This is a genomic window from Neorhizobium galegae (genome assembly GCF_017877135.1).
In the GTDB taxonomy this organism is placed as follows: Bacteria; Pseudomonadota; Alphaproteobacteria; order Rhizobiales; family Rhizobiaceae; genus Neorhizobium; species Neorhizobium galegae_A.
In genome coordinates, this window is record NZ_JAGIPH010000007.1 from 168,969 (window position 1) to 226,639 (window position 57,671).

The 57,671-nt window shown below is 62.0% G+C and carries 48 protein-coding genes (2 of these 48 cut by a window edge); 25 read left to right on the plus strand and 23 right to left on the minus strand.

Annotation, left to right across the window (positions count from 1 at the left end; genetic code table 11):
* The 5 genes from J2858_RS19395 to J2858_RS19415 form a co-directional block, all read left to right on the plus strand.
* Positions 1 to 645 carry the final stretch of an ABC transporter ATP-binding protein gene (locus J2858_RS19395; RefSeq protein ID WP_210106497.1) on the plus strand. It extends 1,140 nt beyond the left edge of the window, so the window shows 645 of its 1,785 coding nt (coding positions 1,141-1,785); the start codon falls outside the window, past its left edge; its stop codon occupies positions 643 to 645.
* Positions 623 to 1,654: a serine hydrolase domain-containing protein gene (locus tag J2858_RS19400; protein ID WP_245366726.1), complete on the plus strand. Its 1,032-nt coding sequence runs from the start codon at positions 623 to 625 to the stop codon at positions 1,652 to 1,654. Before J2858_RS19395 ends, J2858_RS19400 begins: the two co-directional genes overlap by 23 nt.
* Before the next feature lie 12 nt (positions 1,655 to 1,666).
* Entirely contained in the window at positions 1,667 to 2,782 is a 1,116-nt protein-coding gene (locus J2858_RS19405) for an anhydro-N-acetylmuramic acid kinase (RefSeq protein ID WP_210106498.1), read from the plus strand.
* 396 nt (positions 2,783 to 3,178) lie between these two features.
* A complete protein-coding gene (locus J2858_RS19410) occupies positions 3,179 to 4,951 on the plus strand; it encodes an ABC transporter ATP-binding protein (protein WP_210106499.1) in 1,773 nt (590 codons plus the stop codon).
* A gap of 205 nt (positions 4,952 to 5,156) precedes the next feature.
* Positions 5,157 to 6,212, plus strand: coding sequence for a rhamnan synthesis F family protein (locus J2858_RS19415; RefSeq protein ID WP_210106500.1), 1,056 nt, complete (start codon positions 5,157 to 5,159; stop codon positions 6,210 to 6,212).
* A gap of 179 nt (positions 6,213 to 6,391) precedes the next feature.
* Here J2858_RS19415 and J2858_RS19420 read toward each other — a convergent pair whose 3' ends face one another.
* Genes J2858_RS19420 through J2858_RS19430 form a run of 3 tightly spaced genes read right to left on the minus strand, consistent with a single transcriptional unit; the run spans position 6,392 to position 8,811 of the window.
* On the minus strand, positions 6,392 to 6,772 hold the full coding sequence (locus J2858_RS19420; protein WP_210106501.1) for an acyltransferase family protein: 381 nt from the start codon (positions 6,770 to 6,772) through the stop codon (positions 6,392 to 6,394).
* 48 nt (positions 6,773 to 6,820) lie between these two features.
* A complete protein-coding gene (locus J2858_RS19425) occupies positions 6,821 to 7,756 on the minus strand; it encodes a glycosyltransferase (RefSeq protein WP_210106502.1) in 936 nt (311 codons plus the stop codon).
* 11 nt (positions 7,757 to 7,767) lie between these two features.
* The gene (locus J2858_RS19430) at positions 7,768 to 8,811 is read right to left on the minus strand and encodes a glycosyltransferase family 4 protein (RefSeq protein ID WP_210106503.1); all 1,044 of its coding nucleotides are present in this window, start codon (positions 8,809 to 8,811) and stop codon (positions 7,768 to 7,770) included.
* 69 nt (positions 8,812 to 8,880) lie between these two features.
* Between J2858_RS19430 and J2858_RS19435 the strand changes: the two genes are divergently transcribed.
* The 3 genes from J2858_RS19435 (at position 8,881) to J2858_RS19445 (ending at position 12,742) form a co-directional block, all read left to right on the plus strand.
* A complete protein-coding gene (locus J2858_RS19435) occupies positions 8,881 to 9,594 on the plus strand; it encodes a class I SAM-dependent methyltransferase (RefSeq protein WP_210106504.1) in 714 nt (237 codons plus the stop codon).
* Between the two features lie 432 nt (positions 9,595 to 10,026).
* Complete coding sequence (locus J2858_RS19440; RefSeq protein WP_210106505.1) at positions 10,027 to 11,796, plus strand: sensor domain-containing phosphodiesterase; 1,770 nt, start codon at positions 10,027 to 10,029, stop codon at positions 11,794 to 11,796.
* A gap of 244 nt (positions 11,797 to 12,040) precedes the next feature.
* On the plus strand, positions 12,041 to 12,742 hold the full coding sequence (locus tag J2858_RS19445; protein ID WP_210106506.1) for a pirin family protein: 702 nt from the start codon (positions 12,041 to 12,043) through the stop codon (positions 12,740 to 12,742).
* A gap of 74 nt (positions 12,743 to 12,816) precedes the next feature.
* Here J2858_RS19445 and glpD read toward each other — a convergent pair whose 3' ends face one another.
* Entirely contained in the window at positions 12,817 to 14,328 is a 1,512-nt protein-coding gene (glpD, locus tag J2858_RS19450) for a glycerol-3-phosphate dehydrogenase (RefSeq protein WP_210106507.1), read from the minus strand.
* Positions 14,329 to 14,701: 373 nt separating this feature from the next.
* On the opposite strand from glpD, the gene J2858_RS19455 reads away from it, so the two are divergent.
* Genes J2858_RS19455 through J2858_RS19465 form a run of 3 tightly spaced genes read left to right on the plus strand, consistent with a single transcriptional unit; the run spans position 14,702 to position 17,728 of the window.
* Positions 14,702 to 15,814 carry a hypothetical protein gene (locus tag J2858_RS19455; protein ID WP_210106508.1) on the plus strand — a complete coding sequence of 371 codons (1,113 nt, stop codon included), beginning with the start codon at positions 14,702 to 14,704 and terminating at the stop codon, positions 15,812 to 15,814.
* Positions 15,795 to 16,634, plus strand: coding sequence for a DUF4198 domain-containing protein (locus J2858_RS19460; RefSeq protein ID WP_210106509.1), 840 nt, complete (start codon positions 15,795 to 15,797; stop codon positions 16,632 to 16,634). Before J2858_RS19455 ends, J2858_RS19460 begins: the two co-directional genes overlap by 20 nt.
* Positions 16,631 to 17,728, plus strand: coding sequence for a HupE/UreJ family protein (locus tag J2858_RS19465; protein ID WP_210106510.1), 1,098 nt, complete (start codon positions 16,631 to 16,633; stop codon positions 17,726 to 17,728). Before J2858_RS19460 ends, J2858_RS19465 begins: the two co-directional genes overlap by 4 nt.
* A gap of 25 nt (positions 17,729 to 17,753) precedes the next feature.
* On the opposite strand, the gene J2858_RS19470 is transcribed toward J2858_RS19465, so the two are convergent.
* From J2858_RS19470 to J2858_RS19505, 8 genes are all read right to left on the minus strand, one after another.
* Complete coding sequence (locus J2858_RS19470) at positions 17,754 to 20,624, minus strand: patatin-like phospholipase family protein (RefSeq protein ID WP_210106511.1); 2,871 nt, start codon at positions 20,622 to 20,624, stop codon at positions 17,754 to 17,756.
* A 28-nt stretch (positions 20,625 to 20,652) separates the two neighbouring features.
* On the minus strand, positions 20,653 to 22,545 hold the full coding sequence (locus J2858_RS19475; RefSeq protein ID WP_245366729.1) for a GMC family oxidoreductase: 1,893 nt from the start codon (positions 22,543 to 22,545) through the stop codon (positions 20,653 to 20,655).
* 64 nt (positions 22,546 to 22,609) lie between these two features.
* The gene (locus tag J2858_RS19480) at positions 22,610 to 25,141 is read right to left on the minus strand and encodes a hypothetical protein (RefSeq protein ID WP_210106512.1); all 2,532 of its coding nucleotides are present in this window, start codon (positions 25,139 to 25,141) and stop codon (positions 22,610 to 22,612) included.
* Positions 25,142 to 25,521: 380 nt separating this feature from the next.
* Positions 25,522 to 26,811, minus strand: a complete 1,290-nt coding sequence (locus J2858_RS19485) for a Gfo/Idh/MocA family protein (RefSeq protein WP_210106513.1) — start codon at positions 26,809 to 26,811, stop codon at positions 25,522 to 25,524.
* A gap of 67 nt (positions 26,812 to 26,878) precedes the next feature.
* A complete protein-coding gene (locus tag J2858_RS19490) occupies positions 26,879 to 27,985 on the minus strand; it encodes an ABC transporter ATP-binding protein (RefSeq protein WP_210106514.1) in 1,107 nt (368 codons plus the stop codon).
* Between the two features lie 28 nt (positions 27,986 to 28,013).
* Positions 28,014 to 28,859 (minus strand): carbohydrate ABC transporter permease, encoded by an 846-nt coding sequence (locus J2858_RS19495; protein ID WP_245366807.1) that lies wholly within the window; start codon positions 28,857 to 28,859, stop codon positions 28,014 to 28,016.
* Between the two features lie 52 nt (positions 28,860 to 28,911).
* Complete coding sequence (locus J2858_RS19500) at positions 28,912 to 29,805, minus strand: carbohydrate ABC transporter permease (RefSeq protein WP_210106516.1); 894 nt, start codon at positions 29,803 to 29,805, stop codon at positions 28,912 to 28,914.
* 570 nt (positions 29,806 to 30,375) lie between these two features.
* Complete coding sequence (locus tag J2858_RS19505) at positions 30,376 to 31,110, minus strand: FadR/GntR family transcriptional regulator (RefSeq protein WP_432443378.1); 735 nt, start codon at positions 31,108 to 31,110, stop codon at positions 30,376 to 30,378.
* 279 nt (positions 31,111 to 31,389) lie between these two features.
* Here J2858_RS19505 and J2858_RS19510 point away from each other — a divergent pair, with 279 nt between their 5' ends.
* The 4 genes from J2858_RS19510 (at position 31,390) to J2858_RS19525 (ending at position 34,579) form a co-directional block, all read left to right on the plus strand.
* On the plus strand, positions 31,390 to 31,770 hold the full coding sequence (locus J2858_RS19510) for a hypothetical protein (protein ID WP_245366734.1): 381 nt from the start codon (positions 31,390 to 31,392) through the stop codon (positions 31,768 to 31,770).
* Positions 31,771 to 31,970: 200 nt separating this feature from the next.
* The gene (locus J2858_RS19515; RefSeq protein WP_210106518.1) at positions 31,971 to 33,383 is read left to right on the plus strand and encodes a PepSY-associated TM helix domain-containing protein; all 1,413 of its coding nucleotides are present in this window, start codon (positions 31,971 to 31,973) and stop codon (positions 33,381 to 33,383) included.
* 99 nt (positions 33,384 to 33,482) lie between these two features.
* Positions 33,483 to 33,989, plus strand: coding sequence for a copper chaperone PCu(A)C (locus J2858_RS19520; protein WP_210106519.1), 507 nt, complete (start codon positions 33,483 to 33,485; stop codon positions 33,987 to 33,989).
* Positions 33,986 to 34,579, plus strand: coding sequence for an SCO family protein (locus tag J2858_RS19525; protein WP_210106520.1), 594 nt, complete (start codon positions 33,986 to 33,988; stop codon positions 34,577 to 34,579). Before J2858_RS19520 ends, J2858_RS19525 begins: the two co-directional genes overlap by 4 nt.
* Positions 34,580 to 34,641: 62 nt before the next feature.
* Here J2858_RS19525 and mnhG read toward each other — a convergent pair whose 3' ends face one another.
* The 6 genes from mnhG to J2858_RS19555 are packed head-to-tail and all read right to left on the minus strand — an operon-like array spanning position 34,642 to position 40,678.
* Positions 34,642 to 35,040: a monovalent cation/H(+) antiporter subunit G gene (gene mnhG, locus J2858_RS19530; protein WP_210106521.1), complete on the minus strand. Its 399-nt coding sequence runs from the start codon at positions 35,038 to 35,040 to the stop codon at positions 34,642 to 34,644.
* Positions 35,037 to 35,318, minus strand: a complete 282-nt coding sequence (locus J2858_RS19535; RefSeq protein WP_210106522.1) for a K+/H+ antiporter subunit F — start codon at positions 35,316 to 35,318, stop codon at positions 35,037 to 35,039. The genes mnhG and J2858_RS19535 overlap by 4 nt, the downstream gene beginning before the upstream one ends.
* Complete coding sequence (locus tag J2858_RS19540) at positions 35,315 to 35,791, minus strand: Na+/H+ antiporter subunit E (protein ID WP_210106566.1); 477 nt, start codon at positions 35,789 to 35,791, stop codon at positions 35,315 to 35,317. Before J2858_RS19540 ends, J2858_RS19535 begins: the two co-directional genes overlap by 4 nt.
* Positions 35,791 to 37,422 (minus strand): monovalent cation/H+ antiporter subunit D, encoded by a 1,632-nt coding sequence (locus J2858_RS19545; RefSeq protein ID WP_210106523.1) that lies wholly within the window; start codon positions 37,420 to 37,422, stop codon positions 35,791 to 35,793. Before J2858_RS19545 ends, J2858_RS19540 begins: the two co-directional genes overlap by 1 nt.
* Positions 37,419 to 37,757, minus strand: coding sequence for a Na+/H+ antiporter subunit C (locus tag J2858_RS19550; RefSeq protein ID WP_210106524.1), 339 nt, complete (start codon positions 37,755 to 37,757; stop codon positions 37,419 to 37,421). Before J2858_RS19550 ends, J2858_RS19545 begins: the two co-directional genes overlap by 4 nt.
* Positions 37,757 to 40,678 (minus strand): monovalent cation/H+ antiporter subunit A, encoded by a 2,922-nt coding sequence (locus tag J2858_RS19555; protein ID WP_348635510.1) that lies wholly within the window; start codon positions 40,676 to 40,678, stop codon positions 37,757 to 37,759. The genes J2858_RS19550 and J2858_RS19555 overlap by 1 nt, the downstream gene beginning before the upstream one ends.
* 90 nt (positions 40,679 to 40,768) lie before the next feature.
* On the opposite strand from J2858_RS19555, the gene J2858_RS19560 reads away from it, so the two are divergent.
* Positions 40,769 to 41,065, plus strand: coding sequence for a helix-turn-helix domain-containing protein (locus J2858_RS19560; protein WP_210106525.1), 297 nt, complete (start codon positions 40,769 to 40,771; stop codon positions 41,063 to 41,065).
* A gap of 66 nt (positions 41,066 to 41,131) precedes the next feature.
* Here the strand turns inward: J2858_RS19560 and secD are convergent, their stop codons facing one another.
* Both secD and J2858_RS19570 read right to left on the minus strand, forming a co-directional pair.
* Positions 41,132 to 43,639: a protein translocase subunit SecD gene (gene secD / locus J2858_RS19565; protein ID WP_210106526.1), complete on the minus strand. Its 2,508-nt coding sequence runs from the start codon at positions 43,637 to 43,639 to the stop codon at positions 41,132 to 41,134.
* A 102-nt stretch (positions 43,640 to 43,741) separates the two neighbouring features.
* Positions 43,742 to 44,125, minus strand: coding sequence for a hypothetical protein (locus J2858_RS19570; protein ID WP_210106527.1), 384 nt, complete (start codon positions 44,123 to 44,125; stop codon positions 43,742 to 43,744).
* Positions 44,126 to 44,435: 310 nt separating this feature from the next.
* On the opposite strand from J2858_RS19570, the gene J2858_RS19575 reads away from it, so the two are divergent.
* From J2858_RS19575 to J2858_RS19595, 5 genes are all read left to right on the plus strand, one after another.
* Positions 44,436 to 45,779, plus strand: coding sequence for an extracellular solute-binding protein (locus tag J2858_RS19575; protein WP_210106528.1), 1,344 nt, complete (start codon positions 44,436 to 44,438; stop codon positions 45,777 to 45,779).
* An 86-nt stretch (positions 45,780 to 45,865) separates the two neighbouring features.
* A complete protein-coding gene (locus tag J2858_RS19580; RefSeq protein WP_210106529.1) occupies positions 45,866 to 46,756 on the plus strand; it encodes a carbohydrate ABC transporter permease in 891 nt (296 codons plus the stop codon).
* 7 nt (positions 46,757 to 46,763) lie between these two features.
* Entirely contained in the window at positions 46,764 to 47,648 is an 885-nt protein-coding gene (locus tag J2858_RS19585) for an ABC transporter permease subunit (RefSeq protein WP_210106530.1), read from the plus strand.
* Between the two features lie 39 nt (positions 47,649 to 47,687).
* Positions 47,688 to 48,830, plus strand: coding sequence for a sn-glycerol-3-phosphate ABC transporter ATP-binding protein UgpC (gene ugpC / locus J2858_RS19590; RefSeq protein ID WP_210106531.1), 1,143 nt, complete (start codon positions 47,688 to 47,690; stop codon positions 48,828 to 48,830).
* Positions 48,827 to 49,732 carry a sugar phosphate isomerase/epimerase family protein gene (locus J2858_RS19595; protein WP_210106532.1) on the plus strand — a complete coding sequence of 302 codons (906 nt, stop codon included), beginning with the start codon at positions 48,827 to 48,829 and terminating at the stop codon, positions 49,730 to 49,732. The genes ugpC and J2858_RS19595 overlap by 4 nt, the downstream gene beginning before the upstream one ends.
* An 87-nt stretch (positions 49,733 to 49,819) precedes the next feature.
* Here J2858_RS19595 and J2858_RS19600 read toward each other — a convergent pair whose 3' ends face one another.
* Complete coding sequence (locus J2858_RS19600; protein WP_432443379.1) at positions 49,820 to 50,419, minus strand: TetR/AcrR family transcriptional regulator; 600 nt, start codon at positions 50,417 to 50,419, stop codon at positions 49,820 to 49,822.
* A 209-nt stretch (positions 50,420 to 50,628) separates the two neighbouring features.
* On the opposite strand from J2858_RS19600, the gene J2858_RS19605 reads away from it, so the two are divergent.
* From J2858_RS19605 to J2858_RS19615, 3 genes are read left to right on the plus strand one after another with little or no spacing between them, the layout of a single operon-like run.
* Positions 50,629 to 51,105, plus strand: a complete 477-nt coding sequence (locus J2858_RS19605) for a (2Fe-2S)-binding protein (RefSeq protein ID WP_210106534.1) — start codon at positions 50,629 to 50,631, stop codon at positions 51,103 to 51,105.
* Complete coding sequence (locus tag J2858_RS19610; RefSeq protein ID WP_210106535.1) at positions 51,102 to 52,085, plus strand: FAD binding domain-containing protein; 984 nt, start codon at positions 51,102 to 51,104, stop codon at positions 52,083 to 52,085. Before J2858_RS19605 ends, J2858_RS19610 begins: the two co-directional genes overlap by 4 nt.
* Positions 52,082 to 54,364, plus strand: a complete 2,283-nt coding sequence (locus J2858_RS19615; protein ID WP_210106536.1) for a xanthine dehydrogenase family protein molybdopterin-binding subunit — start codon at positions 52,082 to 52,084, stop codon at positions 54,362 to 54,364. Before J2858_RS19610 ends, J2858_RS19615 begins: the two co-directional genes overlap by 4 nt.
* Positions 54,365 to 54,445: 81 nt before the next feature.
* Here J2858_RS19615 and J2858_RS19620 read toward each other — a convergent pair whose 3' ends face one another.
* Positions 54,446 to 55,636: a hypothetical protein gene (locus tag J2858_RS19620; protein ID WP_210106568.1), complete on the minus strand. Its 1,191-nt coding sequence runs from the start codon at positions 55,634 to 55,636 to the stop codon at positions 54,446 to 54,448.
* Positions 55,637 to 55,992: 356 nt separating this feature from the next.
* Between J2858_RS19620 and J2858_RS19625 the strand changes: the two genes are divergently transcribed.
* Complete coding sequence (locus J2858_RS19625) at positions 55,993 to 56,826, plus strand: undecaprenyl-diphosphate phosphatase (protein WP_210106537.1); 834 nt, start codon at positions 55,993 to 55,995, stop codon at positions 56,824 to 56,826.
* Positions 56,827 to 56,889: 63 nt separating this feature from the next.
* Here J2858_RS19625 and J2858_RS19630 read toward each other — a convergent pair whose 3' ends face one another.
* Positions 56,890 to 57,671, minus strand: partial view of an efflux RND transporter permease subunit gene (locus J2858_RS19630; protein ID WP_210106538.1) — the final stretch only. Its footprint extends 2,413 nt past the window's final position; 782 of the gene's 3,195 nt are visible here — the last part of the coding sequence; the start codon falls outside the window, past its right edge; it ends in the stop codon at positions 56,890 to 56,892.

Below are 57,671 nucleotides of genomic sequence, written 5' to 3' on the forward strand. Positions count from 1 at the left end.
CTCAACCCGCGGCTTGACGTGGAAAGCCTGCTGGCGGAGCCGGTGCTTGCCTCTGGCGAACGGGTGGATGCGGCGGTGCGCGCCCGCATGGCAGCCCTTCTCGAACGGGTCGGATTGCCTGCCAACAGCATCCGGCGCTATGCGCACGAATTTTCCGGCGGCCAGCGGCAGCGCCTGTGCATTGCCCGCGCGCTGATGGTCAATCCCGCCGTTCTGGTGCTCGACGAGGCGGTTTCGGCGCTGGATGTCTCCGTACAGGCAAAAGTGCTCGATCTCCTCATCGACCTGCAGAACGAGATGAAGCTCGCCTATCTTTTCGTGTCGCACGACATGGCGGTGGTGGAGCGCATCGCGCACCGGGTGGCCGTGCTTTACGCCGGCCGGATTGTGGAAATCGGCGCCGCTCAGGCCGTTCTGTCCTCGCCGCAGCATGCCTATACCCGCCGCCTGATCGCGGCCGTCCCCACCATGGAGCGCCGGCGCGAGATTTTTGAGCTGGACACCGCCACCATTCCGACGCTTCTTCGGCCACCGGGCTACGAGCCGCCGCAAGACCATTGGCGGGTCTGCGGTGAGGATCATCAGGTGCGAATCGAAGGCGACCCGTATAAGGACCAGAACCATGTCGCAGATGCCCGCCGGTAGGACCGAAGCGCTCGAGCAGCCGTTCGAGGCAGCGTTTGCTCTTCTCGACCAGTCGATCGGGAGCGGACGCATTCCAGGCGGCGTGCTTGGTATCCATGACCTGCAGCATGGCCGCATGACGCGTACCACAGGTCTTGCCCAGAAGGTCGGCGGCGAGCGGATCATGACCGTGGACACGTGGTTCGATCTGGCGTCCATCTCGAAAGTCGCCTTCACCGTGCCCCGCATTCTGGCCCTTGCATCTGAGGGGCGTCTCGATCTCGATGCGCCGGTCACTTCGGTTATTCCGGATTTTCGCCAATATGCGCCGGACTGCTGGGAGCGTGCCGTCACCTTTCGCCAGTGCCTCGGGCACCAGACGCCGTTTCCCGCTGTTGAGCCCATCTATACCTACGGCGACGACCCAGAGCGCCTGCGCGCCTTCGTGCTGCAGCGGGAATGGCGCAAGGGTCCACCGGTCTATTCCGACATCAACTATATCCTGCTGGGCATCGCGCTGGAGCGGATCGAGGGAAAAACCATCCGTGCCATGGAGGCCGGCCCCGGTTTTGCCTTTTCTGCCCCTCCCGAAAAGGCTGCCGCCACCGAGCATTGCATGTGGCGCGGACGGGTTCTCTGCGGCGAGGTGCATGACGAAAACTGTGCGGCCCTGCAGGGCTCCGGCCATGCCGGCCTGTTCGGGACGGTGGATGCGGTCCTGGATTTTGGCATGCGCCTTCTGGAAAAGGATGCGGCGGGCGACCCGGATGTGCGCCTCATGCGCACGCCGCTGTCGGATAAACGCACCCATGGCTGGGAACGGCCCTATGAGGGCTGGTCGGGCGGGAGCCTTTGCAATGGCTCCGTCATCGGGCATACCGGCTTTACCGGCACCGGCCTCTGGATCGATTTCGACCGCGGTCGCGCCTGGACGCTGTTGACGAACCGTGTTCATCCGAGCCGTCATGCCGACAGCGGCATTTTTGCCTTGCGCGCCGACGTGGGCGATGCAGTCAACACAGCAGTCTGAGGGAGACGAAACATGCAGCCGATCTGGGCCGTGGGCTTGATGACGGGAACCGTGCTGGACGGCAATATCGACGTCGCCCTCCTCAAGACAGACGGCGAGACGATCGAGCAATTCGGGCTCTATACGCTCGCCCCCTACGACCGTGCGGTGCGCGATCTCCTGGAGGAAACGCTGAAGGAAGCCCGCCGCTGGAATTTCGAGGGGCCGGAGCCCGAAATTTTTGCGACCGCCGAAGAGGCGCTGACCCGGGCGCAGTCGGATGCCGTGCGGGCGCTGGTGGAAGAGGCCGGCCTTTCGAGGGACGAGATCGGTGTCGTCGGTTTTCACGGCCAGACGGTTCTGCACCGGGCGCCACAGCCCGGCCGCATCGGCGCCACGCGCCAGCTGGGTGACGGCGCACTGATGGCAAGCCTGCTCGGCGTCAAGGTGGCCTATGATTTCAGAAGCGCCGACGTGGCAACCGGCGGGCAGGGCGCACCGCTTGCCGCCGTCTATCATGCCGCCCTGCTGAAGCGGGCGGGGGAGGAGGGGGAGGCCGCCATCCTCAATCTCGGCGGCGTCGCCAATATCACCTGGAGCGATGGCAAGGGCCGGCTGGTTGCCTTCGATACCGGACCGGCCAATGCGCCGATCAACGATTTCGTCAAATCCCATGGCCTCGGCGAGATGGACCGCGACGGCAAACTGGCGCGGCAGGGCCAGGTGGACGAGGCGCGCCTTCAGCGTCTCCTGGAACACCCCTATCTGCGCGCAGCCTATCCGAAATCCCTCGACCGCTTCGATTTCGGCGCGGCCATGGCCGACGGCCTCAATGCCGCGGATGGCGCAGCAACCCTCACCGCCTTTACGGCAAGCGCTGTCGGCCGGGGGCTCGATCTCTTGCCGCAGCGTCCCGCCAAAGTGTTCGTCAGCGGTGGCGGCCGGCACAATCCGGTGCTGATGGAAATGCTGGGTGCGCGCGCCCAGGTGGACGTCCTGCCGGCTGAAACACTCGGCTGGCGCGGCGATGCGGTGGAGGCAGAATGTTTCGCCTTCCTCGCCGTTCGCGTGCTGCGCGGCCTGCCGATCAGCTTCCCAAGCACGACCGGCGCACCGCACCCCATGACCGGCGGCCGGCTGGCCGGCTAACGTCAGGTTTCGCATGGGACGCGAGCGGTGATGGCGCACAGCCATTCCAGACGCTCCCCGACATGGTCATCGGCCACACTCTGGGCCGGTGGCGACGTTGCCGTCAGATCCCGTATCCCGACTTCTCACGCCCCCTGCGTGTTACAGACTACTTCACCCATGCATCCTGCATGCAACGATTAGGGGCACGACAGACTGCGCACTTTCTGCAGAAGTGGAAACAATCTTCTTCTAATGTATTGCGGGACTTGAGGACACCATCGCAAGCCTCCGTTCTAAGGATCCATTTGATCTCTTCTGTGGCATATCGCTTGCATTTGAACGCGGCGAAGTCCACTACCCCATCGAAAAGGTGTCCTGCTATCAAGCCACCCTTTGAGTTCGGGAAGACCATTGATGCTAGAAAAGTTCGTCAACAGAGCCCAGCGGAAAATATTGACGCGGCTTCTTGCGGAAAATTTTGCGAGCCAGGGCCCGTGGTACGGCATAGCGATTGTGGCAATGATCGTCGTAGCCTGCATGACCTCGGCCAGCGCCTGGGTCATGCGCGACATCGTCAATGCCTCTGTCGTCTCGAAAGACATTGACCGGGTTTTCTTCGTCTCCGGCCTTGTCGCGCTCATCTTTACCGTGAAGGGCGTTGCAACCTACATCCAGTCCATTTTTCTCAGCAAAGCCGGCAATAATATCATTGCCAGAACGCAAACGCGGCTGTTCAACCACGTTCTCAAGCAAGGCATCGATTTTTACGCGAAATACACGTCCTCGGACCTCCTGATGCGCATCACGAGCAATGCGCAGGCGGCAAGAGCGGTAATCGATCTTGTCGTGACCTCGTTTGTCCGAGACGCGCTTTCGCTGATTGGTCTCGTGGCCGTCATGGTCGTGCAGCAACCGCTACTGTCTCTCATTGCCGCTGTCATCGGGCCATGTTCGATCCTGGGTGTGCGGGTCCTCACCAAGAAGGTCCGCAAGATCATGGAGCAAGAACTGGCCTCGCTCGGCATGATCATCCAAAACGTCCAGGAGACCGCGACCGGCATAAAGGTGGTCAAATCCTTCGGCCTTGAAGCCTATATGCGCGAGCGGATGGAAAAATACGTCCGGGATGTGGAAACGCGCGCCAATAGCATTGCCAAACTGGAAGCCGCCTCAAGCCCTGTCATGGAAACCCTCTCGGGTTTTGCGATTGCAGGCGTGGTTGCGATCAGCGGCATCTGGGTGCTGCAGGAAGGAAATACGCCCGGGGAACTGATGTCCTTCATCACGGCTCTGCTGCTTGCCTACGAGCCCGCCAAACGGCTTGCGCGGATGCGCATCAGCCTGGAGTCCGGCATAATCGGGGTGCGCATGATGTATGAACTGGCTGATCACCCGATTGATCTGAAAGAACGCGATGACGCGATCGACCTGCCGCCCGGCCAGGGCGAGGTAAGGCTGCAGAAGGTCGGTTTTTCCTACAGCCCTGGATATCCGTTGTTTGATCAACTGGATCTGGCGTTTCCAGCCGGCAGGACCACGGCACTGGTCGGGGCGTCCGGCGGCGGCAAATCATCGATCATCAATCTCATCATGCGCCTCTATGATCCGGAGCAAGGTTCCGTCTCGATAGACGGGGTGGACCTCCGGCAGGTTACCTTTAGATCCTTGCGAGCACGGATGGCTTACGTAGGCCAGGATACATTCCTGTTCAGCGGAACGATCAGACATAACATCGCCCTCGGCCGCGAGGGTGCCACCGAAGACGAGATCATCGATGCAGCCAAGGCCGCCAATGCCCATGACTTCATCATGCGGCTTCCAAACGGCTATGACAGCCAGGTCGGCGAGAACGGCGGCAATCTTTCGGGCGGCCAAAAGCAACGCATTACCATCGCCCGGGCCATGTTGCGCAAGGCAGATATCCTGATCCTGGACGAAGCAACCAGTGCGCTTGACTCCGAATCCGAGGTTCTGATCCAAGAGGCCCTGTTTCGCCTGACACGCGGCAAGACGACGATCATGATCGCGCACAGGCTTTCCAGCATCGCCGTAGCAGACAACATCGTTGTGATGGATGCGGGCCGTGTTCTGGAGCAAGGAACGCCAAACGAATTGCTTTCCCACGACGGCGCATTTCGCCGCCTCTACGAATTACAGATCCTGCCGCCGGCAGAAGCGGTAGCGTAATGTCTGCCACGGCAAAAGATGCGCTAACAATACGTATCAGCGCCATGCAATTTATCTATACTGCAACTTTTTAATGCTTATAATAAACTCGACATCGTTGATGCCTTATATTATAAAATAATTCTGTATTCATAGAAATTTATCGAACTTTTTCGATATGCGCATGCCGCTTTGGAAGATTAAAAGAGAAATATATAGGATCTGGATGCAGATTAGCCAGATCCCCTGGCTACTGGGATCGCGACTGGTGAGATCCTTGTTCGACAGAGCCTCGAGCAGTTACATCAAGATCGACCAAGGCACCTGCGCGCTTTATCAGAATGTTGCAATTCTTCTCATTTACCAGCCGCAGGGCGTCCAGGCCTCCACGTTTCATACGTTGCGTCACCTGATCCGAAACGGCTTCACGCCGATCGTCGTTTCCAATACCCCGTTAAGCCGCGAGGATCACGCGGCGCTCAGACAAAACGCCTATTGCGTAATACAGCGCCCCAATTACGGGTATGATTTTGGCGGCTACAGACAGGGGGTCCTGTTCCTCGCCGAAAAGGGCATTGAACCTGAAAATCTGCTGATCCTGAACGACAGCATCTGGTTTCCTCTCTCGCAAGAGTGCCAGTTTCTGAAAGAAGTGGAAGAGCAGGATTACGACCTCTACGGCCTGGTGACGAACAACCGTGCCACCGACGAGAAACGACATCACGTTCAGTCCTATATGTTCAGTTTCAAGAAGCGATTGATCAAATCCGCCTGTTTTCATGAATTCTGGACCAATCTGTTCCTGTCGAACAACAAGCATGCGGTCATCCAGCAATGCGAGATCAAAATGACCTATCATTTCAGATCACGCGGGTTTTCGGTGGGGTCAAAATTCAGGACGGAGGACGTGTATCACGCAATGCTGCGCCTTCCGGTAGACGACATCAAGACGATCCTCCGCTATCAAAAAACCGTCGATCCTAAGCGGGCAGGGGTGATAAGCCGCTTTGAAATGTTCGAGGACTTGAATGATTTCAGGCCCTTGCTGGAGGGGCGACTGCTCGGGAAATATTTCCTGATTGCCCATCCGCTGGTTTTGATCAAGTCACTGCGGTGCCCTGTCATGAAGAAAGACAAGCAGTCTATCTATCAATTGCAGCGCAAGGCTGTTTTTGACGAAAGGCTGGATCTTGAACTGGCAGAGGTGATCCGTCACGAAATGCTGATGCGCGATCACAAAGAGGTACGTTTCCAACCGACGATATCCCATCACAGAGCATAGCCTCGCCGCTCGGGAACGAAACGGACCCGATGTCCTGCGCCCGGCGAAAGCTCCGGCGGCGCAGAAGAGAGAATTCCATAATGCGGATTATGCCTGACATCGTCCGGGCTGGGGCAGATTCCATTTTCAAATGCAGCGAGGACAGTGCTGGCCATATGCATGACCCGATTTCCCGCAGCCTAACGCGGCCCCAGCGCTGTAGCGTTTCCGTAATGGTTTTCGACAACTCTCTTTGACCAGGCCATGGTGGGCTTTTCCACCCAATGATAGATGCCTGCCGCCAGGGCAAGTGTGCCGACTGCCAGCGCCGGCAGTTCAATCCAGGCGTTGGCGTGCCCGTAGCGGGCAGTTGCGGAGATCAGTGGCTGGTGAGCGAGGTAGATGGCAAAGGAGATATTGCCCAGCCACACCATGATCGGGCGCGAGAGCAGATACGAGAGGGCGCCATTTTGCTGGCTGAAGATTGCAATTGCTACGCAGAACGCCGGTGCGAAGTAGTTGGCTCTCAACCACTCTGAGACGACAGGATACAGCGGAGCGCATAAGTGTGCTCCATCCATGCCGGTGTCATCCACACTCCCCCGACAATGGCCAGGGTCGCAAAGACCTCAAGGCCCGTCGTCGTCTGGACAGGCCGCCATTTTGCGAACCGGAGCATCACTTCGCAGGCGAAGGCGCCGAGCGCAAATTCGCCGAAGCGCGCGATCGGATTGATATATCCGAGGCCCACGGCGTTGCCGGGAATGGTTGGATCGAAGAGCCAATAGATTGCGACGACGAGATAGGCGGCAATGGCGGCATACACGGCCGCCAGTGTCGCCAGCGGCCGCAAGAAAAGACCCACGGTCAGCAGCGGGAATGCGACGTAGTAGGATAACTCCGCGCTGATCGACCAGGACGTGGCATTCCAGCCGAAAGGTTTCCGCAACCGGCTTATGGGCCACACCTTCCGAGATGGTCCAGGCATTCCAATGCCAATCCTCGTGGCCAAACGCCAGTTCCAGATCGTTGCGCCGGAACGGAAAGCGGCGATAGAGGTCCGTTCGCGCGAAGCTGAGCGCATCCCAATAGTTCATCCAGTCCAGATAGGCCTTATCGCAAAGGGGACTTTCGGAATCGACGTGCCAGAACAGGTGCCGGTCGTTGCCGAAACGCAGGAGGCAGGCAGGGTGATGCACGGCATCCGGCCGCGCCTTGGCCTGATCGTAAGCGGCAGCAAGCCAGTTTTCCGACCAGAGGTCGTCACCATCGAGCAGGGCGACAAAGTCGCCGGTCGCCATCTCGATGCCTCTGTTGCGTGCCTGCCCCGGATCTCCCTCACTGGTCGTCAGATAGTGGGCATTCCCGCCGAAAACCTCGGCAACGACTGCTCCCGTCAGACTGTCGGCACGGTCCAGCACGACAATTGTCTGACACCGAAGCCCAGCCGCTTCAGCGACCGCGATCGCCTGTTGTGCACTTTTCCCAGAAGGACCCGCCAGCAACCCCTCCTGGTGCGCAGTCATGACGACAGAGATATCAATCTGATCGGACGAGCGTTTCAAGGGCAATTCCTTTAGATGGATCCGAGTTCTTCGATATATGTTTGCATGGTGTGGCGGTTGCGAACACGTTCCTGCAGCGCTCTTGCACGCGTTACGCGTTCGCCTGGATCCGCAAGCATGGACCGGACGGCGCGCACGGCGCCCTCGACGCCATCGGTCTCCTGGAAGCTCCACCCTGTCGTTTCATCGATCAGTTCCGTCACGCCGCCAACTGCGCTCGCCGCAATCGGCATACCCAGTGCGCCGAGTTCGATCAGGATCGTCGGCAACCCATCCCATGCCGACGTGTAGAGCCAGCCGTCACAGTCGGTCAGCGGAAGCTCGTCATAGCGTGCGAAAGGCGGGTTCAAGGTCAGATTGGCGGGAAGGCTGCTCAGATCCGGCGGCGCATCAAGAACCGCCTTGCCCCAGCAGCGAAAATCGATGTCGGGCATGGCACGTGCCACGGCGATGGCGAGATCGAACCGCTTCTGCCGGTCCAGCCGTCCGCCCCAAAAGATGCAGGGACGGTGCGTGGGCGGCCTATCGACTTGCCGTTGAGCAACCGGCGTCGTCGCAACGTCAAGCTGGGTGGGCGTATAGAGCGTCTTTACCTTCGCCGTTTCGCTTGCGGGAATTGCCAGGCGGTCGATGAGGGTCCGTGCGAGGTATTTGGTGTCGATCAGGGCTGCGGTCAGACAGGGGAATATGTTGGCAAAAAACCAGACAGGATAACCGACCTCGTTCCCCTGCTCCGTTCGATCGGCGCAGAAGTAGTAAGCATAAAGCCGAAACTGGATCGACAGGCGTTTTCCGTAGCTGGCGAAGGTTTCGAACGCACGGCGGCTGTTGACGTTGAAAATTCGCGGTGCGCCGATCTCGCACAGGATAACGTAGAGCGCCCGCCGCGGGTTTGCGACGGCACCAAGCGTCTCTGAAATATCAACGGTCGCGATCGTGTCGGGATACCAATGGGGTCTGTCCCAATGGGCGTCATCGGTCCGCAGAATGAGAACACGCTCCTGCCTCGCAAGAGCCTTTGAAAGGACAGCGGCCACGAGGTCTGCGCCGCCCATCCGGCCTGCCGGCATCAGCACGACCGAATCGTAAGGGCCGGGCGGGATCGCGTCGGTGGCACGCCGGGCATGACGCCTCCATCCCTGTTGCATCTATTCCCGCATGCAAAAGCTGGCAATCCCTGGGCGGTGGACTGGCCCTATCTGCGCAAGGAAGTGCCGCATATATGGCGTTCGGATGCGCGGCACACGGGCTATGTCACAGGCAACGCGTCAGTCGAAGAGGCGGCATGCCTCTATTCATTCGCCTGCCAATTCTCGGGCAGACGGGGACTTGAGATCGGCACGCACTATGGATGGACAGCCGCGCATTTGCTGGCGGCCGGGCTACGCCTTGATTGCATAGACCCGGCCATAGAAGATCCACAACGGCGACAGGACATTATCGAGGTTCTCGACAAGGTTCCAGGCTCCGTCGGGTACCGGCTCTGGGATGGCTTCTCGCCGCAATGCGTCGACGCCGTTCGCGCAGGTGCGCCCGAGCCGTGGTCATTTGTCTTCATCGACGGAAATCACGACGGCGATGCACCGCGCGAGGATGCGCGCGCTGTACTGCCGCATCTTGCACCAGATGCGATGGTCGTGTTCCATGATCTGATTTCACCGCATGTCGAGGCAGGTCTTGCGGTCTTTCGGGACGCCGGATTTGACACATGCCTCATCAATACGATGCAGGTGCTCGGCGTGGCCTGGCGCGGCAAGGTTGATCCGCCGGTTCACATCCAGGATCAAAACGTCCCGAACTTGTTCCTATCGCATCTCGACAAATACCGGCGCGGCTAAGCCTGTCGAGGATAAAGTGCAAGAACATCGGCAGACACTGGCCCGGTGCATCGTTCAAGGGTCAGACAGTTGCCGCCATTTCGCGATCCTCAAGATGATCCCTGGAAAAACGTAACCCGTCGTGCGGGTAACAGTTTTGATACTTGTGCTCGGGGTGGAAAGTGGATACCAGCCATTAAGCATGTCGACATACACATAAGCTAATTTAGCCAAAACCTGTTGGTCTTTGGGAAATACGGCTCATAGTCAGGAATGGCAGCTATGGATATAGCGCATGGCATGATGCCTTGCCGAGCAGATGCGCGAATTCAGTCGTCCTTGCAGGCGTCCTGAACGTGCGAGCGGCTTGCCTGATTTCATTGAACACCACCACTCTGCGCCGCATGCACCCGCATTGCACGGGCCTTCAAGTGCAAGGATTAAGAGCCGAAGATGAATGCCTCCGACGAACTGGCGCGGCTGAATAGCCTTCGCAACCTGCGGCTTCTTGATACCCTGCCCAGCGAAAGTTTTGACCGCATCACGCGGCTTGTCGCCTCCTATTTCAACCTGCCCATCGCCGCCGTCTCCTTGACCGACGTCGACCGCCAGTGGTTCAAGTCGAAAGTTGGGGTGGAGCATGACCGCATTCCGCGCCACAAGGCGCCGTGTGCGGAAGTGGCCGAAACCGGCCGCATGCTGGTGATCCGCGATTTTCACGCGGACAACTATTACGCCGACAGCACCCTCGGCAATGCCGGCATCCGCTTCTACGCAGGCGCGCCGCTCCTGACGCCGGATGGCTATGGGCTGGGCGCGCTCTGTGTGCTGGGCGCCGAGCCGCGCAATATCACCGATGACGAAATGGCCACATTGACGGATCTGGCCGCCATGGTGATGGACCAGATCGAACTGCAGCATGCAGTGGGTCGCATAGAACCCTCGAGCGGCCTGCCGAACCGGTTCCAGTTGCTGAACGACCTCTCCGACCTTGCCCAGCGCAGGCCCGGTGGGCAGCACATCATCAGCCTGCTCGATCTTGCCCAGACGGCGCAGTTCGACAGCCTGTCGCGCGTCATGGGTCCGTCCTATCTCGACAGCCTGATCCGCAGTGTCGCGCGCATCCTGAACACCCATGTCGGCCAGGACTCGACGCCCTATCACGTCGGCCCCACGCAATTTGCGTTTTTTGCACCAGCCGCCACCGACGCCGATCTCTATTCGCAGACCTTGCTGGATATCCTGACGGAAATCGAGCGACAGAGCGATTTCCACATGACGATGACCCCTTCGATCGGCGTCATGACGTTTGATCCGACTGAGATGCAGCCCGAGGACGTGTTGCGGTCGCTGCAGAGCGCCGTGCAGGATGCGCGCGACAGCGATACCGGGATCGGCTGGTTTTCCTCCGCCACCGATATGCGCCACCGCCGCAATTTCCGTCTCCTCCAGGATTTTCCCGTGGCACTCGAAACCGAGGACGAGCTTTTCCTCGTCTTCCAGCCGCGGATGGATCTCGACAGCGGCAGCGTCGAGATTGCCGAAGCGCTGCTGCGCTGGAACCATCCGGTTCTGGGCCCGATCTCCCCGGCGGAATTCATCCCCATCGTCGAGGCTTCCACCTTCGCCCGTGGGCTGAGTGCCTGGGTGATCGATCAGTCCTTGCGCCAGCTTGCCGAATGGAAGGCCCAGGGGCTCGATTTCAAGCTTTCCATCAACCTGTCGGCACTCAATCTGGAAGAACCGGATTTCTTCGAGCGGATGATGGACAAGCTTAAGGACTATGCCGTCGATCCCGCCTGCATCGAGCTGGAACTCACGGAAACAGCCATGATGAAGGAGACCGATCGCGCGCTCGACCTTCTGCAGAGACTGACGGACACGGGCATCCGGCTTGCGATCGATGATTTCGGCACGGGCTATTCAAGCCTTGCCTATATGCAGAAATTGCCGGCCACGATCGTCAAGATCGACCGCTCCTTCATTACCGACATGGCGAAGGGCCATCGCGAACGGGTTCTGGTGCGCTCGATGATCAACCTGTCGCACAGCCTCGGCTACCGGGTGGTGGCGGAAGGCGTTGAATCGGCAGAGGCCTCCGATCTGCTGCAAACGATGGGCTGCGACGAGATCCAGGGCTTCTGGCTGTCGCGCCCGATGCGCGCCGACGCCCTCAAGGACTGGCTGGCGGACCACACTTCCCGTGCGTCCGGCCTCGCCTGACATCTGAGGCCGGGTCAGGCTGCATGGGCCGACCGCCCAAGACAGGCCCCATAGTTGTCGCTTTCGAAACAATCTATTGAGAATTATTGCTCTTCCGAAACGCCGCGCCCTGCCCCATCTTGAGGTCACGGCGCCAGACACGGCGCGTGACTGCCAGGAAAGAACGGCGCAAGCACGGTGATCCTGGAACAGTCCCTATAGTAGCAAATGCTTGGCGTTTCGCGCGAGCAGACGGAGGCTGGCAATGACCCTCATCCACGAAAGCATGAATCGCGGCCATACCGATACCGGCTGGCTGAACAGCTATCACACCTTCTCCTTCGGTGGCTTTCAGGACCCGACCCGCATGGGATACGGCGCTCTGCGGGTCATCAACGAGGACTGGATTGCACCCGGTTCCGGCTTTTCCGAGCACGGCCATGCGGACATGGACATCCTGACGCTGGTTTTGTCCGGAAAGCTCAAGCACAAGGACACGCTGGGCAATCTCGTCACCATTGCGCCTGGAGAAGCACAGCTGATGTATGCCGGAAGCGGTGTGCGCCATTCGGAGATGAATGCCTCCGGCCGGGATTCGGCGCATTTCCTGCAGATCTGGCTCATTCCCAACCTGTTGGGTGGCACGCCGCTCTACCAGCAGGCCGCCCTTCCCGCCGAGCGGGGGGACGGCGGCTGGTCGCTTCTGGCAAGCGGCAGGGCCGGTGACGCGCCGCTGACGCTTCAGTCCGACACGCAGCTCTTCATCGCCAATGCCCGTGATGGCGACCGCACGCCGCTTCCGACGACCGCAGGGCGGCTTGCCTTCCTGCACATCATCGAAGGCGTGGCGATGCTGGAGGGGGAAAGGCTCGCCTCGGGTGATGCTGTCGAGATCGGCGCCGGCCAGTTCGAAGACCTCACCTGGATCACCGACGGGCGCGCCCTGCTGTTTGACATGGCGCGCTGACACAGTGTTGAACCTGCCGCCCGGCTTGTTTTCCGGGCGACAGGTTCAACGCATTCCGATGCGGCACGATGGGCTCAGGCGGCCATCGCCGCCTGCAGATAATCCTCAAGCCCACTGACTTCGTCACGGGTGAGGAACAGACCCTGCTTGGTCCGCCGCCACAGGATATCCTCGGCCGAAACCGCCCATTCCCTATCGATCAGCCAGCGCACTTCGACCTCATAGAGCGTGCCGCCGAAATGGCGACCCAGATCTTCGGCCGTCTTCGCCGAGGACAGCAGGCTGCGGGCATCGGTTCCATAGCAGCGGATCAGCCGCTCGGCATGGCCGCGCGCGAGAAACGGCGCGTGTGACATCAGTTCGGACACCGCCTTTCCGGCACCCGTTACCGGGAAATCGCCACCCGGCAGATGGCTGCCGGCCGTCCACGGCTGGCCCTTGGCACCGATCACTTCGGCAATCTTTTCCAGTGCGTGCTCGGCAAGGCGCCGATAGGTGGTGAGCTTGCCGCCGAAGACGTTCAACAGCGGCGCACCGTCCTCTGGTGCTTCCACCTTCAAAACGTAATCGCGTGTGGCTTCCTGGGCCTTCGAGGCCCCGTCATCAAACAGCGGACGCACCGCCGAATAGCTCCAGACGATATCCGCCGGAAGGATCGGCTCCTTGAAGTAATCGCTTGCGGCATCGCAGAGGTAATGGACCTCCTCCTCGCTGATGCGCACGTCCTTCGGGTCGTCCTTGAAATCGCGGTCGGTGGTGCCGATCAGCGTGAAATCACCCTCATAAGGAATGGCGAAGATGATGCGGTTGTCCGGGTTCTGGAAGAAATAGGCGCGGTCATGGTTGAACTTCTTGCGCACGATGATGTGGCTGCCCTGAACGAGGCGCACATTATGGGCATTGTTGCGGCCCATGGCGCCAGCCAGAACCTGGTCCACCCAGGGGCCGGCGGCATTGACAACCATGCGGGCACGATGCGTTTCGGTTGATCCGTCGCGTGTCGATTTCGTCGTGATCACCCAGTGATCCGCCTCGCGCTGGGCAGACACGACCTTGGCACGGCTGAGAATGGTCGCGCCGCGGATCTGCGCATCGCGGGCATTGAGCACCACCATGCGCGCATCATCGACCCAGCCGTCGGAATATTCAAACGCCCGACGGAACTCCGGCTTCAACGATCGGCCGGCCTCGTCGCGCGCGAGATTGAGCGTCCGTGTTGCCGGCAGCAGTTTTCTGCCGCCCAGATGATCGTAGAGGAACAGACCGAGCCGCACCAGCCAGGCGGGCCGCACCCCTCCCTTCTGGATGGGCAGCACAAAGCGCAGCGGCCAGATGACATGCGGCGCCATGGCCCACAGCACTTCGCGCTCCATCAGGGCCTCGCGCACCAGGCGAAATTCGTAATGTTCGAGGTAGCGCAATCCGCCATGGATCAGTTTCGTCGCACCGGACGAGGTGCCGGAGGCAAAATCATTCATTTCTGCCAGGACCACCGAATAGCCACGGCCGGCCGCGTCACGCGCGATCCCGCAGCCGTTGATCCCGCCACCGATCACGAAAATGTCGAAGAGGGGCGCGCGCGCCATGTTTCATCTCCCTGCGTCATGCTTCAGCGCATTTTGTGAAACGAAATATAATCGATCAGAAACGAAATTCAAATGAAATTGAAACGAAGGCAGGTACCCCCTGCCCTGCCTCCGTCACCCAGGAACCTCTTCCACTCAGCCACAGCGGGAAGCGCAGACAGTAAAATCTACCTTGAAGAGCATTCACTTTGGTGCAATTCTACCAATACGGGTACACTCAATATCAGCTCTCGCGTGCGGTGTTTCTCTCAAGGGTGTGGAGGCGACAATGGGCAGGCATCTTCGGCAGATGGCGCAGCGGATGGCTGACGCTCTTTACAAGCGCAGCATGAGACCGGCAGGGAGGGGACTTCAACGACTTGCGGCAGTCCTGATGATCGCATGCCTTGGCTGGGTGGGCGTCGCGCAGGCCTCGGACCATGCCGATCCAACCAATCTGATGGGGCCGGAAAGCAATATCACCGATCTCATCTTCTTTCCCGAGAACGACCGGCTGATCCTGATCTTCAACGTGCGCCGCTCCTTGAGCACGAAGCCGCCCTATGATCTCTCACCCTATGTCTATGAGGTGAACCTCGATCTCACCACCCCGATTTCCTTCGACAATGCCGCTGATGTCGCCCGATACGGCGGCACGGTGAAGGAGCCGTCAAAGCTTCATGCCGATGCCAAGGTGCGCATCCGGCTCAATAATGACGCAGGCCTTGATCGGATCGAATACGAGGGACTGCAGAACACGGCAGATATCGTAACCAGTTTCGGCGTCCGTGACGATCCGTTCAACTTTCCCCGCTTCTACGGCGTCAACGCCATCACCATGGCATTGAGCATTCCGCGCAATGCTTTCCCGGCCGGCCAGAAGGATTTTATCCTGTGGGGCACGACGGCGAAGGACGGCCAGCAGATAGACCATGTCGGCCGCTCCATCCGCACGCAACTGCCGCGCTTTGGCTTTCTCAATACGGTTGCCGCCAATGAGCAGGTGCCGGCGCTTCTCAAGCAATCGACCCGCACGAACGACATCTACAATTTCCTCAAGGGAAATACCGAGTGGTGGTCGAGAGCGCTCGCCGAACTGATGGAGACGTCGTTTCTCCTGCGCAAGTACGACAACCAGCCCGACGTGATGATCTACAGCGACCGCTTCCCCGTCGGCTATCCGAACGGCCGGCGCATCAGCGATGACGTGGTGGCGCAGACCTGCGCTGCGGGTGATTGCCTGCTGATGGACATTTCCTTCATCGAGGGCGGCTTTCCCCGGTCCACTAAAAATGACAAGGAATTCCTGCCGCAGTTTCCCTATCTCGCCGAGCCGTGGCCGGATAAGCCACCGGCCCCGCCGCCCACCCGTTCGCTCACGCCCTATATCGTTGCAGCCGTTATCGTGCTGCTGCTGGTGTCCTGGGGTCTGGTGCAGGGACTGCGCATCCTCCTGCGCCACCTCTGGCGGGTCATCCGGAACGTCTATGCGCTGGCCACGACGTAGGACGGCAAAAGCGAGCTGGCCGCTGCGGTGGCCAGCACTCTCCCTTGCAACGATCCTCCTTCTTTCACGACCTGCCGCTGCCCATGATTTCTGGATCGAGCCCTCGAGCTTCACCCCCGGCGCCGGGGCAGCCGTGGCCCTCGATCTGAAGGTCGGCGAGGAATTCGTCGGCGATTCCGTGCCGCGCCGGGCGCAGGCGATCGATGTGTTTACCCTGCAGTCCGGAACGGACGCCCCGCGCCCGGTCTCGGGCGCCGACGGCCTGACGCCGGCAGGCATGACCGCGGTCGGGGGCGAAGGCACCGCGCTTATTGCCTATAGCGGCGAAGGCGGCACTGTGAGCCTGCCTGCCGATCGCTTCGAACGCTATCTTGAAAGCCATGGCCTGGAATGGGTGATCCGCGAGCGGGCGTTACGCCATGAAAGCCTGGAGCCGGGGCGGGAGAATTTTTATCGCCATGCAAAGGCGCTGCTCGGCGGAATGGTGGCCGATCCGATGCTCGCCAGCAAGGCCCTTGGCCAGAGGCTCGAAATCCTGGTCGATGGCGATCCGACGCAGGACGCGGCACCGATCCTCACGGGTCGGGTGCTCTGGCGCGCTGAACCTCTGGCGGGCGGGCTTTTGATTGCGCGCAGAAAGGACGATCCGCGTCACCCGCTCACGGTAAGAACCGGGAGCGACGGACGGTTTTCGCTGCAGATCCAAAACGGCGGCATCTGGCTGCTGCAGATCGTCTGGATGGAACGCGCCGGCTGGTTCGCCCATGAGGACTGGCAAAGCCATTGGTCATCCCTCACACTCCAGAGACCACAGCCATGACGACGTGCCGGGTCCGCGCGCTCATCGTACTGCTCCTCCTGCTGCTGCCTTTGCCGTTCATAGCTGTGACGACAGCCGCGGCGCATGATATCGGCGACAGCCGCGTCATCATCGCGCATGACGCCGTCTCCTGGACGGCGCTGTTCACGACCGCGCCGACAGCCCTCATCAACCGGCTGGAACTTCTGGCCGACCGACCGCCCAGCCGGGATCTCGACGAGCCGAAGGCACGTTCCCTTCTCACAGCGTTTCAAGCCGAACTGCCCGCCCATTTCCACATCGCCATCGATGGAGCGCCGGTGCCTATCACGGTCGGGATCGAGCGTCTCGAGTTCCCGACGGACGTTTTGCGGCCGGCGGTGCTTGTCCTCAAGGTGGCAGGGGCGATGCCGGAGAATGCCACGTCCATGACCTGGCAATTCGATCTGTTGAAGAGCCGCTATGCGCTGCAGCTCGCCGGCCGCAGCTACTGGCTGGAGGGCGACGAGGCAAGCCCGCCTCTGCCGTTTCACCCCGGTCCGTCAGAAACGCTGCCAAGGCTTGTCGTAGACTATCTCCAGCTTGGCTTTACCCATATCCTGCCCGGCGGGCCGGATCATGTGCTGTTCGTGACCGGGCTCGTTCTTCTATCGACGCGCCTGCGCCCCCTCATCACGCAGATCACCGCCTTCACCGTGGCCCATTGCCTGACGCTGCTGCTTGCGCTGCAAGGGGTGATTGCCCTGCCGGGTTCTGTGGTGGAGCCGCTGATTGCGCTGTCGATCAGCTATGTCGCCGCCGAGAACATTCTGGTGCGGCAGATGACGCCATGGCGGCCGCTGCTGGTCTTCGGCTTCGGGCTGATGCACGGGCTGGGTTTTGCCGGCGTGCTGACGGAGCTGGGGCTTCCGGCCAATTACCGTCTCGCCGCCGTGATCGCCTTCAATCTCGGCGTCGAGGCGGGCCAGCTAGCCGTCGTCGGCCTCCTCTTCGGCCTTGTCCTCTTCTGGTGGAAGGACAAGCCGTGGTACCGTAACCGCATCGTCCAGCCGCTCTCGGCCGCAATCGCGCTTGTCGGTTTCACCTGGACGGCAACCCGCATCCTTGGCTTCTGAAGGAGAACGCGCAAGACCAGCCCTGTCATTCGGCAGCCGCTGCCTCGCCCGCCGCCGGTCGCCACGGCACCACAGTGCCGGCGGCCGCCTGGCATTGGCGCGAAAAGGCGCTCAAAAGTGCTTCCAGGTCACTGCCCGGCACGGTCTTGGCGAGATCGCAGAGCAGTTGGTCGACAATCTCGAAGCCCAGCGAACGATAGCTTTCGAACTGCGACTCATCGAACCACTGATCCGCGGTCGGATCGTGCGGAAAGGTCTCGTCCTCGTTGGCATAGGCCCGGATACCGGCCTCTTCCGTGCCATGATAGCTCGGCTTGATATAGAGGATGTAGCCATCCTCGCCTGCCCCGTCGGCATCGGCATAATGAATGTGCCCGATGGTGCAGTAGGGCGCAGAGCTTGCCTTTTCGCCGGCGCGGATGCGCGGCCGCAACTGGTCGAGATAGGGGAAGGAAACGGACACGCCGAGGTCGATCTGGATCTTGCGCACCGCATTGCCGAGATCGGCAAAGGTGAAATCGGGATCGCAGCCGGCATCCGACAGCACGATCAACCGGCAGCGTCGGCGAACCATCTCGTAAAGGCCAAGGTTCTCGAAATGCCCACCATCGGAGAGATTGATATAGGCGCGGTCGGACGTCGTGCGCCCGAACGCTTCATCGAACCAGGGCACGATGGCCTGACGGGGACCGCTAAGCTGCCAGGTGTTTCTGCCCGGCTTGCCCGGGTTTCCGAGCCACCAGCCGAGACGGATGTTGAACAGTGCAAAGAGAAGCGTGACGGACGGGGCGGAATTATAGCCCATGTTGGGATTGGCGGCGGCGCCTGAGACGGCCATCGCCGTTCCGAGCGAAATCCCCTGCTTGCCGCCATAGCTGTTCGCCGGCCGATAGGCGCCGGCATAACGGCCGGTATGACCTGCCCAACGCGGGCACGGGTCGAGATCGGCGGCACCGGCATGGCGCGGTGTCACGACGAACGAGATTGCCTTGCGCTGCTGCCAGGCCTTGTTGCTGGTGGACACGACGTTCAGCGTGCAGTTGACCACGTGGAAGAGGCGCGAAACACCGGGCTCATTCGCCGCTTTCGCCTGCGGCCAGATTTGATGCATGGGCGGATTGTCGTCCATATCAAAGCCGGTAAACGGGTTCGGCTTGCGGGTTTTGTGAGTGGCACCGAGGTAGGCCCGAACCAGCCGGTTGCGATAGAGATCATGCAACGAAAAACGGTTGATGTTGACGCTGCGCGAGACGACAGCGGCAAGCACCCCGAGCACGGCTCCCCCCAGAAGGAGCCTCTTCAGCACTTCGACCTCTGCGACCGGCGGCTCCAGCTTGATACCGAACAGCAGCGTATCGAGTTCCGTCCCATCGGCACTGACCGTGACAGGCGCCTGGGTGGCATTGGCGAGAAGCAGATCCAGCAGCGATGCCCCCAAAAGAGCGTAGTCAAGCACGCCCGAGAGAACGATCAGCAGCAGAGCAAGAAACACCTGGCCGCCGGCGAGCTGGAGAAATTTCCTGACCCGTGCCAGCGATCCGGCCACGACCCCGCGTTCGCCGCCGCCCCCATCGCCTTCGCCGCTGCTGACAAGGGCAAAGCCTGCCGTTGCAGCAAGACCGCCACCGGTCAGCGAGCGGTAGACATAGCCCGTATCGTTCAACAAGGCGTCCATCAGGCGCGAGCCGAGCACCCCCAGCACGACTGCTGCCGTCCAGCAGACACCGGCCGCTACAAAAAGGCCGGCGGCACGCGCGAGCCATTCCCGCTGTGCATCCGACCGGGTTTCGCTACTGGTAGCGGCCACATAAATGGTCTCGGCAGTGATCTGCGCCATCAGCAGCCAGGGCGGACCGAACACGACAAGCGCCAGAAGTCTGGCCGGCGCATAGGCGATATTCACCACCAGCATCAGGCCGACGAGCACGGAGCCACTCCAGACGAGGCCCGCCACCACCCAGCGGGCAAGCCTCAGCCAGGGATCGTGCAGCGGCCCGATATGTGAACGAAAGGACAGGAGGAAGCTTGCGGCAAACATGGCCGCCCCGAAAACGAGGACAAGCGGGACTGACGGCGCCGCGGCATCCCAGCCGATGGGCAGAATGGCCCAGGTGGTCAGTAAGGCGCCACCGAATGCGGCAGCCAGCAGATCATACCTGACGAAACGAACCTGATCGCCACCGCGGCCATCGCTGCGGGAATAGTTGGTGAGCGTGTAGCGCTGACCGACCAGCAGCAGCAGCACCCCGCCACCGAACAGTGCCCATCGCGCGGCCTGTAGATCCGCCAAAGGGCCTGTTGCGCCGATCGAGGCGATGCTTACCAGCACAATTTTCAGCGCCAGAAGCGCTGTCGCCAGGGCCGAAATGACCAGAAGCCAGATCAACACAAGATTGCGCACGACGATGGAGGCGGCTGTCCAGGTGTCGACAGATGTCAGCCCCACCTGCGGCGTCAGATAATTGCTGTCGCGGCGCAGATCACGGATGGGTGCCGGCTCGACATCCGGCCTTTCCGGCCGCGCCGTCAATTGCCGCTGGACATCGACAAAGCTTTCGCGGCTGAGCCAGGCCGACAGCCAGCTGCCGATATAGCCTCCGCCCGACACGGTGGAGAGATAGCGAAACCGCCCGAGCAGGGCATCCTGCGGCTCTGCCGGTTCGTTTGCCGATCGTCGCGGATGGATGGCCAGCGCCTGGATGACGCCGAGCGCAAAGGTTGCGCTGCGGATACCGCCGCCGGAGATGCAGAGCGCCGACCGGTTCAGCCGGTTCAGCCGGCGGTTCAGCGCCACGCCGTGCACGTCATGAGGTATGACCTCGCCTTCGATCTCGAACGCCTCCTGCCGCAGCAGAGCTTCCGTGTCGGTCGGCATTCCCAGGAAGTCTTCGTCCATCACATCCCCCTTTCGGTTTTGCGATCCCTCAGGCGCGGCCGGATTGTTGCAGGATCACCTCTGCTGCCTTTTCGCCGATCATGTAGACGGCACTCACGATGAAGAAGCCGGGAATGCGGGGAAACACGCTCGCATCCACCACCCGCAGGCCGCGCACGCCATGCACGGTAAAATCGCTCGCCAGCACGCCGAACCGGTCGCGCGGGCCGATCGGGCAGGTGCAGGAGGCATGATGCCCCCAGGCATTGTCGCGCACGAACTGTGCCAGTGCCTCGTCGCTCTGCACCTGCTCCCCCGGCAGATGCTCCTTGACGATGAGGCCGAGCTTCTTCAGCGGCGCCGTCATGGTGCGCACGAACTTGATACCGGCAACGACGGAATCGAGATCGGCACCGTTCTGATCATTGCCTTCCTCGAAATAATGAAAGTCGATCTGCGGCCGGTCGCGCGGATCGCTTGAGCGCAACGTCACGGTGCCGGCGGTATTGACCGTATGCGCCTTGAGGATTGCCCAGGTGAGATAATTGAGGTGAGCGGGAAACAGCGCCGAATAGCCGGGGAAATAACCGCGAAACAGGCCAAGCAGCCCGAAGCAGAAGAGATCCGGCAGCGGTCGTTCCGGTAGTGAGCGCTTGATGACGGCAATGACGGCACCGTTCGTCGTATAGACACCGTCGCGTCGGTTTGCCCACGCCTGATACTGCGGATCGCCGGCGGCGAATTTCGCCCCCTTCAGAACCTCCCAGTCGGTATTCATCTCGTTGACGACGCCGACCTCGTAACGATCCTGCATGTTACGGCCGACACCCGGCAGGTCGACGCGCACCTTGATGCCGTGTTCTTCCAGATGAGCCTTCGGACCGATGCCCGAGAGCATCAGCAGTTGCGGCGTGTTGAAGGCCCCGCCCGACAGGATGACCTCGCGCGAGCACAGGATCTCGCGCCGCTCAGGCTCGACCACGGCTGGATTATAGGCGGCGCGGTAAAGCCGTTCGCCCTGCATCACCTCGACACCGATCGCCTGGTTGCGGGCGTCAAACAGCACGCGGGTCACCAGCGTATCGAGAAGCACCGTCAGCCGGTCGGGATAGCGCGCCTGAACCTCCAGAACGCGCTCGCGCGTACCCAGCCGCTGGTGGTTGTGGTTGGAGAGCGGCGGATAACGGATACCGGTGGCGTTCTGGCGCACAAGGCGCCAATCATTGGGATCGCCTTGGCCCTGGACAGTCCAGTCGAACCCCTCCTCCCGGTTGGGCTGGGCTTTGCCCGCCTTGACGGCGCTGTCGAGGATGGTGGTAACCAGTTCCCTGTCGCCAAGCGCCTGCAGCGGAATGGCCTTTTCGGTGCGAAGCCAGCCCTTCCAGCCGTGACGCGTCGGATTGATGCCGAGCTTTGCCAGCCAGCGATAGAGGAAGAAGCGATGGTGGCAGTTTTCCATGCGCTCGAAGATTTTGCGCATGTTCTCATGGTTCCAGCTGTCGTCGCCGGTGAGTTCGGCTATGGCGTCCCAATCGTCATTGTGCGGATAGACGAAGATCTGCGCATTGTGCGCGGTACAGCCGCCGAGCGTTCCGGCCCGCGGATAAAGCACGCCATCCTCTTCGGCGACGAATTTCGGATCGCGCTCCTGCAGCTTTCGGCTGGAATAATGCCGCACGAAGAAATCCCACCGCATGGCGGTGTTTTCGGACGCGAAGGGATGCATGACAGGGACATCATAATCATCCGGCAGGCGGTTTTCCCCCGGATAGGCCGGATCGCCGCCTTTCAGCGTCCGCGGATCGCCGCCCGCCTCGATCAGCAGAACCGTCGCGCCGGCTTCCGCAAGCCTTGCCGCCAGCGTTCCGCCGCCGGCACCGGATCCCACGACGATATATTCGAAATCCTTACCCTTATGGCTGGTGACATTTTCCATAGCCATCGACCCGTCCCCCAAATTTGCCTGGAAAAGGAAAAAGGGCGGGGCTGTGACACCCCGCCCCCGCTCAGAAGGTCTTCAGGAAGGCGATCAGCGCTTCCTTGTCGGCATCGCTCAGACCTTGCGGAGCCGGTACGCCTGCAAGGCTCGGCACCTTGTCGCTGCCGAAATAGTGGCCGCGATTGACTTCGAAGTCGGCGCATTTGCTCAGCGCCAGAAGCGGGTCCTTGAGATTTGCAAACACCTTGATCGCGTCCGCGTCGCTCGCATTGGCACCCAGTTCCTTCAAGTCCTTCTTGATCTTCAGGAGAAGCGAGACGAGCTTCACGTCCTGGTCAAGGTTCTGGATCTTGCTCGCCTGATCCAGGCGCAGTTCGAGGTTGGACAGGATATTGACCGGCGTGCCCTTCGGAACTGGTCCGATCTTGACGCCGCCATCGCCGAACAGCCATGGCAGGTAGCGCTCCAGAGGCCCGACGAGCTTGGCAAGACCTTCCGGCAGATAGCCGGCCGGCACTTCCAGGTAGGAGGTCGTATCGGTGCGGTAGATCTCGCCCACGCCCTTGGCGCCAAGGACCGGATCCTTCTTGCGCGTTTCGGGCCACAGCATCTGGCGAATGCCGGCCTCGAAGGCCTTGACGCGATACTCCACGCTCGGATTGGGACTGTCATAGCCCATGTCGTCGCCGACGCTGTTGTTGAGCAGATAGGGCGCCGTCGACCAGAGGCTCGCCAGGTTTGCCGGTCGCGAATAGCCGCGACCGCCAGCCGGCATGGCATAATCCTTCGCCTCGCCGGTGAACGGATCCTTGATCTTGATCGTGCCGACGGAGGGCAGGTCCTTGTAGGACTGGGAGGTGAAATTATCCCAGATATTGCCGCCAATGCCGTTGGTCGCCAGCGGCGAGCAGGCATTGGTTTCCAGAAGCGTCACCGGCACGCGCATTTCCGTCGACAGATAATTGCCGTCGAGGAAATCGGGGCGAAGTGCGATCTCCACCATGGCCTTCTTGTAGGCCGGCGTCTGGACATAGCCCCAGTAGGCGTTCCAGCGCTTAATATAGTCCGGCCCGACACTGTCGCGCGGATCGACGCCTGCCGGGAAGTCCGGCTGCTTGGCCGAATGGCAGGCCGCGCAGTTTTCGGCAAAGACCGTCTTGCCGCGGGTCAGCGTTGCCTCATTTGCCGTCAGGAACTGCTGGCCGGACGGGGCATCCTTCAGGTGGTGCGGCGCACCGATGGATGTGTTCAGGAAGAACTGCGCAACGAACGGCGTCTGCTCTTCGGTGGCCTGCCAGTAGACGGAATTCTTGCGACCATCCTCGATGCGGATGGGGCTTACCGATTTGCCACCGACAAGCGGATTGAAGTGCAACAGCCATTCCTCGCTGAACAGGCCGATATTGATATAGACGCGGTTGAGCGCACCGAGCACGCCGACGGAATCGGCACCGTCCTTCAGCACATGCGGCGTCCAGACGGTGTCCGGCGCCTTGTAGGTGGCAGCAAAGGCCTCATAGCCCGGGAAATCCTTGAACTGCTTGTTGTCGAGCCCGCCACCACCAAGCTTTTCCTTGCCGAGCCGAAGCCCAAGCTCCACGCGTTCCTTGGTCTGGTAGACCGCATTCATCGTGCGCGGATTGTTGATATAGTCGGTGGAGACCAGCGAGGTATCGAGCGTTCCGGGTTTTGCGGTGTGCACGAGCTGGAAGATGAAGTTCTTCTGGTTGGCATCCCAGGAGAAGATACGGTCGATCCAGAAGAACTGCGCGCCGACGACCGAGGAAAGGTTTTCCCATTTCGGATTGTTGGGATCGGCCGGCGAATTGGTGGGATCCGGGCCGACGTGGCAGAAGCCGCAGCCCATGCCGACGCGGTAAGGACGCACGAGGTCCTTGCGGTTGTAGTAGCTCGGATCCTTGTAATAGCGCTCGGCGTCCCAGTCCTTGGCGGCCTTCTCGTCAAAGGCGGGGTTGGGAAACAGCCGCAGACCGACGATGCCCGTCGGCTCGCCGTAATAGGACCCGACCGGCAGAACCTTGCCGGTCTTCGGATCTTTCGTCTTGCCGCGCCCGCCAATGGCCACGCCCTTGTATTTATCGGCATTGGCAAAGGGATCGGCGGCGCATTTGTCGTCCCGCACATCAAGCCACAGGCCGAAATGGTCGGGATCGGGCTTTGTCGGCTTGGCAAAGCAGGGTTCGTTGACGAGCCCGAGATAGCTCCAGCGGTTGTCGTGCGATGCCTTGAGGCCGGGATAGCTGGAAATCGTCTTCAGGAGGTCGAAGCTGCCGAAGGAGGAATTGGTGAGCCCGTCCCACAACCGGTCATTGCCGCCGGTCCAGACGATCCAGTTGTTGCGGCCCTTCACCTCGGCGGCAGAGAGTTTTACGCCCTTATAGCCGCCGTCCATGTCGGCGAAGAAATCCTCATCTGCCGCCGGGAAGGACTTGAGGTCCCGGCCGGCGAGCATCGCCTCGTCCTTCACCTGGCCGGGCTTCGGTCCACCGCCACCGGTCAGAAGAGATACCGCGACGGCAAGCCCTGCCACCACAACGACCACACCGGCGGTCCACCACACCCATTTGCGCTTCGCCATTTCCGCCCCCTTGAACACCTTAAAGGTGTATCGACCGCAAAAGCCCCAATAGGTAGAGTTAATGCTCGTTCAAGTGGATTGGCAATCGGTTTTTCATTTAAAGGTAGTATTTTTTGAATAACACGCGCAGAAAGAGCGCGTCTGGAAGACTGCGTGTCGCGCAGGACTGTCAAAAGCCAGTAAAAGTCAGGGGAGAAGCCGTTCTTGTCTCACGGGATCGCTTGTCGATGCCGCAGATGCCCAAGGATGACAGGCACGGAAGCGCAACCGCGAGGCGCGGTGCTTGGGTCAGAGAAGTGGCAGGACAGGCGCAAAGCGCAGCACATCCCGGCCGTGAGCCGGATGCACTGCCGGAAGAACAGGCAGCCTTGGGGCCGAGATCAGATGCGAATGTTGCGCGCCCGCAGCATCGGCTGGATATGGACGACCGAGCCGGTGTCGATCGAGGCATTGGCGGCAATGCCGGTCAGAATGGACCAGGCGCCGGCCACATGATCGGAGGCACGGCCATAGCGGTCGGGCTCCATCCCCTCCGGATTGAAGATATAGCCGAGCATGACCGGATCGGCCCCGCCATGCGACCCTTGCGCCTTCGGCACGTCGAGGAGCCTCGGCCGCTCGCCGGCAAGATGCAGTTCCGTGGTAATGGCCTCCTCATCGGCATGATCGCGCACGCCGCCAAACACGCCATGCACCTCCACATGCCGGTGGGTGATTTCGCCCTTGGTGCCCTGAAACTTGATCTCCAGACCCTCCCAGGGTGAATAGGCCGTCAGCGTGTAATTGGCGGTGACGCCCGAGGCATAGCGGATATGGGCCTGCATCGTATCCTCGATGCCGATCTCCTCATCGAACACACAAAGGTCGCGGAAATAACCGTCCTCGTGCTCGGCCTCCAGATAGAGTGCGCGCAGATTCTCGTCGGCGGCAAGATCCAGACGAACCGGACAGGCATCCGCGACCGGACAGAGGGCGCAGCGCGGTCCCCGGTCCTGCAACCCCATTTCGACGGCCGTTTCCGGCCTGTAGAAGACGCGCCGCCCCGAGGCCAGAACCTCCGTCGGCACCGTGCCCAGCCACCAGTTCAGAAGATCGAAATGGTGGGTGGATTTATGCACGAGAAGGCCGCCCGAATTTTCCTTCTGGCGATGCCAGCGGCGAAAATAATCAGCGCCATGCACGCGGTCGAGATGCCAGCGGAAATCCACGGCCGTCACCGTGCCGATGACGCCCGACGAGATCAGTTCCTTGATCTGCGTGCGGGCCGGCGAATAGCGGTAATTGAAGGTGACCTTCACCTGGCGGCCGGTGCGCGCCTGCGCATCGACGATCATCTTCAGCCGCGACAGATCAATCGTCAGCGGCTTTTCGCAGATCACGTCGCATCCGGCTTCGAAGGCGCGCACGATGTAATCGGCATGCAGGAAATCGGGCGTTGCCACGACCACGGTATCCGGCCGCTGCTCTGCGATCAGCCGGTCGAAATCGCCCGCCAGATAGGTTGCGACACCGTTGGTGCCCGGTTTCGACACGGCCTTTGCCGCTTCGCTGAGGCGATGCGGGTTGCTGTCGCAGAGCGCCACGATCTCATGCCGGTCGGCGTAATCCTCGGTTACCGCATCGCGAAACATCTGATGGCGGGAGCCACATCCAACAATTGCTATCTTCAAAACCGTCTCTACCTCGTCTCATCAGCGGTTGCGTCCGGGAGGGACGCCCGCTCTTCCTGCCGTCGGTTCAGTGCGTGCCGGACACGCCCTGCTGTGCAAAGGCTGAAGCTTGCGGCTCGACCCGCTCTCCGCTCGCATCGAAATAATGGAGGTCGGCCATGTCAAAACCAATCGGGACGGTCTGCCCGGCACGATAGGCGGCCTGGCCGCCCGCCGTTGCCAGCAGGATCTGCCCGCTCGACAGCGCAATGTGCAACAGCGTCTCGTTGCCGAGATATTCGACAAGTCGGATCACGCCCTCGCCTACCACGTCGCCGGCGCCGATGCGCAGCGACCCCGGCCGCACGCAGAGCGTCAGGGCGCTATCCGTGGTCGGCAGCTGCGGCAGTGAAAAATCGCCCAAGCCCTCGACATTTGCCGTGCGCCCGCCTGCCGTCACCTTTGCCTCCAGCTTGTTGATTTTCGGCGATCCAATGAAACCGGCGACAAAGAGGTTCTGCGGGCGCGTATAAAGCTCCTGCGGGGTGCCGACCTGCTCGATCTTGCCGGATCGCAGGACGACGATGCGGCTTGCCATGGTCATGGCTTCCACCTGGTCATGCGTCACATAGATCATCGTGGTGCCGAGGCGGGCATAGAGCGAGGCAAGTTCGGCGCGCATCTGCACACGCAGTTCCGCATCGAGATTGGACAGCGGCTCGTCGAACAGGAAGAGCTTTGGCTCGCGCACGATCGCCCGGCCGATGGCAACGCGCTGCTTCTGGCCACCCGACAGCTGGCGCGGCTTGCGGTCCATCAGCGGCTCGATCTGCAGGATACGGGCGGCATCCGCCACCCGGCGCTCCACTTCGGCGCGCGGCATGCGGAAGTTCTGCAGGCCGAAGGCGAGGTTTTTGCGCACGGTCATGTGCGGATAGAGCGCGTAGCTCTGGAACACCATCGAAAGCTCGCGCTTGGACGCTGGCAGGTCGTTCACTACCTGGGCGCCGATGGCAACCGTTCCGTCGGTGATATCCTCAAGCCCGGCGATCATGCGCAAAAGTGTCGACTTGCCGCAGCCGGAGGGGCCGACGAGCACCAGAAATTCGCCGTCGTGGATATCGAGATTGAGGCCCTTGATGATCTGCAGGGCGCCGTAGCTCTTGCCGACATTGCGCAGTGTCAAACCCGCCATTTTGCTTTCCTTGTTTCCTGTACGGCGCTTATTTCATTCCGGACGTGGCAATGCCGCGGACGATGAATTTCTGGAAAAGGACGAAGAAGAGAACGACCGGCACCAGCGAGAGCACCGACATGGCAAACATCTGGCCATAGGCGGACTGCCCCTCCTGATCGAGAAAGAGGCGAAGGGCGAGCGGCACCGTGTAGCTCTTGATGTCGTTCAGATAGATGAGCGGCGCCAGAAAATCCTCCCAGACCCAGATCATCGAGAAGATGGCGGCCGTTCCCATGGCCGGCAGCGACAGGGGCAGGATCACGGCCCAGTAGATCTTGAAGGGCGAGCAGCCGTCGATCATCGCCGCCTCGTCCAGTTCGCGCGGAAGCTGGCGGAAGAACTGCACCATCAGGAAGATGAAGAAGGTATCGGAGGCCAGGAAACGCGGCACCACCAGCGGAAGGTAGGTATCCACCCAGCCCAGCTGCAGAAACTGCACATATTGCGGGATGAGCACCACGTGATACGGGATCATCAGCGTCATCATCATCAGCGCGAAGAAGAAGTTGCGGCCGGTGAACCGCAGGCGCGCGAACGCATAGGCTGCAAAGGAGCAGGAAATCAGGTTGCCGATGACCGAGAGGACCGTGACGATGGCCGAATTGACATAAAACACCGAAAAGGATTGCGGCAGCGCATGCCAGCCGGCGCTGTAATTGTCGAATTTGAACGTCGAGGGCCAAAGGTCGAGATTGCCGAAAATCTCGTTCTCCGGCTTCAGCGAGGCCGACAAAAGCCAGACCAGCGGATAGAGCATGATGAAGGACACGCCGATCAGAAAGGCGTGCTTCAGGAGGCGGGCATTCCGATCGCGCTTCTTGCGCTGGAGCATGAAGGCATGCGCAAGGCGGGTGGCCTCGTCCAGTTCCATCGCGGCTTCAAGGTCAGTCACGCTCGTTTTCATAATGCACCCAGTATTTCGAGGTGAAGAAAGCGATCGCCGTGAAGATCGCGATGATGATCAGGAGCACCCAGGCAAGTGCCGAGGCATAGCCCATGCGGAAGAACTTGAAGGCTTCGTTGAACAGATAAACCGTGTAGAACAGCAGGCTGTCGGCCGGCGCGCCGCTGCCGTTCGAAATGATGAAGGCGCTTGAAAACGTCTTGAAGGCCTCGATGGTCTGCAGCACCAGGTTGAAGAAGATGACGGGGGCGAGAAGCGGCAGCGTGATGCGGGTGAACTGGCGCCAGGGCGGCGTTCCGTCGATTTCGGCGGCCTCGTAAAGATCGCGGGGAATGCCGCGAAGACCGGCGAGAAAGATCAGCATCGGCGAGCCGAATTGCCACATGGCAAGGATCACCAGCGTATAGAGCGAGGTGTCCGGATTGGTCAGCCAGTTCGGCCCGGATACACCTAAATAGCCGAGTGTCTGGTTGACGACGCCGTTTGCATCGAAAAGCTGGCGCCAGAGGATGGCAATGGCGATCGAGGCACCGAGCAGCGAGGGCAGATAGAAGATCGCCCGGTAAAACCCGATGCTGCGCAGGCCCTTGTCGAGCAGCATCGCCACGCCAAGCGCCATGATCAGCCGCGCCGGAACGGCCAGCACCACGTAATGGAACGTCACCTCCAGCGCCTTCCAGAAGCGGCGGTCGCGGGTGAACATGTAGGTGTAGTTGTCAAAGCCTATCCAGCGCGGCGCATTCACCATGTCGTATCGGGTAAACGACAGGTAGAGCGAGGCCAGGATCGGCCCGAGCGCCAGCAGGAAAAACCCGATGAACCAGGGCATGAGGAACAGGTATCCGGGGGCATTGCGGGCAATGAAACGTTTCATGGCGGTGCCTTTGCAAGCGTTGCCGATATCTGCAGGCACTGAAAAATGGCCTTGCCGGCAGATGCCGATCGGTTTCAGCGGGCGCGCGCGACGATGGACGCGGGCGCCAGGCTCAGCTTTCCAGAAAGGCAGCGCTCATCCATCCGAAAGCACGCGGTGCTGTTGCCCCCGGCAGCCCTTGCCCGACGGGTTTCTGACCGTTGCAGCGCGCCACGTCGGTCGGCCGGGCCCGACAGGGCACCCTCTGCCGCTGGAACGTGCGAAAAATGTCCTTGTGTGACCCATGCCATGACACCCTCCTCCTTCGTCCGGCCTCTTCATGCCGGCAATCTTGTTCCCGAAGGCCTCCACTCCTTCGGTCTTCGCCCGGCCCCGGGGGCCGAACGGCAGGCTTGCGGCTGTCGCCCGGCCTCAATCGGGTGCCGGATCTCCTGACAGGATCTCCGGGACAGACAACTTGAGGCGCACCCTGACCGTCCGATCACTCAAGCGGCAGGGCCAGCTGCGGCCTATGACAAGTCATATAATCATCATATGACTTGCGCAAGTCTCCGAACGAAGCGAGACGCGTTACGCCGTTCCGCCACCCTTTGGGCGCAGCGCGCGGGCAATGGCGCGGTAGCGTTCCTGCGAGCCTTCCAGGTGCCGGCGCATCGCCGCGCGGGCCGCCTCGGGCTCTTGCGCCGAGATTGCATCGGCAATTCGCGCGTGCTCCTCCACCACCTGCCCCAGATAGGCCTCGCTATGCGAGGAGGCGAGGTTGGGCAGATTGGCACGCGGAATGGCGGCAAGGCCGAAGCGCACCATGGCATTGACATAGAAACTGTTGTTGGTGGCGCGGGCGATGGCGAGGTGGAAATCGTAATCCGCCTGCGAGGCGGATGCCTTGGCCGCCACCAGATCCGCCATCTCGTCATTGCTGGCCCGGATCTCGAACTCCTGCGCCGACGAGCGGCGCACGGCCGCAAGTGCTGCGCTTTCCGTCTCGATCCCGACGCGAAGTTCCAGCATTTCCAGTGTCTTTGGAATGGACCCCTGGTCTTCCGGGCTCAGAAACGGCTCGTTGCCGGGCGCCGCGTCGCAGACGAAAACGCCGCGCCCCTGCTCCGCCTTGATGAGACCCGCCGCCCGCAACTCGGCCAGCGCCTCGCGGATCACGGTGCGGCTCACGCCAAACCGTTCAATCAGCCCAGGCTCGGTCGGCAGTTGCGCGCCGGCGGCCAGACGCCCGTCGGCAATATCGAGGCGCAGCTGCGCGATCACGGCTTCGGCAAGCCGTGCCTTGCGCGGTTCCTCTTTCGCCAATGGCATCTTGTCCATACCGCCCCCCGACACCCCGTCTTGCGGTTTCCGATCGCCAAAATTCATATTATGAATTTATTTTCACCTTTAAACACGCCGAAACGCGCCAGCGCAAGTCCTGTCGCGCCGAGCGACATCAAAGCGTGCCGGTCTGCGCGCCTTGAGGCTCAGACGGGATGAGCAAAATTGACGCATTGCCGGTTGGCGGGACGGCGTGTAAGCCTGTGTTCCAGGGAAGGCGCGAAGAGGCAAGCGACGACAGGCATGACGAGGTCTATTTCCATGGCTGGGATGGTGCGCATCATGTGTGCGCTTGCCTTGCTGTGCCTCGGCCTTGTCCACAAGCCTCCCGTCATTGCGACGGCGGGGATCCCGCTGACAGAGATCGCCGCCTATGTGCTGCCGGATGGCACGCTGCCCGTCCTTTGCGTCACCAGTCACGACGACGGCAAGGCGCATCCTCATGATGAGGGTCGCAGCACCGGCTGCGAGGCCTGCCGCCTCAATGCCTCCGTCATCCTGCCGGCCCCTGCCCTCGTTGCGTTCGCAACGGTTGAGCGTGTGCGCAATACCGTTCTGCCAAAGCGCTCCGAAGCACATTACCGGCAGTTGTTTCCGCCCAACACCGGCCCCCGCGCCCCGCCTTCCGGCCTGATTGCCTGAAACCCTCGCGCCCTTGTCGGGCTGCGGGATCCTTCAGCCAGCGCCGGCTCAACACTGCCCCCTGCGGCATCCCGGCGCGCAGTTCGGATATCTCCCATGTTCCACTTCTTCCTGCCCTGTGCTCCGGAGCAGCCCCTCGCTGCGACGCTGCGTTCACGCGTGGCCTTTGTCGCGATCCCCAGCTGCAAGGCGGCTTCGCGATGAGCACCGTGACCCACACGATCGACGCAAAACCGGCCGCCGGCTTCCAGCGCCGCTTCTACATCACCGCCTGGCGCTGGCATTTCTACGCGGGGCTTTACGTCGCCCCTTTCCTTGCGATGCTGGCCGTGACCGGCCTCATCATGCTGTGGTCTTCGGTGCTTGCTGGCCGCGACGGCGAAAATCTCTATTCCGTTGCACCGCTTTCGCAAACGCTCGCCGTCTCGCAACAGGCCCAGGCCGCGCTCGCCGTCGTGCCGGACGGTGTCCTGAAACAGTATATCGCACCGCGCACCGACGATCAGGCCGCCCTCTTCCGCGTCAACAGCGGGTCGCAATCGATCATGGTGGCGGTCGATCCCTATCGCGGCGTGGCGCTTGGCCAGTGGCAGCGCCGCACCGCCCTTTACGATCTGGCCGATACCATTCACGGCACGCTGCTGATCGGAACGCTTGGCGACCGGCTGATCGAAATCGCCGCGGGCTTTGCCGTGATGCTGGTGGTGACCGGCCTTTACCTCTGGTGGCCCCGCGACACCGGCTGGCGCTCCGTTCTTGTGCCGCAGCTTGCGACGCGGGGCCGAGCCCTATGGAAATCGCTGCATATGACAGTCGGGTTCTACGCCAGCATCATCCTTCTCGCCTTCCTTCTGTCCGGCCTTACCTGGGCCGGCATCTGGGGCGAAAAATTCACCCAGGCCTGGAGCACCTTCCCGGCTGAAAAGTGGGACAACGTGCCGTTGTCCGATGCGACGCACGCCAGCATGAACCATGACGGCGTGAAAAACGTGCCCTGGGCGCTGGAGCAGACGCCGATGCCGGCCTCCGGTTCCAGCGCCGGCGTGACCGGGATTGCGCAAGGTCACCCGGTCGACCTCGACGGCGTGGTGGCGCTTGCCCGCAGGCTGGGCTTTGACCAACGGTTCCAGCTGTCCTTCCCCGGCGGCGAAACAGGCGTGTGGACGATCGCCCGTGATACGATGAGCAATGACAGCAGCGATCCGCTGTCGGATCGCACCGTGCATGTCGATCGCTACACCGGCCGGATCCTTGCCGACATCGGCTTTGCCGATTACGGCGTAGCCGGCAAGGCCATGGCCGTCGGCGTCGCACTTCATGAGGGCGACATGGGCGTCTGGAATATCGCGCTCAACACGCTGTTTTGCCTTTCCATCCTGTTTCTGTCGGTAAGCGGCGTGGTGATGTGGTGGAAAAGGCGGCCGAAGCGCGCCGGCTTTCGCCTGATGGCGCCGACGGTCACCGAGCCGGGCCCGTTCTGGAAGGGCGGCGCACTGGTGATGCTGGCGCTATCGGTTCTCTTTCCGCTTTCCGGCGCGGTTCTTGTCACCGTCATCGCCGCCGATCTGCTGATCCTCAGACATCTGAAACCGCTGAAGCGGGCCATCGGATGAGAAATCCTTTGGGTCGCCGGCGGCAAAGCACCCGGCGGCCCTACCCGAAAACCGTCACACCCGCTATTTGACCCTTCAAGAGAAGACAGGAACAGTATCATGAAAAGACAGATCGCAGCCGCCTGCACCGCCTTGTTTCTCCTCGTCGCGCAGGGCGCGTCTGCCCATGGCTTCAAGGTCGGCCCGCTGGAGATCGGCCACCCCTATTCCCGCGCCATGCTGCCGGGCGCCAAGGTGGGTGGCGGTTACTTCAAGATCGTCAACACCGGCGACACGGCAGACCGGCTGGTGAGCGTCACCTCCGATCGTTCGCCCGACGTGCAGATCCACGAGATGAAGATGGAGGGCTCCATCATGGAAATGCGCCCGCTGCCCAACGGTCTTGCCGTGCCGGCCCATGAAACGGTGGAGCTGAAGCCCGCCAGCTATCACGTGATGTTCACCAACGTTACCCAGCCGTTCAAGGAAGGCGAAATGATCAAGGCCACGCTCAATTTTGAAAAGGCAGGCCCGGTCGAGGTGGAATTCGTTGTCGGACCGGCCGGTGGTGACAAGGCAGGCGGCGAAGCGGGCGGCCACGATGCGCATAAGGACCATGGAAAATGAGCCGCGCACCGCTTTCGCTGGCAGCGATTGGTCTTGCCAGCATCTTTGTTGCCGCGCTGGTTGCCGTCATGGTCTGGGTATCGGCCGATAGTGCCCGTGCCCGTCCCGGCCCCTTTCATGCGGCGTTTTCGCTGATCGACGACCGGGGCAACCCGGTCGATGAAACCCTCTTCAAGCGGGGGCCGGCGCTCGTCTATTTCGGCTATACCCATTGCCCGGAAGTGTGCCCTACCACGCTCTTCGAAGTGGCCGGCTGGCTGAAGCAGTTGGGGCCGGAGGGCGAGAAACTTGGCGCCTATTTCTTCACCATCGATCCGGCGCGCGACAGCCCGCAGGTCATGCATGACTATGTCACCTCCATCACCGACCGCATCACGGGGATTACCGGTCCCGATGCGGAAATGAAAAAGGTGACCGCCGGCTGGATGATCCACGCGGAACGATCCTATGGCGATGACAGCGACTATCACATGAGCCATACGACATCGCTCTTGATGGTGGGGGCGGATGGCCGCCTGAAGGGCATGATCCCCTATGGATCCGATGACGAGACGGCGCTCAACAAGATCCGCACGACGCTGTTGCGCTGAGGCGCCCCAGACGAGCGCGGGGGCAGGACGATGGTGCCGTACGTCCGGAATGGACCTCGGCATCAGTTCTCCTCGGCGTTGCCCTGGATTGCCTCGACATCTTCCAGATCATGCTGGTGCTTTTCCGGCACGTTGCCGTTGCTTTCCGCCCGGTCGCGGTGAAGGGCGGCACGCGCCAGAAGCATGAAGGTAATCGGCGTCGTCACGGTCACGAACAGGCCGATGAGGATTTCGTGCAGAACAGGCCGTGACGACGAAACGGAGAAATACACCATCGAGGCCAGCATGATGCCGCCGACACCCCAGCTCGTGCCAAGCGTCGGCGCGTGCAGGCGTTCATAGAAGGTCGGCAGCCGCAGGAAGCCGATGGCGCCGATGAGAGCCAAGGCCGATCCGAAGATCAGGAAGGCCGCCACCACCATGGCAGCCCAGAGCGGCAGGTCCGAGACGGGCTGGATCATTCGATCACCTCCCCGCGCATGAGGAATTTGGCAAGGGCAACGGTTGCGACGAAGCCCAGCATCCCGATGACCAGCGCTGCCTCGAAATAGATGGTGCTGCCGGTTCCGATCCCGAAGGTGACGAGCATCAGCATGGCATTGATATAGAGCGTATCGAGCCCGATGATGCGGTCCTGCGCGCGGGGTCCCCGGAACATGCGCACCGAGGCGATCGCCATGGCAAGTGCAATGAGCAGCTGGGCGATGGAAATGGCGGTGAGAAGGATCACGGCGCTCATGCGAAAATCTCCAGCAACAGGGCCTCGTAGCGGTGCTTGATCGTTGCGATCCACTGCTCTTCGTCAATGAGGTCGAGCACATGCAGAAGCACGGTGCGGTCGCGGCTGTCATATTCCAGCCAGGCTGAGCCGGGCGTACTGGTGAGGATAATGGCGAGAAGCGCCAACGCCGTCTTGTTTTCGATCTCCAGCGGCAAAAGCAGGAAGCCCGAGGTGTGCGGCCGGCGCTTGCCCTTCAGGATCAGCGTTGCAACGGCAAGGTTCGAGCGCAGGATATCGACGAAGACGACGGTGACAAGTTTCGGGATAAGCCACCATTTGCGCAGCTTCGGCTTATCCGGACGAAGCGAGGCAAGCGCCCAGGAGGCAAAGAGCGCGACGAGCGCCCCGAGCACCAGCTGTCCCCAGCTGAAGCCGTTGAGCATAAGCCACATCAGGAGGAGGCAGACGGCCAGGATCGGATAAGGCAGCATCATTGGCCCTCCGCGCTTCTGGCCGCGCGTTCCTTCCAGCCCTCCACCGTTGCGGCGTTGTGCACCGCATCGATATAGACGGCCGGATTTGAAAGCGTCCGGATGGTCGTATCCATGTATTGCATGGCAGGCCCCGCCTGCACCGACAAGGCAAGCGTCAGCGACAGCAGAAACATCACCGGCACCAACTCGATCACCAGCACCCGCGGCACCACGCCTTCCAGCGAGCTCCAGAAGGTGCGGATGCCGACACGGCTCATGGCGATCAGGGCCGCAACGCCCGACAGGATGACCAGCACGCAGAGCATCCACACCGCCGGCGTGGGCGGCACGCCAATGGCGCCGGTTCCCATCATGGCAGACAGCATGGCGAATTTGGCGATGAAGCCGGAGAGTGGCGGCAGGCCGGCAAGAAGAATGCCGCAGGCGGCAAAGCAGGTGCCCAGAATGGCCATCGTGCCGGGCATCGTCACGCCTTCGCCCTCGTCCAGCCGGTCTTCGTCACCATCACCATAGGCCTCCATGGTGACGGCCAGGACGTTTGCGCCGGCATCCTGTCCGCGCTCCACCAATTCGATCAGCATGAAGAAGGCGCTGATGGTGAAGGTGGAACTGACGAGATAGAGCAGCGCGCCCGACGAGATGGCGCCATCATTGATGCCAAGCACCATCAGCATCGTGCCTGACGAGACCAGCACGGAATATCCGGCCATGCGGCCGAGCGCCTGCGAGGACAGCACGCCGATCGTGCCGAAGATGAGGGTCGCCGTGCCGCCCCAGAGCAGAACGGTCGCGCCGAAGCCGGCCGACGGGCCTTCGCCGAAGAGCAGCATGGTGAGCCGCAGAATGACATAGATGCCGAGCTTGCTCAGAATGGCGAACATGCCGGCGACCGGTGCTGAGGCGGCACTATAGGCCGTCGGCAGCCAGAAGCAGAGCGGCCACATGCCGGCCTTGATGAGGAAAGCCACGCCGAGTACGCCGGCGCCCGCCTCCATCAGCATCAGCCGGTCCGGCTCGATCTGCGGAATGCGCGCAGCAAGATCGGCCATGTTGAGCGTGCCTGTCGTGCCGTAGATGAGACTGACACCGATGAGGAAGAACAAGGCCGCGACCAGGTTGACGGCGATGTAATGCATCCCCGCCTTGACGCGCAGCGGTCCTGAGCCATGCAGCAGCAGACCATAGGAGGCGGCCAGCATCACCTCGAAGAAGACGAAGAGATTGAACAGGTCACCGGTGAGGAAGGCACCGTTCAGCCCCATCAGCAAGAGCTGGAACATGCTGTGGAAATGGGCGCCGACCGAGTGCCAGCGGGCAAGCGAAAAGACCAGCGTCGCAAGGGCCAGAAGTGCCGCGAGGAGCAGCATCAGCGCCGAAAGGCCGTCAAGCACCAGCACGATCCCGAAGGGAGCCGCCCAGTTGCCCAGCAGATAGACGCCTTCGAAATCGTTGGGGCCGCTTTCGATGCGAAACAGGATGACGGCGATCATGCCGAGGATGATCGTCGAGGCCAGGCTGATCATCGCCTTCGTCACGCGCCGGCGCTCGTCGAAGAACAGCAGCAGAGCGGCGGCCATCATGGGCACCAGGATCGGCGCAATGATGAGATGGTGTTCCCAGCCGTTCATTTACGCTCATTCCTCCCGTCGACATGGTCGTTGCCCGTCAGCCCCCGCGAGGCAAGCAGCACGACGAGAAACAGCGCCGTCGTGGCAAAGCCGATGACGATGGCCGTCAGCACCAGCGCCTGCGGCACCGGATCGGAGAGCGTCGACGACACCACCCCATCGCCCAGGATGGGTGGAAGATTGCTCTTCACCCCGCCGACCCCGAAAATGAACAGGTTGACGGCATACGACAGAAGCGACAGGCCGACGATGACCTGATAGGTGCGCGGGCGAAGGATCAGCCAGACGCCGCAGCCGGTCATGACGCCGATGGCAATGGACAGCACGAGTTCCATCAGCTTTCCTCCGTTTTGGCGGCATCATGGCTGCGCACGCGCCGGATGCGCACCGACTGGTGGGCAAGCGCCACCAGGATCAGCACCGTCGAGCCGACAACCAGCGAAAACACGCCGAGATCAAACAGAAGCGCGGTCGCCGCCGGCATCTTGCCGATGAGCGGCAGCTCGACATAGCGGAAGTGCGAAGTGAGGAACGGATAGCCGAGGAACCAGGCGCCAACGCCTGTCGCAAGCGCGGTCAAAAGGCCACCGCCCATCCAGCGCAGCGGCAGGATCCGCAGCCGGTCCTCCGCCCAGCGCGTGCCGCCGGCCAGATATTGCAAAAGGAAGGCAATCGACATCGTAAGGCCCGCCGAAAATCCGCCGCCCGGCATGTCGTGCCCGCGCATGAAGATATAGACGGCAAAGGTGATGATGACCGGAAACAGCCATTGCATGATGAGCGACGGCACGGCCAGATAATCACGCACGGTATCGCCGGGGGCACGGTCCGGCCGTTCCTCGTCGAACCGGTTCTGGATGCGCTGCTGCTCGGGCATGTCAAGACTGTCGGAGGCAGGGCGGAAACGGCGCAGCAGGGCAAAGACGGTCAGCGCCACCACACCGAGAACGGCGATTTCGCCCAGCGTATCGAAGCCGCGGAAGTCCACCAGAATGACGTTGACGACATTGCGTCCCCCACCCTGCTCATAGGCATTGTCGAGGAAATAGGTGGCGATCGTATCCGGCACCGGCATGGTCATGACGGCAAAGGCGACGAAGGACATGCCGACGCCGCAGGCAATCGCCAGCACCAGATCGCGGAAGCGCCGGAACCGGCCGCGCAGCGAGATGAAGGCGCCCATGTCCGGATTGCGCTTGGGCAGCCAGCGCAGGCCAAGAAGAATGAGAACGGTGGTGACGATTTCCACCAGAAGCTGGGTAATCGCCAGATCCGGCGCCGACAGCCACACGAAGGTGATGCAGACGATGAGACCGACGCCCCCCAGCATGACAAGGGCGGCGAGGCGATGATACTTGGCCATATAGGCGGCCGCAAGCGACAGCGCCATGCCGATGGCCCACATTGCCGCAAAGGCCGGATCGATGCCGGAAAAGGTGAACATGCGGGCTTCGAAACCGGACACGTAAAGCGGCAGAAGACCCGCCAGGAAACCGCAGGCGACAACCCAGCGCAGCTGTGGCTGCAGATTGCGCGTGCCCATCCGGCTTTCGGCAAGCCGCGCCCAGCGCCAGGAGACGGTCACCAGTACGCGCTCGAAAATGCGCTGGCCGCGTAGATTGCGCAGGAACGGCGGACCATCTTCGCAGCGGGCAAAATAGCCACGCAGCAGGATGTAGAGCAGCGCGCCCCCCGCCAAAGCCAGGATGCTCATCAGCAGCGGCAGGTTGAAGCCATGCCAGATCGAAAGGCTGTATTCCGGCGTCCGGTTGCCCAGCACGCTTTCCACCGCCATCTGCAGGAAAGGCCCGATGGAATAGGCCGGCACGATGCCGACGACGAGGCAGACGATCACCAGGAATTCGATGGGGAAGCGCATCCAGTGCGGCGGTTCATGCGGCGTAGCAATGGGAAGATCGGTAGGCTTCGGCCCGAAAAACACGGTGTGGATGAAGCGCAGCGAATAGGTGACGCTGAAGGCGCCTGCAAGGGTGGCGATATAGGGAAGCGCCCGGTCGAGGATGGAATCCGCATGGGTTTCCACCGCTTCGGCAAAGAACATTTCCTTCGACAGGAAGCCGTTGAGGAGCGGCACGCCGGCCATCGAGGCACTGGCCACCATGGCAAGCGTGGCGGTAATCGGCAGGAAGCGGAAGAGCCCGCTCAGGCGCCGCATGTCGCGCGTGCCGGTCTCGTGGTCGATGATGCCGGCGGCCATGAACAGCGAGGCCTTGAACGTTGCATGGTTCAGCATGTGGAAGATGGCAGCGACGGTTGCAAGCGGACTGCCGAGGCTGAGCAGCGTGGTGATGAGACCGAGATGGCTGATCGTCGAATAGGCGAGCAGCCCCTTCAGATCCCGCTGGAACATGGCGAAATAGGCGCCGAGCAAAAGCGTCAGCGTGCCGGCAAGGCCCACCAGCCAGAACCATTCATAGGTGCCCGACAGCACCGGCCAGAGCCTGACGAGCAGAAATACGCCGGCCTTCACCAGCGTTGCCGAATGCAGGAAGGCCGACACGGGCGTGGGTGCCGCCATGGCGTTCGGAAGCCAGAAGTGGAAGGGAAACTGCGCGCTCTTGGTCAGCGCCCCGAGCAGGATAAAGATCAGCGCCGGCAGGTAGAGCGCATGGTTGCGGATGACATCGCCGGAGGCCAGCACTTTGTCGAGATCATAGCTGCCGACGATGTTGCCGAGAAGCAGCATGCCGATCAACAGGCAGAAGCCGCCGATGCCGGTAATCGTCAGCGCCATGCGGGCGCCGTCACGGGCGGTGGAATTGTTGTGCCAGTAGCTGATCAGCAGGAAGGAGAAGATGCTGGTCAGTTCCCAGAACACCGAGATGAGGATGATGTTGCCGGAAATGACGATGCCCAGCATGGCGCCCATGAAGGCAAGCAGGAAGGCAAAGAAGCGCGGGATCGGGTCGTCTTCCGACATGTAATAGCGGGCGTAGAGGACGACGAGAAAGCCGATAGCGGTGATCAGCATGGCAAAAATCCATGCAAATCCATCGAGCCGAAGCGTGAAGTTGAGGCCGAACTGCGGCAGCCATTGCGCATCGAACCGCAGGACATTGCCGTTGGCGAGCGCCGGATAAAAGCTTGCGGTCAGAAGTGCGGCCAGGAGCGTCACGGCACCGGCCACGAAGACGGGAAGATCGCGCGACGTGGTGTTGAGGATCAAGCCTGTTGCCAAGCTGCCGAGAAACGGCAGAGCCAGAAGGACGACCAGGAGAAATGGCTCAAACGTTATCCCAATGCCCCAGATCCCTCTCTGTGCCGTTAAAGTCGGACTGCAAGGGGCAAAGCGCCCCATCTAGCAATCGGCGCGGAAACGCCATATATGGTTGATATCGACCAATATGGGCAACGTGCTGCGATGGGTCAACCCAAGGCCATGATATTATTGAGCCCGTCTCTCTGTCGGGCGGCCCGCGGGCTGCTCGACTGGACGCAAGCCGATCTTGCCGAGCGCTCCGGCGTGTCGCGCAGCACCATCCGCGATTACGAAGGCAACCGCCACGAGGCCCACCGCGCCACCGAAGCCCAGTTGCGCCTTGCCTTCGAAGAGGGCGGCATCACCTTCATCAAAGTCGATGGCGAAAAGATCGGCATCTGTTCCGGCAAGGCGGAGGAGTGACCACCGGCGCACGTAGCGCGCCGATGGTGTGTGTTCTTTGACGTAACCGGCCCAGCGGCGACGCAGTCAGGCTTTTGCCGTAACCGCCTCGCCTGCCGCAGCCCGGCGGCGGGTGCGCCAATCGCCGAGGAACAGCAGAATGGGTGCGGCAATGAAGACCGACGAAGATGCGGCAATGAAGATGCCGAACACCATCGGAACGGCAAAGCTTTCCACCGCACTGCCGCCCCAGATTGCCATGGGTACCATGGCCAGGAAGGCCGTGGCGGACGTATAGAGGCTGCGCGCCAGCGTTTCGTTGATCGACAGGTTGATCAGGTCGCGAAACGGCATCGTCTTGTAGAGCCGCATGTTTTCGCGCATGCGGTCATAGACCACCACCTTGTCATTGACGGAATAGCCGACAAGTGTGAGCAGCGCCGCAATGGCCGTCAGGTTGAAGTCGAGCCCGGTCAGCGCAAAGAAACCGATGGTCTTCGTCACATCGAGAACGAGCGTGACAATCGCACCGACGGCAAACGGCCATTCGAAGCGCACCCAGATATAGATGAGCATGGCAAGGCTTGCGAGCACCACGGACGTGATGCCGGCGGTTGCAAGCTCTCCGCTCACCTTCGGCCCGACGACTTCCGTCCGTTCGATCTTGGCGGTTGGGTCGATCGTGACGACTGCGCTGCGCAGCTTCTCGATGGCCTCGGTCTGGGCCGTCTCCGGTCCCGGCTGGCGCTCGAGCCTCACCAGAATGTGGTTGCGGTCTCCGAACTCCTGCAGCGCCACCTCGCCAAGCCCCAGACCCTCGATCCCGGAACGGAAGGCCGAAAGATCCGCCGGCGCACCGGTCGAGACTTCCACCTGGATGCCGCCCTTGAAATCGACGCCGTAATTGAGGCCCGGCGTGATGAAGAGGACGATGGACGAGATGGAGAGGAAGGCGGAGATGCCGATGCCCACCATGCGCGCCTTCATGAAGTCGATCCTGGTGCCGTCGCGGATAAGCCCGAGCGGCACGAGCGGGCGGATGTTGACCGTCTTCAGCCTGGCGCGGGCGGCAATCGCAATCATGGCGACACGCACGACTGAGACGGCCGTGAACATCGAAATGGCAATGCCAAGCCCCATGGTGACGGCAAAGCCGCGCACCGGGCCCGAGCCGAACCAGAACAGCAGGACGGTGGCAATGAGTGCCGTGACATTGCTGTCGATGATCGTGGAATAGGCCTTGTTGAAGCCGAGATCGATGGCGGCAAACGCCCCCCTTCCCTTCCGGCTTTCCTCGCGGATGCGCTCATTGATCAGCACGTTGGCGTCGACCGCAAGGCCGATGCCGAGCACGATGCCGGCAATGCCCGGCAGCGTCAGCGTTGCGCCGATGAGGCTGAGGCCGGCGAAGGTAAGGATGACGTTCAGCGTCAGGGCAACGACTGCAAGGATGCCCCAGCCGCCATAGAGGGCGAGGATAAAGCCGACGACCAGCGCAAAGCCGATGAGGCCGGAGGTAATGCCGCGCTCGATCGCATCGCCGCCGAGATCGGCGCCGACCGTGCGCTCCTCGATCACCGTCAGCTTGGCCGGCAGCGCGCCAGCGCGCAGAAGGGCAGCCAGCGTATTGGCATCCGAGACGGAAAACGCGCCGGAAATCTGGCCTGCGCCCCCGGTGATCGGCTCGCGGATGACCGGAGCGCTCAAGACCTTGCCGTCGAGCACGATGGCGAAGGGCCGTCCGACATTCTGGCGGGTGATATCGGCGAAACGGGCAGCACCCGTCTGGTCGAAGCGGAAGCTCACCACCGGCTGATTGTTGTTGGGATCGAAGGCGACGCGCGCATCCGTCAGCCTGTCGCCCGAAAGCAGCACCCGGTCCTCGACCGGATAGTTCTGGCCTTCCTCGTCGGAACGTACCGTCACCCCACGCTCGCCTTCACGGCCGAGAAGGTGAAAGCTCATCTTGGCGGTAGAGCCGAGAAGCGCGCGCAGGTTGGAGGGATCCTGTTCGCCGGGCAGCTGCACCAGCACGCGGTCGGCGCCGACACGCTGGATGGCCGGCTCGGCGACCCCCACCTGGTCGACACGCTGGCGAATGATCTCAAGGCTTTGCTCGACGGCGCTGCTCATGCGGTGGGTGATGCCGGCATCAGACGGCCGGATCGTCAGCGCGTCCGTACCCCGGTCGGCAATGGTGAGATCCGGGCTGGTCGTCAGCCCCGTGGTCACGGGGTTGGAAAGGCCCGCAAGTGCTGCGCGGGCCGCTTCGCGCTTCTGTGCATCGGCAAGCGTGACGGCGACGGCTGCTTTTTCCCGTTGCACGGACCGTATTTCGACGCCCGCTTCGCGCAGCGCCACGCGCGTCTCCTGCGTCAGGGTCTGCAGCCATTCGTCTTCGAGTGCGGGCCGGTCCACTTCCAGAACCAGATGCGAGCCGCCGCGCAGGTCAAGCCCGAGCGACACCTTCTGGTTCGGCAGAAAGGACGGCCAGCCGTCAAGGGTTTTGTCCGACAGGACATTCGGCAGGGCAACGAGCAGCCCGACCAGGATGATGACCAGATAGGTCACCACCTTCCATGTTGAGTTTCTCACAGGGTCTTTTCCAGCATAGGACGCGGCACGCATAAGGCCTGGCCGTCGTGCGTGCGCGCCGTGGTGATCGTGATGACGAAGGAAAACCTTCGAGCGATGGGATCAGGTGGCAACGCTCGGCGGCGCGCGCGGCTGGTAGGGAGAAAGGGCGGCTGCAAGGACCGGGCGCTTTTGCCCGTCGGGTCCGATCGCCGGGTCTGCACAGCGACGAAGGCTAAACGCACCGCCGGGCAGGATTGCATCGGGCAGATCACAGGCCCGGGCCTTGCCGTAAAGGCGCAGATCCGCCGAAAGGACGACGCGGACGGGATCGCGTTTTCCGAAAAACGCCGTCTGCGACGGCACCGGCGCCGAAGATGCGCCAAGGAGAGAGGCGCTGTCGTCTCCGGCTGCGGGTGTCGACAGAACGAGAAGCACCGCCAGCAGAAAACTCTGGACGGCGGCAACCGCAATCGCGATTCCCTGCCCGTTTAGCCGTGCCTGCAATGTCGAAAGCGGTGTGCGGATGACCTGCCCCTTGAATGTTCGTCTATGTCATCTTTCGCATAGGCGCGCCGGCAACTCTACCCCATGGCGCAGCAAATCCGCCACTCATACCAAGTCTCGATGGCGTGAAAGATGCAGCTTTGGCCGCCATTCCCGGCAAGCCACCGTCAGTCAACGTCATGAAACAGCGGTCAAAACTTCACGTAACCGTCACGGAACGTTGCTCGATCCATCACAAATGCCCGTTAAACCGCCCCTCGATTTCCGGGGGGACTGACGCCGGAAACTTTTCTGAAACGAGGGACTCGCGATGAAGATTTTTGCCTTGAAGACCGTTCTGGCCGGCCTGATGGCCGCCACCACGCTGGGTGCTGCCCCGGCCTTTGCCGAAAAGACCAAGTTCGAATTCTGGTACGGCCTGTCGGGCGATCTGGGCGAGCGCGTTCAGGATGCCTGCAAGAAGTTCAACGACTCGCAGGCCGATTACGAAATCGTCTGCACCTCGCAGAACGCCTATGACGCCACGCTGCAGAACACCATTGCCGCCTATCGCGCCAAGAAGCAGCCGGCCATCACCCAGATCTACGATGCCGGCACGCTGGACCTGATGCTGTCGGGCGCCTTCATCCCCGCCAAGAAGCTGATGGCCGACAACGGCTACAAGATCGACTGGAACAACTATTTCGGCGGCATTGCCAACTATTACGCAACGGCCGGCGGCGAGCTGCAGTCCTTCCCGTTCAATTCCTCAACGGCGATGTTCTATTACAACGAGACCGCTTTCGAAAAGGCCGGCATCACCTTCAAGCCGGAGACCTGGGAACAGGTTGAAGAAGCCGCCCGCAAGCTGAAGGCTGCAGGCTACGAGTGCCCGCTCGGCTTCAACTTCGACACCTGGGCGATCATGGAGCAGTTCTCCGCCATCCATAACCAGCCGCTCGCCACCAAGGCCAACGGCTACCAGGGTCTGGATGCCGAAGTCGTCTTCAACAAGACGAAGTTCGTCGATCACGTCAAATTCTTCAAGAAGATGCAGGACGAGAAGCTGTTCGTCGTCAAGACCAAGCAGCTCGGCATGGATATCGTGCCTGCCTTCACGTCGCAGACCTGCCAGATGATGCAGACCTCGGTTGCCGACCACGGCACCGTTGGCAAGACGCTGCCGGAAGGTGTGAAGTGGCAGGCCACGATGCTGCCGGTCTGGAAGGGCACCGAGCGCAAGAACTCGCTCGTCGGCGGTGCATCGCTGTGGGTGATGGCCGGCCGTCCGGACGCCGAATACAAGGGCGCTGCCGCTTTCCTCAACTTCATCGGCCAGCCGGACATGGTTCAGTGGTGGTCGACGGTCACCGGCTACATCCCGGTCACCAAGACCGGCTTTGACGCCATGAAGGCCAACGGCTTCTACGACAAGGCCCCCTACAAGGGTCGTGAACTGGCCATCGCCAGCCTCACCTACACGCCGACCTCTGAAAACACCCGCGGTATCCGCCTCGGCGGCTTCACGCAGATCCGCAAGGAAGTCGGGACGGCCCTCGAAGCCATCTTCATGCAGAACGCCGATGTCCAGAAGGAACTGGACCAGGCCGCCGAGCGCTCCAACGCCGTGCTGCGCCGCTTCGAAAAGACGTATGCAGGCCAGAAGCTGAACTAATCCTTCTGCCGCATGTCATCGGGGGGAGCCTGCCGCGCGCCGGCCGGCTCCCCCTCTCCTGCTGATCGTCTTGCATTGGTCCACTCATGGAAAAACGCGCCGTTTTCAAGAGCTGGTGGCTGCCTGTTCTGTTTGCCCTGCCGCAGCTCGTCCTGATCCTCCTGTTCTTCTACTGGCCGGTCGCGGCCGTGGTGAACTGGGCCTTCACGCTGGAGCCGCCATTTGGCGGTGCTGCGGAATTCGTCGGGTTTGCCAATTTCCGGGAGGCGCTGTCTGACCCCTTCTACTGGAACTCGGTGGTGGTCAGCCTGATCTTTGCAACGGTCGGCCCGTTCTTCTGCATCTTCATCGGACTGACACTGGCGCTTGCGGTTGATCGCCAGCTGCCGGGCTCCGGTTTCTTCCGCTTCTTCTACATCCTGCCCTTTGCCATTGCGGGTCCTGCCGCCGGCATGGCCTTCCGCTTCATCCTGTCGCCCGAGCGCGGGCTTGCCGCCTCCATCAATGCGCTGTCGCCGGATCTGTGGAACCCGGCCAAATACGGCAGCCATGCGCTGGCGCTCGTCATCATCATCTTCATCTGGAAATGGTCGGGCTACACGTTCATCTTCCTGCTTGCAGGTCTGCAGTCCGTCCCTCGTGCGCTGGGCGAAGCCGCTGCCATGGACGGCGCCGGCCCCATCCGCCGCGCCATCGACGTGCAGGTGCCGCTTCTCGCGCCGACCCTGTTCTTCTTGCTGGTCACCATGATGACCGAAGGCTTTGTCGGGGCCGACACGTTCGGCATAGTCCATTCAGTCACCGGCGGCGGTCCGAACCACGGCACCGAGGTGATGGTCTACCGCATCGTCGATGAGGCCTTCCAGGGTCTCAACTATTCCGGCGCCTCGGCGCAGAGCATCATCCTGATCGGGCTGATCATGCTCTTCACCTTCATCCAGTTCCGCTTCATCGAGAAGCGGGTGCATTACAAGTGAGGCCGGAATGATCCAGCGCACCCCTTATGCCGATGCTTTCACCTATGCGATCATGATGCTGGGCTTCTTCCTTCTGCTTGGTCCTTTCCTCGTCGTCATCGCCGGCGCCAGCCAGACGATGCAACAGGTGAACACCGTTCCCTTCAGCTTCCTGCCGCAGGGCGAGTTCATGAAGAATGCCAGCGCCGCCTGGGCGCGGGCGGATCTTCGCACCGCCATGACCAACAGCCTGATCATGGCGGCGCTGGTGACGGCCGGAAAGGTGGCCCTGTCCGCCTGCACCGCCTTTGCCATCGTCTTCTTTCGCACGCCCCTGAAGCACGTGTTCTTCTGGAGCGTGTTCATTACGCTGATGCTGCCGCTCGAAGTGCGTGTGGTGCCGACCTATGCGGTGGCTGCCGACCTCTTCCAGCCGGTGAAGTCGGTGCTGTCGCTGTTCGGCCTCGATATCAAGATCGAGTGGAATCTCTTGAACTCCTATGCCGGCCTAACGCTGCCGCTGATTGCCACGGCCACGGGCACCTTTCTGTACCGCCAGTTCTTCATGACGCTGCCCGACGAACTGGCGGAAGCCGCCCGCATGGATGGCTCGGGCTCGGTGCGCTTCTTCTTCGACATGCTGCTTCCGCTGTCGCGCACCAACATGCTGGCGCTCACCACCATCATGTTCGTCTATGGCTGGAACCAGTATCTCTGGCCGCTGCTGATGGTGACCGACCCGTCCTACAAGACGGTCATGATGTCGCTGCGCGCGCTTCTTCCCTCCGATAACGGCATTCCCGACTGGAACGTGACGCTGGCTGGTTCCCTGATCATCATGGCCCCGCCGGTCATCGTCGTCGCAGTCCTGCAGCGCTGGTTCGTGCGCGGCCTGGTCTCTTCCGAAAAGTGATCGCCCGCGCGCGTCTCCCGAAAACAAGGTTTGACTAAAATGGCTGATATCCAGATCCGCGCCGTGCGCAAGAGCTACGGCAAGACCCCGACGCTGCACGGCATCGACCTGTCCTTTGCCTCCGGCGAGTTCGTCGTCATCCTCGGCCCTTCCGGCTGCGGCAAGTCCACGCTGTTGCGCATGATTGCCGGCCTTGAGGACATCACCGCAGGCGACATCGCCATCGACGGGCGTGTCGTCAACAAGATGGAGCCGCGTGAACGCGGCTGCGCCATGGTGTTCCAGAACTATGCGCTTTATCCGCATATGACGGTGGCCGGAAACATCGGCTATGCGCTGAAGGTGTCGGGCGTTCCGAAGGCCGAGCGCGAGCGGCGCATTGCCGAGACGGCGAAAATCGTCGGCCTGCAGGATTATCTCGAACGGCGCCCAGCAGCCCTCTCCGGCGGCCAGCGCCAGCGCGTCGCCATGGCGCGTGCCATCATCCGCGAACCGAAAGTGTTCCTGTTTGACGAGCCGCTGTCGAACCTGGACGCAAAACTGCGCGTCACCATGCGCGCCGAAATCCGCAAGCTGCACCAGCGGCTGTCGGCCACATCGGTTTTCGTCACGCATGACCAGGTCGAAGCTATGACGCTTGCCGACCGGCTGGTGGTGATGAACCGCGGCCATGTCGAGCAGGTCGGCCGGCCGCTCGATATCTATCACCGTCCGGCGAGCACCTTTGTCGCATCCTTCATCGGGGCGCCGGCGATGAACCTGTTCAAGACGCGCACCGAGGTGGAAACCGCAACCGTGCGCCTCGATGGCGCCGCCATCCCCATCGATCCGCTGGTGGCGCATGCGCTGCAGGGCCGTGATGTCATCGTCGGCATTCGCCCCGAACAGTGCCGTCTGACCAGGGAAGGTCACGGCATCCCCGCCCGCATCGATTTCGTCGAGGAACTGGGCGTGGGCCGCGTCATCCACTGCGAGATCGCCGGCGAGGCCTTTGCCGCCGCCGTGGCGGAGGACGCCGAGGTTGCCGCCGGCGACACCGTCTGGCTGTCGCTTCCCCCCGAACAACTGCACTATTTCGACGCTGAGAGCGGCCGTCGCATCGAATTCCCCCTGCCGGGGACGGACATCCCTGCTGCCCGCAGCAGCGCATCGATCACACATCCTACCGGAGTTCTTTCATGACCCAGATCATTTCCGCCATCGGCTTCTGCAATCGCACCGGCCGCGGCGACCTCACCACACTGGACGCCTCGCTGCGCGAAATCGCCGATACCGGCGCCGATGCCTGCGAGATCGGCATCTATGGCGAGGAAATCGTCTCGGGCGGCCGCATCATCGAAGACCGCATGAGCCGCGTCACCGAGATCGTCGGCAAATATCCGTTCAAGAAGCTGTCGCTGCATGGCCAGATCAGCTCCAACTTCATGGACCGCCAGCACCTCGTGCTGCAGAAGCAGGTCGTGCGCGCCATGCTGGAAATGGCAAACCGCCTGGGTGCCGGCATTCTCGTGCATCATTCCGGTTCCGCGCAGCTGGCTGCCGGCGAAAATGGCGCCGATCTCGACAAGATGGAGCGCGATGCGCTGTCGGAAATGGCCGATGTCGCCAAGGGTTATGGCGTGCGGATCGTGCTTGAAAACATCTTCACCACCGAAAGCGGACAGTATCGCCAGACGCCGAGCCAGGTGGCGGAAACCGTCCGCGCCATCGGTCACGACAATGTCGTTGCCCTCATCGACTTCAGCCACGCCTATATCGAATCCACCTTCAAGGGGCTCGATTTCCGCGACCAGCTGCGCGCCATGGCGCCGGTGACCGGCCACCTGCACGTCCATGACAGCTTTGGGCGTCCCTATACGATGACAAAGTTCTTCCACCCGGCGGAGGCGACCGCGCTCGGCATCGGCGACCTGCACCTGCCGATCGGCTGGGGCGACATTGCCTGGGAAGAGATCTTTTCGGAGCTCAGCTTCCTGCCGGATACGATGCTGATCATGGAAATCGGCGCCGAACGCTTCATCGACCAGCAGCCTGCCTGCCTCGCCCGCGCCCGCGCGCTGGCCGAGTTGGTGAACGCCCGCTGAGCCGTAAGGACCATGGGGTGCCGACAGTCGGGACCCCATATCGACCGAGATTGCTCCATCCGGCGCGACCGCCTCGCGCCGGATGGCTCAGCGCCGTTGCGCTCCAGTGCGAAGCCCGTCCATCAAGAGCCCGATCAGGCGGTGGCAGCGGTCGCGCCAATCGGGAAGGTCCGGCATGGAGTAAATGCCGGACAGCGCATGCAGGAGATCGGTCGTTTCCACATCGGCCCTGATCAGACCTTCCGCGGCCGCCTTGGCGCGCAGATGCTCGAGTGCCGCCCGAATACGGTTCGTGGCATCGGAAAACAGGCCCGAATTGGCACTCATCAACACTTTCAGACTTGCGGCCATGCCACGCTTGGCGGCAATATAGCTGACGAACCGCCGCATCCATTCCTCCAGCGCAACATCGGCCGGATGGCGTGCGGCCAGCAGATCCGCCGCCGCCGCCAGACTTTCCAACTCGCGCCGATAAACAGCCTCCACCAGATGCTCGCGGCTTGGGAAATGCCGATAGAGCGTCCCGATCCCGACACCCGCCTGCCGTGCGATATCATCCAGCGATGTCTCGACGCCATGGGCGGAAAACGCGGCTGCGGCCACTTCAAGAAGCTTCTCGCGGTTTCGCAGCGCATCGGCGCGTGGTCGCGGAGCAGGTTTTGACGGTTCGGCTGCAGACAAAAACACGGGTCCTGGCAAGCGGGGACTTGACGACGGTCATATCACCCCTAAGTTAATCGGAGGCGCCTCCGCTTAAGAATTGGGCGCCTTCACTCTGTACCGCATCCGGGAACCGGATGTCATGGATAATGTTTCTACGTGCAAGCCAGCCCGCGCCCAGCGGGCGGCGTCCCGTCTAGCCTGCATTCCCCTCCATTCCTCCCTCAGGAGCCGTCATGACCCACTCCATTCCCCTGACGCTGGACATCAACGGATCACCGCACACCCTATCGGTCGAGCCTCGCGTGACGCTTCTCGATGCGCTGCGCGAACAGCTTCAGCTGACCGGCACCAAGAAAGGCTGCGATCAGGGCCAGTGCGGCGCCTGCACCGTGCTGGTGGACGGCCGCCGCGTCCTGTCGTGCCTGACGCTCGCCGTCCAGGCGGAAGGCTGCGAAATCACGACCATCGAGGGCATTGCCGGCGAAAACGGCGACCTGCATCCCGTCCAGGCGGCCTTCCTGGAACACGATGCCTTCCAGTGCGGCTATTGCACGCCCGGCCAGATCCTCTCGGCGGTCGCCTGCATCCGCGAAGGCCATGCCGGATCGGACGCGGAAATCCGCGAATACATGTCCGGCAACCTCTGTCGGTGCGGGGCCTATAACACCATTGTCGGGGCGGTGCGTCAGGCAGCGGAGGCTTCCCGATGAAGAATTTCGAATTTTCCCGCGCGACGTCGCTGAGCGATGCAAGCCTTCGGACACAGGAGGCCGGCGTCCTGCTGATGGCCGGCGGCACGAGCCTTGTCGATCTTGCCAAATGCGGCGTGACGGAGCCGGACATGGTGGTCGACATCACCCGGCTTGGAGGCCTCGACCAGATCGAGGTGTCGGAGCGGGGCGCCACGCTCGGCGCGCTGTCCCGCATGGCGGCTGTCGCGGACCATGCGGGCATTAAGGCGGAATTCCCGGCCATTGCACAGTCGCTGTCGCTTGCCGCCTCCCAGCAGCTGCGCAACATGGCGACGATTGCCGGCAACCTCATGCAACGGACACGCTGCGCCTATTTCCGCGACCCGGGCGCGTTTCCCGCCTGCAACAAGCGCCAGCCCGGCAGCGGCTGTTCAGCGCTTGGCGGCGTCACCCGCAATCACGCCGTGCTCGGCACAAGCCGTGAGTGCATTGCCAGCTATCCGGGGGATCTGGCCGTGGCGCTTCTGGCATTCGACGCCACGATCGAAACGACCGACCGGCGGATCCCGATAGGCGAGTTCTTCCTCGAACCCGGCGAGACACCGCATCTGGAAACGCTGCTGCGACCCGGCGAAATCATCACCGCGATCGTGGTGCCGGCCTCCGCCGCTGCGCACCGTTCCACCTATCTCAAGGTGCGCGACCGTCAGAGTTACGAGTTTGCCGCCGCAAGTGCAGCCGTCGGTCTCCAGCTGGAAGACGATGGCAGGACGATCCGCGACCTGCGCGTGGCGCTCGGCGGTGTTGCCACCGTTCCATGGCGGGCAAGCCGCGTCGAACAGGCGCTGATCGGCCAGGTGCTCGATGAGGGGACCGTTCGCCAGGCAAGCCTGCTTGCCGTCGAGGGGGCTGTCGCCCATGGCGACAACCACTACAAGATTGACCTTGTGCCGCGTGTCGTCACGCGCGCCATCCTGACGCTTGGAGGCCTTGCATGACCCTCATCGAACCCAGAAAGCACGGCGATGCCTCCGATGGCAGCCTCGGCAGCCGCCTCTCCCGTCTCGACGGCCGCCGCAAGATCACCGGTTCGGCCACCTATGCGCTGGAGCAGCCGGTCGAAAACCTCGTGCATGCCGTCCTCGTGCAGTCCACCATTGCCTCCGGCCGGGTCGTTTCGGTCGACAAGGCAGCCGCCGAGGCCCTGCCCGGCGTGCTCATGGTGCTGACGCCGGACAAGGTGTTCAACATGATGGTCGCCTCCGACTGGTTCGGCAATCGTGTCGAGAACGTGCCCTATCTTCCGCTTCCAGCCGAGGTGAACTACTATGGCCAGGCGGTTGCCGCCGTCATTGCGGAAACTTTTGAGCAGGCACGGGATGCGGCCCGGCTGGTGAAGGTTCACTATGAAGAAACGCCGGCGGTGACCGTGATCGACCAGGGCGGCAGCGGCACGGTGACTGCGCCGATGACCGTCGAGTGGGGCGATGCGCAGGCCGCCTTTGACACAGCCGACATCACCATCGAAGCCGAATACCGCACGCCGCGCGAATATCACGTGCCGATCGAACCGCATGGCCTGATCGCCAGCTGGCAGGACGACCAGCTGACGATCTGGGAACCCAGCCAGTGGACGCATGGCATGGCGCGCACCTATGCCGAATGGTTCGAAATTCCCTTCGAGAATGTCCGCATCATCTCGCCCTTTATCGGTGGCGGCTTTGGCTCCAAGGGGGGCGCCTATTTCTATGGTGCGGTGGCAGCGCTTGCCGCACGCGAACTCGCCCGCCCGGTAAAACTTGCCGTCACCCGCTCGCAAGGCTTTACCGCCTATGGCGGACGTGCCTCCACCCGCCAGACCCTGAAGCTCGGGGCCTCGGCGGACGGCGTTCTGCAGGCGGTCATCCATCGCGGCGCCAACGAAACCTCGACCTATGCGGATTTCCACGAAGGCACGGGCGCTGCGACGCCCATCATGTATGCGGTGAACAATTTCAGCTCGCAGCAGGGGCTGATCAAGGTCAACACCGTTACCCCCGGGGCGCTGCGCGCGCCGGGCAAGAACCCCAGCGCCTATGGCATCGAATGTGCCATCGACGAGCTGTCCTATGCGGTGGGCATCGACCCGCTGGAGATCCGCTTGCGCAATTACGCCGACCACGACTACCAGTCCGGCAAGCCCTGGTCGACGCGCAAGCTCCGGGAAGCCTTGCTCGCCGGCGCCGAACGCTTCGGCTGGTCGAACCGCAGTGCGGCCCCCCGCTCGATGCGGGACGGCCGCACCCTGATCGGCTGGGGCATCGGGTGCGGCACCTTCCCGAACCTCACCAACAGCAGCGACGCGATGATCCGCATTCTTTCGGACGGCAGCGTCGAGGTAGAAAGCGCCGGCATCGACATGGGTCAGGGCACCTATACGATCGTTGCCCAGACAGCGGCAGACGCGCTTGGCGTCAGCGTCGATCGTGTTGACGTGAAGCTCGGGGATTCGGTTTCGGCCGGCGCGCCGGTTGCCGGCGGCTCCATGCTGGCGGGTTCGATCACCGGGGCCGTCCACAAGGCCGCCCAGGCGGCCCGCGAGGAACTGATCGGCCTTGCACTCAACGCGCCGAATTCGCCCTTTTCCACCTCCGGCGCCAATACGCTGGTCATCGAGAACGGCCGGATCAAAACCTCGCGCGAGGACAGCCCGTCGATGAGCATCGGCGAGCTGATGGCGATGCTCGGCCGCGAAAAGCTGGAGGTGAAGCGCGACACGCTTCCCGAGGGCACGACGCGGGAGGAACAGCAGAAGGCCTTTACGCACATGTCCAAGGTGCGGGGACCGACGGCCGGGGAGTTTTCGATCCACAGCTGGGGCGCCCATTTCATCGAAGTGCGTGTCGACGAGGACTTTGGCACCGTGCGGGTGTCGCGCATCGTCTCGGCCTTCGATTGCGGCCGGCTGTACAATCCAAAGCTTGCCGAAAGCCAGCTGCGCGGCGGCATCATCATGGGCATCGGCCAGGCCCTGCTCGAGGAAGGACTGGTGGACGCCCGCAACGGCCGGGTCGTCAACAACAACCTCGGCGATTACCTGGTGCCGACCAATGCCGACGTGCCGCCGATCGAGATCCTGTCGGTTGGCGAGCCGGATTTCGAGGCCTCGGTTCTCGGCGGCAAGGGCGTTGGGGAAGTCGGCATTGTCGGCGTGGCGCCGGCCATTGCCAATGCCGTCTTCCACGCCACGGGCAAACGGGTGCGCGATCTGCCGATCACGCTGGAAAAGCTCATCTGACAAACGCGGGCGGTGCCTCACAAGGCGCCGCCCTGCCCTTGCCGGGCGCAATCATTGCCGAAGATCCGCCTCGACTGACCGTCAGCGGACCGCGTCGGCCTCGCTCACCTGTGCGCCAAAGGACCGAGTGGTCAGATCGCTGGTCAGGTCTGCCGGGAATGGCCCGGTGGTCAGCACCGTGAAGTCGAACGAGCCGCGCCGGTCGGCGTTCAGCACGTATTGGCGATGGACACGCAGAAAATCCCGCTTGATCCGGGCGTAGCGCTCCGGAGACAGGAGATTCTTGACGCGGATTGCGATCAGCGCTGCCTGCGGCGCCAACGGGTGGCCGGTCACGGCAACCACCTTCGACTTGTAGAAATTGATCGGATCGGTCAGGCACTGCACCTCCAGCCAGGAGACGTTCGGGGCCTGCGCGATGAGGCCCACGCGCCGGCGCAAATCCACCGCCGAGCGCAGGAGCGCACACTGGAGAATGGCCCCGCCGAGCGTCACGAAGACCACGCGCTTGCCGGCCAGCGCTTCAGGATGTCTTTCCAGCACAATGCCCAGAGCATGGGTCGCAAGGCTCGATCCCATGCTGTGCGAACTGATGACATATTCGTCCGCCACCTCATCAAGGGCGCGCAAGAGCGTTGCGACGGCCTCGTCCAGAAAACGCCTCAGGTGCGGCGTGTCCCCCTTGGCGACCGCGACTGCAAACTCCCAGTCGGAAAACAGGTGCAGCGTGTAATAGCGCTCCGCAAACGGCATCAGCGCATAGCGAAAGAAGCAGGCGGCGAGCGGCACGCTCCAGAGGCAATGCCAGGCCGAAAGCGAAAGCCGGAGCGGAGCAACGGCGAGCCCCAGCGTGAAGGCCAACCCGCACAGCATCAGGAGAAAGGGGAAGATGAAAAACAAGGCGAAGCGCCAGCCATGCCGGACATAGCCGATAAGCCCCCCGTGAGCCACGACCTGTGCGGCGCTCCTGAAACCGGAGAGCAGCCGGCTGGCGAGCGGGCGGGCGGCAAGCGCATCGACCACCGCATCGTGATCGCAGATATGGATGAGGCTTTGCGTCTGCCAGGTGTCTGCACCAGCCGTCACGGCAAAGCCGGCGCCGGATCGGTTGGCCTCCAGAGGGCCGACCTCAACGGAGAAATCCCACAGATTTGCGGTCTGCTCGGCGGTCCGCTGAAAGCGCCGATAATGGCCGCTCGTGTCCATTTTTTCAAAGCCGGGAAAATGGATCACCACCCGTTTTCCTATGGCGGCAGTCCTGTTTGCCCGCATGTTCATGTCTATACTCAAATATACAAAGGAACGGACCCGTTTCGCCAGCAGTACGGGCAAGTCACCGATCGTGTTGTTGAACGCAAGGCCGTAAGGCGCACTGCATCAATCGCGTGGCCAAAGCAAGGCCGCTGCCTAGTTTCCGGACCTTATTTGTGCGCTCTCGCCGACAAAACGAAGCCATGCGGCTGCCGATTGCAGGCGTGGCAGACCGGGCGCCGTCGTCGCAAATCCGCTCGTCGCCTTGCCATTGTGGGTCGCCTTTGCCAAAAGGCCGGTGGGAGAGCGGGAGGAACGCCATGAAATGACCGGCTGCGCAGGGTGCTGCGGATGGCCGGCCAACAGGAGACTGACAGATGACGGTAAGCTGGACGGATGCCGCAATCCTTGGACTGATACAGGGATTGACCGAATTCCTGCCCGTATCTTCAAGCGCGCATCTGCGCATTGCCGGTGAATTTCTCCCCTCGGGCGCCGATCCGGGCGCCGCCTTTACAGCCATCACCCAGATCGGCACAGAAGCTGCGGTCCTCGTCTATTTCTGGTCGGACATCCTGCGCATTGCGGTGGCCTGGCTGCGCCAGAACATCCTGCGCGTCGCCCATGATGCCCAGGATGCGCGCATGGGCTGGCTCATCATTGTGGGATCGCTGCCCATCGTCGTGCTTGGCCTCCTGTTCAAGGATGAGATCGAGCATGGCCTGCGCAATCTCTATATCACGGCGCTTGCCCTCATCGTCTTCGGACTGCTGCTGGGCCTTGCCGACCGGATTGGCGCAAAGACGCGCACGCTCGACCGCCTGACCTGGCGCGACGGGATCCTCTTCGGCTTTGCCCAGGCCATGGCGCTCATTCCTGGCGTCTCCCGCTCCGGCGGAACGATCAGCGCGGGACTGCTGATGGGCTATACGCGGCAGGCCGCGGCACGCTATTCATTTCTGCTTGCCGTGCCGGCCGTCTTCGGCTCGGGCTTCTACCAGCTCATCAAGAGCATGGGGCAGGACAATCCGGTCGGCGCCGGCCCGACGGCGCTTGCCACGCTGATTTCCTTCGTCGTCGGCTACGGCGTGATCGTCTTCTTCCTGAAGCTTGTCTCCACCCGCAGCTACCTGCCCTTCGTCTATTATCGCATCGTCATCGGCCTTGCCATCATCGCCCTGCTCGTCTCCGGCAAGCTATCGGCCCTTTGACAATACGCCTTCAGGAACAATCAGGCAGCTGGCGCGCGAAAAATCACGCGCGCCAGCTGTGCCTCAGTGTCCGATGACAATCTCCCGTTCCCGCGTCGGTTCTGCCGGCAGGTCATGGCGTGCGAGCGGGCGATTGCCGGCAAGCAGGCGCACCAGCACATAGAACACCGGCGTCATGAAGATGCCGAACACGGTGACGCCGATCATCCCGGCAAAGACGGCGATGCCCATGGCTGCGCGCATTTCCGAGCCGGCGCCGGTGGACACGACGAGCGGCACCACGCCCATGATGAAGGCCATCGACGTCATCAGGATCGGGCGCAGGCGCAGCCGGCTTGCCTCGATGGCGGCCTTGACCGGCGAATGTCCCTCGAACTCCAGCTCCCGCGCAAATTCGACGATCAGGATGGCGTTCTTGGCCGATAGCCCCACAAGCACCACAAGGCCGATCTGCGTGAAGATGTTGTTGTCCCCCCCGGTCAGCCAGACGCCCGTCAAGGCCGCCAGGATGCCCATGGGCACGATGAGGATGATCGCAATCGGCAGCGTCAGGCTTTCATATTGCGCTGCAAGCACCAGGAAGACGAGGAGAAGCGCCAGCGGAAAGATGATGACACCGGAATTGCCAGCCAGGATCTGCTGGTAGGTGAGATCCGTCCACTCGAAGGTAATGCCGGGTGGCAGGGTTTCAGCGGCAATCCGTTCGATGGCGGCCTGCGCCTGACCGGACGAATAACCCGGCGCCGGCGCCCCATTGATGTCGGCTGCAAGGAAGCCGTTATAGCGCGTCGTGCGTTCGGGTCCCGCCGTCGTTTCCACCTTCAGGAGCGCCGAAAGCGGGATCA

What these genes read in the sequence shown, in the direction of transcription:
- J2858_RS19435 (WP_210106504.1), top strand. Translation starts at nt 8,881, where the DNA reads ATGACGCCTCCATCCCTGTTGCATCTATTCCCGCATGCAAAAGCTGGC.
- J2858_RS19415 (WP_210106500.1), top strand. Translation starts at nt 5,157, where the DNA reads ATGCAGATTAGCCAGATCCCCTGGCTACTGGGATCGCGACTGGTGAGA.
- J2858_RS19540 (WP_210106566.1), bottom strand. Translation starts at nt 35,791, where the DNA reads ATGCTGCCTTATCCGATCCTGGCCGTCTGCCTCCTCCTGATGTGGCTT.
- J2858_RS19490 (WP_210106514.1), bottom strand. Translation starts at nt 27,985, where the DNA reads ATGGCGGGTTTGACACTGCGCAATGTCGGCAAGAGCTACGGCGCCCTG.
- J2858_RS19610 (WP_210106535.1), top strand. Translation starts at nt 51,102, where the DNA reads ATGAAGAATTTCGAATTTTCCCGCGCGACGTCGCTGAGCGATGCAAGC.
- mnhG (WP_210106521.1), bottom strand. Translation starts at nt 35,040, where the DNA reads ATGATCCAGCCCGTCTCGGACCTGCCGCTCTGGGCTGCCATGGTGGTG.
- J2858_RS19460 (WP_210106509.1), top strand. Translation starts at nt 15,795, where the DNA reads ATGCGCTGGCCACGACGTAGGACGGCAAAAGCGAGCTGGCCGCTGCGG.
- ugpC (WP_210106531.1), top strand. Translation starts at nt 47,688, where the DNA reads ATGGCTGATATCCAGATCCGCGCCGTGCGCAAGAGCTACGGCAAGACC.
- J2858_RS19405 (WP_210106498.1), top strand. Translation starts at nt 1,667, where the DNA reads ATGCAGCCGATCTGGGCCGTGGGCTTGATGACGGGAACCGTGCTGGAC.
- J2858_RS19595 (WP_210106532.1), top strand. Translation starts at nt 48,827, where the DNA reads ATGACCCAGATCATTTCCGCCATCGGCTTCTGCAATCGCACCGGCCGC.
- J2858_RS19615 (WP_210106536.1), top strand. Translation starts at nt 52,082, where the DNA reads ATGACCCTCATCGAACCCAGAAAGCACGGCGATGCCTCCGATGGCAGC.
- J2858_RS19525 (WP_210106520.1), top strand. Translation starts at nt 33,986, where the DNA reads ATGAGCCGCGCACCGCTTTCGCTGGCAGCGATTGGTCTTGCCAGCATC.
- J2858_RS19475 (WP_245366729.1), bottom strand. Translation starts at nt 22,545, where the DNA reads ATGGCTATGGAAAATGTCACCAGCCATAAGGGTAAGGATTTCGAATAT.
- J2858_RS19515 (WP_210106518.1), top strand. Translation starts at nt 31,971, where the DNA reads ATGAGCACCGTGACCCACACGATCGACGCAAAACCGGCCGCCGGCTTC.
- J2858_RS19535 (WP_210106522.1), bottom strand. Translation starts at nt 35,318, where the DNA reads ATGAGCGCCGTGATCCTTCTCACCGCCATTTCCATCGCCCAGCTGCTC.
- J2858_RS19495 (WP_245366807.1), bottom strand. Translation starts at nt 28,859, where the DNA reads ATGCTCCAGCGCAAGAAGCGCGATCGGAATGCCCGCCTCCTGAAGCAC.
- J2858_RS19480 (WP_210106512.1), bottom strand. Translation starts at nt 25,141, where the DNA reads ATGGCGAAGCGCAAATGGGTGTGGTGGACCGCCGGTGTGGTCGTTGTG.
- J2858_RS19545 (WP_210106523.1), bottom strand. Translation starts at nt 37,422, where the DNA reads ATGAACGGCTGGGAACACCATCTCATCATTGCGCCGATCCTGGTGCCC.
- J2858_RS19430 (WP_210106503.1), bottom strand. Translation starts at nt 8,811, where the DNA reads ATGGGCGGCGCAGACCTCGTGGCCGCTGTCCTTTCAAAGGCTCTTGCG.
- J2858_RS19445 (WP_210106506.1), top strand. Translation starts at nt 12,041, where the DNA reads ATGACCCTCATCCACGAAAGCATGAATCGCGGCCATACCGATACCGGC.
- J2858_RS19455 (WP_210106508.1), top strand. Translation starts at nt 14,702, where the DNA reads ATGATCGCATGCCTTGGCTGGGTGGGCGTCGCGCAGGCCTCGGACCAT.
- J2858_RS19440 (WP_210106505.1), top strand. Translation starts at nt 10,027, where the DNA reads ATGAATGCCTCCGACGAACTGGCGCGGCTGAATAGCCTTCGCAACCTG.
- J2858_RS19620 (WP_210106568.1), bottom strand. Translation starts at nt 55,636, where the DNA reads ATGCGGGCAAACAGGACTGCCGCCATAGGAAAACGGGTGGTGATCCAT.
- J2858_RS19560 (WP_210106525.1), top strand. Translation starts at nt 40,769, where the DNA reads ATGGTTGATATCGACCAATATGGGCAACGTGCTGCGATGGGTCAACCC.
- J2858_RS19470 (WP_210106511.1), bottom strand. Translation starts at nt 20,624, where the DNA reads ATGGACGAAGACTTCCTGGGAATGCCGACCGACACGGAAGCTCTGCTG.
- J2858_RS19510 (WP_245366734.1), top strand. Translation starts at nt 31,390, where the DNA reads ATGGCTGGGATGGTGCGCATCATGTGTGCGCTTGCCTTGCTGTGCCTC.
- J2858_RS19420 (WP_210106501.1), bottom strand. Translation starts at nt 6,772, where the DNA reads ATGGATGGAGCACACTTATGCGCTCCGCTGTATCCTGTCGTCTCAGAG.
- glpD (WP_210106507.1), bottom strand. Translation starts at nt 14,328, where the DNA reads ATGGCGCGCGCGCCCCTCTTCGACATTTTCGTGATCGGTGGCGGGATC.
- J2858_RS19625 (WP_210106537.1), top strand. Translation starts at nt 55,993, where the DNA reads ATGACGGTAAGCTGGACGGATGCCGCAATCCTTGGACTGATACAGGGA.
- J2858_RS19605 (WP_210106534.1), top strand. Translation starts at nt 50,629, where the DNA reads ATGACCCACTCCATTCCCCTGACGCTGGACATCAACGGATCACCGCAC.
- J2858_RS19550 (WP_210106524.1), bottom strand. Translation starts at nt 37,757, where the DNA reads ATGGAACTCGTGCTGTCCATTGCCATCGGCGTCATGACCGGCTGCGGC.
- J2858_RS19400 (WP_245366726.1), top strand. Translation starts at nt 623, where the DNA reads ATGTCGCAGATGCCCGCCGGTAGGACCGAAGCGCTCGAGCAGCCGTTC.
- J2858_RS19575 (WP_210106528.1), top strand. Translation starts at nt 44,436, where the DNA reads ATGAAGATTTTTGCCTTGAAGACCGTTCTGGCCGGCCTGATGGCCGCC.
- J2858_RS19585 (WP_210106530.1), top strand. Translation starts at nt 46,764, where the DNA reads ATGATCCAGCGCACCCCTTATGCCGATGCTTTCACCTATGCGATCATG.
- J2858_RS19580 (WP_210106529.1), top strand. Translation starts at nt 45,866, where the DNA reads ATGGAAAAACGCGCCGTTTTCAAGAGCTGGTGGCTGCCTGTTCTGTTT.
- J2858_RS19410 (WP_210106499.1), top strand. Translation starts at nt 3,179, where the DNA reads ATGCTAGAAAAGTTCGTCAACAGAGCCCAGCGGAAAATATTGACGCGG.
- J2858_RS19465 (WP_210106510.1), top strand. Translation starts at nt 16,631, where the DNA reads ATGACGACGTGCCGGGTCCGCGCGCTCATCGTACTGCTCCTCCTGCTG.
- J2858_RS19500 (WP_210106516.1), bottom strand. Translation starts at nt 29,805, where the DNA reads ATGAAACGTTTCATTGCCCGCAATGCCCCCGGATACCTGTTCCTCATG.
- J2858_RS19520 (WP_210106519.1), top strand. Translation starts at nt 33,483, where the DNA reads ATGAAAAGACAGATCGCAGCCGCCTGCACCGCCTTGTTTCTCCTCGTC.